Origin of the sequence: Niabella pedocola (genome assembly GCF_021044425.1) — a bacterium.
Classification (GTDB): domain Bacteria; phylum Bacteroidota; class Bacteroidia; order Chitinophagales; family Chitinophagaceae; genus Niabella; species Niabella pedocola.
The window spans coordinates 1-57671 of record NZ_JAJNEC010000003.1; the positions used below are offsets into that span (position 1 = coordinate 1).

The window sequence follows — 57671 nt, forward strand, 5'->3', positions numbered from 1 at the left end:
TACAGCTCATTTCCTGGGTCCCTTGCAGGAGACCCTGGAAAGAAATAAGGAATGCGTTTATTACGATTGTCAGAAGGTCCCTGTTTAGTTTCCCATCTTCCCGTGACGTCTCCCGCAGGGGGACGTCCGGGGGGAGTGCGGTGTATGATGATAATGTACAGCTCATTTCCTGGGTCCCTTGCAGGAGACCCTGGAAAGAAATAAGGAATGCGTTTATTACGATTGTCAGAAGGTCCCTGTTTAGTTTCCCATCTTCCCGTGACGTCTCCCGCAGGGGACGTCTGGGGTTTGCGGTGTACGATGATGAGGCGCCGATCATTTCCAGGGTCCCTTGCTGGAGACCCTGGAAAGAAATATTAGTCTATAAATTTGGTGGACTAAAAAAATACTGCTAATCTTGCAACTTATTATGAACTCCCCGTTTTTCAATAACAGGATGAATCAAAAACCATTGATGTGGAACAAAGGGTGCATGTTTAATCCCTTTGTCTGTTGTTGCAGTTGTTAATCCCACGCCTTCTTTCAGGCTTTTTCCTTTTTCATCTTTTCTTTTACTTAACCGATTTTTTCGCAATGGACGACTCGTAGAAATTATATAAAAATGCCGGGCCTGTTGGCGCAGATACCCGGCTGCATCATAAAGTGTTTCCCTGTTAAAAGATCCGGTATGCAATTGCATACAGGCCACCTTATTATTTAATGCAAATCAAATGTAATGAAAAAAAAGTTTACCGTTTTTTTATTGCTAACCTCATTGTTTACACTGCTGCAGAAAAACGTTTATTCACAAGAGCCGCATACCATTATCAATACGCAGTTTACGGGTCATGTATATGACTCGTTGTCGAAACTGCCGCTCGACGGCGCCACGGTATTGATCAAGGGCACCACCAACCAATCACGGGCCGATGAAAAAGGCCATTTTAATTTGAGAACAGGGCAGAAGCTGCCGTTTACCATCATTGTATCTTTTGTAGGATATGAAACCCGGGAAATTTATGTAACAGAGCCGGTTGTTACCGTGCCGTTGGAGCGACGGAAAAATGATCTGGGTGAAGTGGTAGTTGTAGGATACGGTACCCAAAAGCGAAGCAGTATAACGGGGTCTGTAGCCTCGGTGTCAAAAACCGGACTCTCGCAGCCGGCAGTGGCCTTTGATAACCTGCTTCAGGGCTCGGTTTCCGGCGTTGCGGTTACCCAATCATCCGGACAGCCGGGCAGTACCGCTACCATCCGGATCCGCGGCGGCAATTCCATTAATTTCGGAAATGATCCGCTCTATGTGATCGATGGGTTTATTGTTTACAATAATAACAACCTCACCAATACCGGTGCATCCAGCGGAAGCGGCATCAATGCACTGTCAACCATCAATCCCTCGGATATTGAGTCGATCGATATCCTAAAAGATGCAGCGGCTACCGCCATTTATGGATCGAGGGGCGCGAACGGCGTGGTGATCATTACCACCAAGAAGGGCCGCAAAGGAAGAACAGAACTGAATTACAGCGGTTATTTCGGTAAACAGGAAGCAGCAAAAACACATCAACTGCTGAATGGGGCACAATGGGCATCGCTGATCAATGATATCAATAAGAGCGATAACCAGGCGGCAACGTTTACACCCGCGCAGATCGAGGCATTTGGTGAAGGTTACAACTGGCAGCATGCGGCATTGCGAGGCGCTGCAACGCAAAATCATGAACTGTCTATATCCGGCGGTGATGAGAAGTCGCGGTTCCTGATCTCCGGCAATTATTTTGACCAGGATGGTGTGATCCTGAATACCGGTTTCCGGCGTTATTCCGGGCGCATCAACTATGAGCGGGAACTAAACAGTAAGTTTACGGTAGCGGCCAATGTATACCTGAGCAGGGCTGGCCAGGATAAACTTTCCGGTGCTAATTTTGGAAGCATCGGTTTTAATGGTGCCTTTCCCACATTGGTGCTTACGCCTTCCATTGTAAAGATCTGGAATGAGGATGGCAGCTACAACAACCAGAACCCCTATATTGCTACTCCAACAAATGCCCTCCGCGATATCGTGGATACAAAAAACGAAACACAGATCGCCCGCAGCCTGGCGAATGCGTTTGTTGAATACCGGATCATAGAGGGGCTGGTGCTCAAATCTTCTTTTGGTATGGATCAGTTGACCACCAAACAAAATTATTATGCGCCTTCCTATACTGCAGCAGGTTATGCTGCCGGTGGTATCGCCGCTGTTGGCAATGTGCAGGGAAGTTCCTGGCTGAATGAAAACACGCTGACCTATTCAAAAAACATCCGGGACCGCCATGCCGTGAATGTATTGCTGGGGTATACCACCCAATATTCGGAAGATGAAAGTACGGTAGCGGGTGCACAGAAGTTTGCATCGGACCTTACGGAGTATAACAATCTTTCCCTGGGCGGAACGGCGGTATTGCCCGCTTCGGATGCACATGCTGCGGCGCTGAACTCGTTCCTGGGCAGGATCAATTATACATTGGATGATAAATATTCGGTATCCCTTACCCAACGGGCGGATGGCTCTTCGCGGCTGGGCAAAAACAATAAATGGGGATTTTTCCCTTCCGTAGGTGTATCCTGGAATGCGGTAAAGGAGCGCTTCCTGGAGCAAAGCGATGCGGTCTCCAATCTGAAGTTGCGGGCATCGTACGGACAAACGGGCAATTCTGAAGTACCGCCTTACAGTTCGCTTTCCGTATTGGCCGCCAGTAACTATTTTTTCAACGGTGCCCTGGTTACAGGTGTTGCACCAACGCAGCTGGCGAATGAAAACCTGAAGTGGGAAACCACTACGCAATGGAACCTGGGAATTGATGCCGGCTTTTTTAAGAACCGGATCAGCATTACAGCAGATGTGTACGGGAAGAAGACCAGCGATCTGCTATTGTTTGTGCCCTTCCCCTTATATACCGGGTATAATACGGTATTGAAAAATGCCGGGAGTGTTTCCAACAGGGGAATCGAATTTTCTCTCAATACCGATAATATCAGGGGGCGCCGCTTTAGCTGGAAATCTTCCATCGTTTTTGCGGCCAACAGGAATAAGGTGTTGAACCTGGGTGACGGGGTGAATTATTATTACCCCGTGGCACCTACAGGATTTGTGTCGCCGGTTATTGTAAAAGTGGGTCTTCCCGTTTCTACCTTTTGGGGATACCGTACGGATGGATTGCTGACGGCTGCAGATCTTGCGGCAAATGTACCCAAACTTGCAGGCGTATCACAAGTGGAAGGCGACCGGAAATATGTGGATGCCAACCAGGATGGTGTGATCACCACCGCGGATAAAGTAAACCTTGGAAACGCACAACCCCGGTTTACGTTTGGATTTACGAATAACCTGGCCGCGTACGGTTTTGATCTTTCCGTTTTTCTCCAGGGAACCTATGGCAACAAGGTGTTTAACTTTATCCGCCAGAAGCTGGAGATCCCAACCTTGTCGCTGAATGCTTCGGCATCGCTGCTGGACCGGTGGAGTCCTGAACATCCGGAGGGTAAGGAACCCCGGGCTACCAATTCCCCCGTACCCCAGGTGATTGACCGGTATATTGAGGATGCTTCTTTTTTGCGGGTAAAGAATATTACGTTGGGGTATACACTGCCTGCCCATCTGCTTACGAAATATAAAATTACCAAACTGCGGTTTTATATCACCGGGCAAAACCTTATTACGGCAACGCCTTACAGTGGACTGGATCCGGAGGCAAACCTGTATGATGTGGATAATACCAAGCAAGGCATCGACTACGGGATCTATCCCTCTACCAAAACCGTTCTTGTTGGGCTAAACATCACCATTTAATCACTTAAATAATATTATCTGTTATGAATTTCATATTGAAAGGAATCTTCCGGTCTGTGTATTTCATTGCTGCAATCGCCATGACCAGTTGCAATAAACTACAAGAACTCCCGGAATCGGTCATTACCGAAGACCAGTATTATAAAACAGCTGCGGATGCCATCAGCGCCGTGAATGCGGCATATGGAAGCCTCAATGGTGATCCTGCCGGGGATTTTCCCATCTATGGCCGTAACCTGAATATCCTGATCAGCAACGGATCCGACGAGCAGGTATTCAGTCCTTCCAATACCAACCCCGATGTGCGGGCCATTGGAACCATCACCTATGTTGCAGAGAACGACCGGGTGCGGAAAATATGGCAACAGCATTACTATGGCATCAACCGGGCGAATGTGGCCATTGATAAAATACCGGGTATTGAAATGGATGAAACTACGAAGAACCGGCTTATAAATGAAGCCCGGTTTATCAGAGGCCTGCTGTATTTTAACCTGGTGCGCTTGTTTGGCGGTGTGCCGCTGGTACTCCACAATCCTACGTCTACCAATCTTGAAGATGTAAAGGTAGCAAGGGCAGAACCGGAAGCGGTATATACGCAGGTAATCGGTGACCTGACGGCTGCAACAGCATTGCCCGGCTCTTATTCGAGCGCAGATAAAGGGCGTGCTACGGCCGGTGCTGCCTGGGGGCTGCTTGCGAAGGTATACGTAACCACAAAGAACTGGGGGCTGGCGCGGACCACGCTGGAAAAGATCCTTACGGCAGGCACTTTTACCGCGGCAAAGGGCAGTTATGGTTATGACCTCTTTCCTGTGTTTAAAGATGCATTTCAGAAACCCACCAAGAATGGCAGGGAGCACTTGTTTTCGGTACAATATGAATCGAACCTGGGTGCGCGCAACGTTCAGAATTTTTTGAGCGGTTCTAACTTCAATTCCTTTAATCCCAAATCGTTTCCCGGCGATGTACCGGATGAAAATCTTCCCAACATCTTTGACGATGCGGATACCCGTAAGGCAGCCACCTTTTTTACAAAGATGCTGAATCCGGCTACGGGGCAGGAGGTGGATTTTTCCCCGGTAACCCGCTACGCAAAGTTTATTGATTTCAGTTTGAACCCCATTACCAACCAGGCCCAGAGCGGGGTCAACTATCCGGTACTCCGCTACGCGGATATCCTGTTGCTGTATGCAGAAGTGCTGAATGAGCTGCAGGGACCGGTAGCTGAGGCCTATAAAGCATTAAATATCGTCAGGGCCCGCGCGTATGGTTTGTATACCGGCAATGGCAGCTATACCGATCATAGCCGGGATCTTTCCGGCTTGGATCAGACCGGATTCAGGGAAGCTGTGTTCCTTGAGCGCCGGAAGGAGCTGGTACAGGAAGGCAACCGGTGGTTCGACCTGGTACGTAAGGGCGCGCTGGTGGATGCATTGAAAAAAATCGCCGCTAAGGCCGGCAATGTGTCGGAAAAGAATTACCGGTTCCCCATCCCGCAAATAGAGATCGATTTAAACAGTCAGCTTACTCAAAACCCCGGCTATAGCAAATAGTCCGCGGATTTTTTAACATCAACCGTTTTAAAAAAAATGAAATTATGAAAATCAGAATTATTGCAGGTTTTGCACTGCTGCTCATGACGACCCTTCACGTAACGGGTCAGCAAAAAATACCCTTTCAGGGCAAGGTTGGTAAAACACTGGCGGGTTCCGAAGAGTGGTGGCCCAAACCGGTAACGCCACCCGCCCATGCACCCAATGTGGTATGGATTTTACTGGATGATGTAGGATATGGGGCCTCCAGCAGTTTTGGCGGACTGATTCAGACACCTACCTTCGATTCACTGGCGAATAACGGGCTGCGGTATACCAATTTTCATACGGCTGCCATTTGCGCGCCTACCCGTGCTGCCTTGCTCACCGGCCGGAACTCGCATTACGTGGGCGTTGGCGGATTTTCTCATGTGGCGATGTCGGCCGGTTTCCCGGGATGGAGCGGCCGTATCCCCGATGATAAGGGAACCATTGCCCAGATCCTGCAATCCAATGGCTACAATACGTTTGCTGTGGGAAAATACGGGCTCACACCAGATGAGGAGGCTACGGATGCCGGTCCTTTCGACCGCTGGCCCGGTGGAAAAGGATTTGAGCAATTCTTTGGTTTCCTGGGATCCCAGACCGATCAGTATGAACCGGACCTGGTAGAGAACAATGCGCATATAAAAACGGATGGCCGCCACCTGAACGATCAGATCACCGATAAGGCGATCGGGTATATCCAAAAGCAGCAACAGGCGGCTCCGGGTAAACCGTTCTTCCTGTATTATGCACCTGGTGCCGTACATGCACCGCACCAGGTGGCACCGGAGTTCAGCAACCGGTATAAAGGTGCCTTTGATGAAGGGTGGGACCGGTATCGTGAAAAGGTACTCGCCAACCAGATCCGGCTGGGCGTAGTGCCAAAAAATGCCCAATTGCCCGGTCGCAATGCAGATGTACCCGCCTGGGATCAATTGCCGGCAGACAAGAAAAAGTTATACGCCCGGTTTATGGAAGCGTATGCCGGTTATCTTACCTATACCGATTATTGTGTAGGCCGGCTGATCCATTATCTGAAAGAGACAAACCTCCTGGAAAATACCGTGGTGGTGGTCATGATCGGGGATAACGGAGCCAGTAAAGAAGGTACGTTCCAGGGAACGCTGCAAACCCGTAACCTGATTGGCAAACAAACAGAAGAAGAACAGTTCCGGTACAATCTTTCCCGTATTGATGATATCGGATTGCCCCAGGGAAAGAACACCAATTATCCGCTGGGATGGGCGCAGGCTACCAATACGCCATTCCGGCAGTGGAAACAGGATGCCAATGCCGAAGGCGGCACACACAACCCGCTGATCATTTTTTACCCGGAAGGCATCCGGGAAAAAGGCGGTATCCGTACGCAGTACAGCCATGTGATCGATATCCTGCCTACAACGCTCGATCTTGTTGGAATAAAGGCACCGGCTGCTATACGGAATCTTCCGCAGGATACCATCCAGGGATATTCGTTATTTAAAACACTGAATGATGCCGGTGCAACTGCCGATCATAAAATACAACATTACTATATTTTCGGCGCCCGGTCCATCTATGCCGATGGATGGAAAGCTGCTGCCGCTCATCATCCGGATGCCATCGATTATGTAAAAACACGGGGTACCGGCTGGAAAGGTGATCCGGACCGCTGGGAAAAAGATACCTGGGAATTGTATAACCTGAACGAGGATTTTAACGAACGGGTGAACCTGGCAAAAAAATACCCGGAAAAACTCGAAGCCCTGAAAAAGTTGTTTGATCAGCAGGCTGAAAAGAATCAGTTGTACCCGTTGATCGACTGGGAAGATGTGTATGAAAAACGGATCCATAAAAATTATCAGCCCGCGGTGTATAAAACAACCACCCCTGCTACCGGGAAATAAAATACAAGGTTTATGAACGATCTGAATATACTCGCAAAAAAAATAATTATCAGTATCAGCATTGTAATGGTACCACTGGCTTTTATAGCCGGTGGTCTTTACCTGCTGCAATTATTGCTGACACCCTAAATGATTTGATATGCATTATAAAATTGAAAAGCCCCGGAAGCTGACCCGGGACATACTGGTCAGCGTTGGATTGTACCTGTTGCCGGTTGCGTTAATGTTATTCTATTTTTATGTAGCAGATGAAAAACCCTGGCAGCAAAGTACCGCCGAAAACCTGCGGATCATGCGGGAAAATATTCCGTCCTGGCTGCAGTCAACATTTACCCATCTCCGTAAATGGGGGCTTATTGTACTGGCCATCGTGGTTGGAATCATTGAGGTGATCGCGGGTCTTTATGAAAACCGCCGCTGGACGCGTAATGAAAAGATCCTGGACCTGGTTTGTTTTGTGGCGCCCAAGATCCTGTTCATCCCGGTGCTTACTTTTTTCAGCCTGAAACTGCTGCCGTTGTTGTTGCCGGATGTTAAAAATCTATTTGTATGGGTGCCGTTCTGGTGGGGCGCGCTGATCATAGCGGTGGCAGATGATCTTACCCAATACTGGTATCACCGGCTGCATCACCAGGTGCCCTTTCTCTGGCGGTTTCACCGTACGCATCATTCCGCTCCCTATATGGGCATGTCGATGGCCAGCCGGCAAAATATTATTTATACCATCTTTTTTTCGCAGATCTACCTGATTGCAATCCTTACTTACCTCGGCCTGGGATTACCTGCCTTATTTGTTGGCGGTGTAAAATCGCTGATCACGCTTTCGGCGCATAGCAGTATTAAATGGGACCGGCCTTTTTATACCAACCGCTGGCTGCATCCTGTTGGCTGGGTACTGGAACGACTGATCTCCACACCGGCCACGCATCATGCTCATCATGCCGATACCACAGACGACGGTATCGGTCATTACAAGGGGAATTTTGGAAACATGTTCTTTATCTGGGACCTGATCTTTGGCACGGGCATCATTACCCGCAAATACCCCGAAACCTATGGAATCAAATCATATCAGGAGGAAGAATGGTATGCGCAGTTTCTTTGGCCGGTGTTTAAATCCAAGAAGCAGGGAAGTGAGCTGGCTAAAGGAGGACCGGTGGTTGCAGAAGAGCCGCGGCCCTGAGTATGGGTCGCCTTCCGGTGGCGTCTCCCTTAGGGGACGTCCGGGTTTGTGAGAATATCATGTATCGAGCATTTCCAGGGTCCCTTTCAGGAGACCCTGGAATGAAGCAGGTTCTCTGTCTGGTTGCTGATCTTCCCGTGACGTCTCCCGCAGGGGACGTCCGGGTTTGCGAGAATATCATGTATCGGGCATTTCCAAGGTCCCTTTCAGGAGACCCTGGAAAGAAGCAGGTTCTCTGTCTGGTTACTGATCTTCGTGGCGTCTTCCTTGGGGGACGCCCGGGTTTGCGAGAATATCATGTATGAAGCATTTCCGGGGTCCCTTTACAGGAGACCCTGGAAAGAAATAAAGAATGCGTTTATTACGATTGCCAGAAGGCGCCTGTTTAATTTCCAATCTTCCCGTGACGTCTCCCGCAGGGGACGTCCGGGTTTGCGAGAATATCATGTATCGAGCATTTCCAGGGTCTCTTTCAGGAGACCCTGGAAAGAAACTGGTTGTCTGTCTGGTTGCTGATCTTCCCGTGGCGTCTCCCGCAGGGGACGTCCGGGTTTGTGAGAATATCATGTATCGAGCATTTCCAGGGTCTCTTTCAGGAGACCCTGGAAAGAAACTGGTTGTCTGTCTGGTTGCTGATCTTCCCGTGGCGTCTCCCGCAGGGGACGTCCGGGTTTGTGAGAATATCATGTATCGAGCATTTCCAGGGTCCCTTTCAGGAGACCCTGGAATGAAACTGGTTGTCTGTCTGGTTGCTGATCTTCGTGGCGTCTCCAGCAGGGGACGCGCGGGCTTGTGAGAATGTCATGTATCGGGCATTTCCGGGTTCCCTTCAATCTTCCCGTGGCGTCTTCCGCAGGGGACGACCGGGCTTGCGAGAATATCATGTATCGGGCATTTCCAGGGTCCCTTTCAGGAGACCCTGGAAAGAAATAAGAAATGAGTTTACTACGATTGCCAGAAAACCCTCTGTTTAATTTCCAATCTTCCCGTGACGTCTCCCGCAGGGGACGTCCGGGGTTTGTAGCATATGATGATAATGTGTAGATCATTTCCAGGGGCCCTTTCCAGGAGACCCTGGAAAGAAACAGGTTGTCTGTCTGGTTGCTGATCTTCCCGAGGCGTCTCCCGTAGGGGACGCCCGGGCTTAAAAACCTATTGTATTGAGCCGTTTGTCTACCAGGATGCCATCCACCGGTTTCAGCTCAAAATCCAGCTTACGTTTTGCTTTCAGTTTGATGATGAACAGGTCCTGTGTGCCTTCCAGCGCGGGTTGATCGCCAATGTTTACAAATGTGGGATACAAGACTTTTTTTCCGTTGCTGTGCAGCCGGTCATTGGTCATGTTTTCCAGCTCCTTTATGTTTAACGGAGTAATACCGGCAAACTCATAGTCCTGTGTGTTGTAAGGCAGCGCAAAACTCAATCCGTTTACGGCTTTCAGGTTGATCCCTTTTACAAGGATTTCAATGGTCTCATCCTTGTTGTATGTCTTTTTTGATGTGGTGATTTCGATCTGCCCCTGAAGCGTATCAACGGTGGTCATGTCGGCACCACCATCAAGACGTGTGGCCACATTGGAAATATCATAGGCATCGATCAGCCCGTTCTTATTAATATCCCCGTTGCTGATATAACCTTCAAAGTCGCCGTCACCGCTTCTTAACCCGGTATAGTTGATATAGGAGGTCAGATCATTGTTGTCGATGATATGGTCGTTATTGATGTCGCCGGGGATGTAGCTTTCGGATCCGGGTACTTTAAATACATACAGCTCACGGCCGGAACCAAAATCACCCACGGCTTCTGTTACCGAAATCTTTATATACCGCGCGGTAGGATGGTTGCTGAACGGGAAGGTTTTGGTATCGCCATTCTTTGCCCATTCAAAAGCACCAGCATTGGTCCAGTTAGTCTTGCTGGTGCCATATGAAATACTTCCTTTAAGCCATATTCCATTGCCCCTTGTGCGTGGCAGGTACTGGATCTTATCCAGCTGGTTTACGGATCTCAGATCGAGTACCAGTTCAAATGGCACGGCCTTGGTGCCCCATTTGGTATGCCAGGTATTGCCTTCATCAAAATCAAACAACTGGGCAATCTCGCTGCCTTCCTGGTCGGGCGCCGATCCGCTGGCCATAATATCCTTGATGGCAAATTCAAGGGGGTTTACTTTTGTTTTTGCAGAGAGGGCCGCCCAGGGCGATTGTCCATCTTTATTTACCGCCCGGATCCGGAACTGGTAAGGTGTTTCAGGTGTAAGTCCTTCGAACAACAAACTGGTATCCCGGATGGTGGTATATTGCTGACCGTTAAAATCGATCTCATAAAAATCGGCATTGGCTTGTTTCTTCCAGCTAGGCGTTAAGGTATAAGCCTGGCGGTTGCTGTCGATCACCTGGGCCTGCAACGGAGCGGTCAGTTTGCCGTGCTGTTTACGCAACTGATCTTCCGGTGTAAAGAAAAATCCGTTTACCGTAAGTGTAATCGCATGGGTGGTAATATCGGTGGCCGCCAGTTTTACCAGCAGCTGGGGATTTTTAGCAATCGCCATTTGCGCAAACGAACTGCCTGCTGTGGCAAAACGGTTCAGGTTGGGTGCGGCGTCATAATAGTAAACGTTCACCTGCTTCCGGAAGTCTTCCAGTGACGAAGCCGCTTTTAGTTTCATCGTCACGGTTCCTGTTTTTGCAACAATTGCAGCAGGCTTCCGGGTTACATTGATCCGGAACTCGGTGGTTTTGTTTTTTATAAAACCGTCGTAATCGCCCCGGGTGGGCAACACGGTAATGGTTGCGGTATTTTTTTTAACAGCCGATCGGATCTGCGTAGTGGCCCCGGCACCTGATTTGTATGCTTCTGTAAGACCATCGTCGTCATACTCGGTAAAGGTGCTGCTGCCTGCAGGATAGATTTCATAAATACGGGCGGTCCGGTCTATTTGGGTAACGTTATTATTGGGGTTCGTCATGGGAATAATGGCACCGGCTTTTACGAATACCGGTAGTTTCCACAGGGGCGCCTCAAAATTGTTAAGCACACGGTTGCCTTCATAAACAGCTCCCGAAAAGTAATCGATCCAGGTACCGGCCGGCAGGTAAATATTGTTGCGGATATCGTTTCCTTTTTCATCGGCCTTTGTTTCCTGGTAAATCGGCGCAACCAAAAACCAGGGGCCGTATAAATACTGGTATTGTGTAGCCTTTCCATAGGTGAACGTATTGGGGTATTCAAGGAACAATGCCCGGATAATGGGCAGTCCGTTTACCGCCTGCCTGGCAATGCTGTAGGTATACGGCAGCAGCTCCGATTTTAGTTTAAGATAGGTACGGTTGATTGAAGTAACGGGCTCTCCAAGGGCATAGGGATATTTTTCATTGGAGCCCCATCCATCCATATTCAGCTGCATGGGAGTAAAGGTTTTCCACTGGAAGTCGCGGGTATTTACGTTGGTGTTTTTGCCACCGAAAATACCATCCATATCCGACGTGATATTGGGTTGCCCGGAAAGCCCGGATCCCAGGTAGGTAGGAATGTGAAAGCGGATGTACTCCCAAACACCACCGGTCTGATCTCCGCTCCAGATGCCGGCATAACGCTGGGTACCGGCCCATCCGTCTAAAGAAATAATAAACGGCCGGGCGTTGTTTCCATATTTCGGCATGATATGGCCTACGTCTGACACACCGTTCAAACCGAATGAATAACCCGGGCCCACCCAGGCTACATCGGTTTTTAAAACCCGCACACCGGCAATGCCTACTTCTTTTATGATATCGCGTTGCAGCAACGCCGGGATGCTGTCTTTTGGATGAAGATCCGATTGTGTCCAGAGCCCGATCTGTACGCCGTTCTTACGGGCGTAGTCGCCAAATGCTTTCAGGTTCTGGATATTGCTGTCGAGCGTGCTTGTTTGCCCGTAACCCGCTCCATATCCGTCGTTGGGAAGGATCCAGCCCAGTGGAAGGTCGTGTGCCTTATAACGGTCGATCACGCCTCTTGCTGAAAATTGATAATTGTTCTTTTCACCGTTGAGCGATTCTTTAATACCTCCGTTGTCTTTCTGGCTTTCTTTATAGCGCTTGCCGTCTTCAAAAAGCACTCCAACGGAATCGACCTTCCAGTAGTCGCGGTTGTAAGCATTCAGGTGCCCTTCATAAAAGCCAAATTTGGGTAACAGTACCGGGTTACCGGTCAGCTGGTAAAAATCGTTCAGCAAGGCTACCGGCTCCTGGTCAATCATAAAGAATACATCCAGGTAGTTGGTTTCATGCGAAAGGGTGATGGTGTTTTTTTCTTTTGCACCAAAATCGTATTTCCCTTTTTTAAAGGTATACCACATAAAACCATACCCGTTGGTCGACCAGTAAAAGGGGGTAGGGGAGGCTACACCACCGTCTGTCCAGCTGTTCTGGTTTTCGATGGAGATGATCTTGCCCTTGTGCGAAAAACGGCCATTTTGTACACCGCCTCCATAGAAATATTCAGCCGGTTGTTCCTTCAGTTTCAGACTGGTATTTTTTTTATCAAATAGTACCGGGGTAAGCGTTTGTAATACGGTTCGGCCGTTTTTCTTATTGGTAATTTTAAGCAGGGTGGAGGCTTTGCTGAACGTAAGGGTAACGGCATTGGTAGAAACCAGAAGCTGTCCTGGCTGGTTCGTTACATCCAGCTTTGAAACGGCTTTACGCGGTTGGTCGGTAAGAATGGATGCCGGCGGAGTGGCTTCCGGTGCCCGGAGCGGTCCTCCGGCCGGGTCTGTAAACATGCGGAAGATATGTTCCCCATAAAAATCGAGCAGCAGTTCCTGCCGGTTGCTGAACCGGATCTTTACGGTAGTGGCATTTACTTTTTCTGCTCCGGTTATGGTAAGGGTATCGGCCGCCGGTTTTGCTGTGACCGGCAACGGAGCGGTTGTTTGTGCAGTAGCCGTAAAAATAGTTGCTGTGGCAAGGAGTATCGTAACGGATCCTTTTTTAAAAAAGGCGGTTCCAGATTTCAGATTCATTATAGCTGAATTGTATTAAAAATGATCTGGTAAAAGTAATAAAGCCCTGCCGTAAAAAACGGGTTTATGGAAACGATTGCACAAGTTGTATTGTTGGGGTACGGATCAAGAACAAACGATTGCATTCAAAAAATTATCAATTCTGAGAATGTTTTGGAAAACCACCTGCTTCGTTTGCCGGAAGGATTGTATACGGGTATTGCCGGCGTTATCGTAAACGTTGTATTGATGAAAACACATCCCGTTTCCGGAGTAGCCGAATTAACAGGAGGGCCTGTATCCTTCTTCGTTGCGTTCCTGCAACAGGCTTGTACAGGCGGTTTCAATCCCGTGATCAGCAGCATAGCAATGTAACGGCACGCGGATGAAGGCTAAAGCCTGTGATCGTACCGGTGCAGGCTGCGTTACGCACCGGTTAAGCCGGATACGAGCAGCTTATTTACGATCACACCGATTACGATGGCAATGCCAAAACTCAACAGGGTGCCGATCAGGATGTATTCGGTCAGCTTCCGGTCCTGGCCAACCTTAAGATCGCTGAAACGGAAAACAGACTTGGCGGTTACCAGGAACCCGATGGCTACCCATTGCAGGTTCAGGATAAAGATCAGCACCAGTATGCGTTCGATATAACCGATCATCATGCCGGCATGTTGCAGGGATTTGGTTTCAATAATATCGGTTCTGATTTCCGTTGCCGGCGCCCATTTAGACAGGATCAGTTTAATGATTACGGAAACCGGGGTGGTCAGCAATACCAGGCCGGTGGTGGTAATCAGCAGTGCATTTGCCTGTGCCGTGGTCAGGTGCCATGCAAAGGGCTCCATCCACCAGGCCGCAAATACGATCACCGCCAGGTGTAAAGCCTGGTCCAGGATAAAAAACAGTTTCCGGTTCCTGGCAGTTTGCAGCCGGAGTTTGGCAAGATCGATCAGGAGGTGGCTTCCTGCAACAAGGGCCGCCAGCGGCAGGTACCGGGTATCCATTGTAATGAGCAGGATCAATGCAAAATGAATGAGTACGTGCAGGTACAGTTTAGGGCTTTTGTAGGTTTTTCGTTCTTTTTCTTCCACCCAGCGGGACGGCTGCAATACAAAATCGCCCAGTAAATGCGCCAGCAACAGTTTTATGAGTAGTATCATGTGTTAAGACCGGTTATCGTTGTTTGATAAAATGTATTAAAATCCATCAGCAGGTCAAATTGTGCCCGTTTACGGCTCTGACTTACGGCCGATTGATTGATCTTTAATTTTTCTGCGATCTGTTGCTGGTTCCAGTCGGGCTTTTCCAGGAACAGGCACACAATTTCCGCTGCTGCCGGGCTCCAGTTATCCATGATCAGCGATGCAAACCGGGCCATAAGATTCAGCGTGGCATCGGTTTGATCATGGCCGGTGGCAAACGCCAGCGTGGTCTTTTCTTCCTTCATGCCGTCAAATTTCCGGCCTGATCTTACAAACGCTGTTCCGTTCGACTCCGTGATCTTTTCCGTTTGATAAGATACCGCTCCCAACCCAATGCTGAGCCGTACATCCAGTGCTGCTTTTTGTTTGATGATGCTTTTCAGCAGCATGCATTTAAAGAGCGCTTCCGCCGGCTGTGCGCGTAGTTGAAACGCATCACCCCGGTAAATTTCCCAGTCTGCCGGCGTTTGTCCCTGCTTTTTTAAAAAGCTCTTTAATAGAGGCATCCATTCTTTGGGATCCGTACTTTCTGAACGGATGATATCTCCGGTAATGATCGCTATCATGCCTCAAATATAAGCAAATAGACTTATAAATTAGATTATAATCTTAAATGCTTATAAATTTTATTATTAGTTAAAGAGCTTATAATTAGAGGGCTTTGTATTGTAAAAATACTAAAATTATTAGTATTTTAGAAATTTTTCTGCAAGGCCTGAAAGCAGTAGAGGCCTGCCGGAGCGCTTATAAAAGCAGACCCGAGGCTGCTATTATTCAATCGTATACGCTATTTACTCCTTTTTTTTATCATTTATATGGTAAATTAGCCGCGCCATTTTAATTTTAAGCGTATATATACAATTATGTTTCAACTAATCAATAAAACCGCTGTCGTAACAGGAGGCGGAAGTGGTATCGGAAAGGCCGTGGCCGTTTTATTTGCAAAGGCGGGTGCCCGGGTGGTAGTGGCCGATTTTAATAAAGAGGCCGGACTGCAAACCATTGAAGCCATCAATGCCGCCGGCGGCAATGCCGAAGGTGTTTTTCTGGACGTTTCTAACCAGGAGGAAGTAACGGCAGCCTTTGAACAACTGCCGGCAATCGATATACTGGTAAACAGTGCCGGGATCTCCCATATCGGTAAGGCCGATACAACAGCAGAAGCCGATTTTGACCGGGTTTACAATGTAAATGTAAAAGGTGTTTATAATACCCTGCATGCGGCCATACCCCGGATGAAGGCCCAGGGCGCGGGTGTGATCATCAATATGGCTTCCATTGCTTCCAGTGTGGGATTGCCGGACCGCTTTGCTTACTCCATGAGTAAGGGTGCCGTGCTGGCGATGACCTTGTCGGTGGCAAAAGATTATATCAGCGATGGCATCCGCTGCAATTGTGTTTCTCCTGCACGGGTGCATACGCCGTTTGTAGACGGATTCCTGGCAAAGACCTACCCGGGCAGGGAAAAAGAGATGTTCGATAAGTTATCCAAAACCCAACCCATTGGCCGCATGGCAAAACCGGAAGAGATTGCGGGGCTGATCCTGTACCTGTGCAGTGATGAAGCTTCGTTTATTACGGGCTGCGATTATCCGATCGACGGCGGGTTTATTAAATTGAATAATTAATCCCTGTGCATGCAGGCTGGTGGTTAGCGGTGGGTATATCGACTGCTATGAACTACCTTTAAACAGCATTCAAACGGCAGCGCCGCTTAACGGGTGACAGAACCCTCCGGATGGTATCACCGCGGCGTTGTTGAAAATGCAGACATAGATCATCAAACAAGAAATAAAAATCAGGATATGAAATTAATACGATTTGGGCAGCCGGGAAAGGAAAAAACAGGTGTGCTTATAGACGGTGTACGTTATGATACATCCGCATTTGGAGAAGATTATAATGAGGCTTTTTTTGAAAATAACGGGCTGGAGCGATTGAAGCAGTTTGTAAATGAGCAGGCCGCCGGTTTGCCAGCGGTAGATGAAAATGAACGTTGGGCGAGTTGTGTAGCCCGTCCTTCCAAAATTATTTGTATCGGGCTGAACTATGCCCTGCATGCGAAGGAAACCAATGCACCTGTTCCTAAGGAACCAGTGGTCTTTTTTAAATCGACTACCGCATTGTGCGGCCCTTTTGACGATGTGATCATTCCGAAGAATTCCGTTAAAACGGATTGGGAAGTGGAACTGGCCGTAGTGATCGGGAAAAAGGCCTCCTATGTGGATGAAGCCGCAGCATTGGACTATGTGGCAGGGTATGCGCTGCACAATGATTACAGCGAACGTGAATTCCAGATCGAACGCGGTGGCCAATGGGTAAAAGGAAAGAGCTGCGATACATTTGCACCACTGGGACCCTTTATGGCTACAAGTGATGAAATCGCAAACCCGAATGATCTTAAGCTTTGGCTGAAAGTAAATGGAACGATGATGCAGGACTCTACTACTTCCGATTTTATTTTCAACATCCAGCAGGTGATCAGTCATCTGAGCCAGTTTATGACCCTGTTGCCGGGAGATGTAATTTCTACCGGAACACCGGCTGGTGTGGGGCTGGGACAAAAACCCGAACCCTGGTACCTGAAGCCCGGCGACGTGGTGGAGCTTGGTATTGAAGGACTGGGTACCTCAAAACAAACCGCCGTGGCGTATCCGCAGCAGTAGTATAGCGTATTATACGCGGGCTGTATCAAAAGTTTTCGCTTTGTATTGGCTTTCATAAAGCAACTTTTGATACAGCTTTTTTATGCGCCTGCCGGAAGCAGATGATTTCCCCGGTATGTGCTTCCGGTGTATGTGCATCGCGGATCCGCTACACCTTCGCCAACGCTGTGCCGGCCTTTTTCTTTTCCCGCTTGATCTGCTTGTCGCCCCATAGTTTTAAATGCCCGATAAAAGGGATCAGCTCCTTACCGGTTTCCGTAAGTGCATACTCTACCCGCGGTGGTACCTCATGGTAAACGGTTCTGCTCACCAGGTGGTCTTCTTCCAGTTCCCGCAGCGTTTGAGTAAGCATCTTGGGCGTAATGTTTTGCACAAGGCGTTTGAGTTCGCCATAACGCAGCACATTTTTATGTGCATGAATGTACCATAAAATACGGCCCTTATATTTTCCGCCGATCCTCCGGAAGGCGTAATCTAAGGAGCAGACGTAGTCTGTAGAAAATATTTTTGCCATTTAACAGGTTTTTATTCGCTGATAATCAACAATAGTATACTTTTAGTATATAGGTTACTAAAAAGTGCATACTTGTTTTAAAGGTACTATAAAAATAGATTTGCATGCTAAAAATGAATCGAACAATGAAAGCAATTTTATTACAGGAGGCCGGAGGGGTGGAGCAACTGCAGCTGGCAAACATACCCCAACCGGTAATTAAGGAAAATGAAGTACTGATAAAAACAAAAGCGGTTAGTATTAACCCGGTTGATGTAAAGGCAAGGGCAAACGATAAAACACTTGACTGGCTTTTTGGTGCGCAACGTCCCGTTATACTGGGGTGGGATGTTTCGGGTGAAGTGGTGGCAACGGGCACCCACAGCACAATGTTCAAAAAAGGCGATGCTGTATTTGGTATGATCAATTTCCCGGGAAGCGGCAATGGTTATGCCGAATATGTTGCCGCCCCGGAAGATCAGCTGGCACTAAAACCTGAAGGCAGCTCCCATGAGGTAGCCGCCGCAGCTACACTGGCAGCCTTAACGGCCTGGCAGGCGTTGGTTACCGGCAATCCTGTTGGTAAGGGTGATAAAGTGCTCATTCATGCAGGTGCCGGAGGAGTAGGACATTTTGCGGTGCAGATCGCAAAGCTGCTGGGTGCTTACGTGGTGGCTACTTCATCTGCAAAGAACAGGGATTTTATTCTTTCCCTGGGCGCGGATGCGCATATTGATTATACAACGGACCGTTTTGAGGAGGTACGTACCGACGTTGATTTTGTACTGGACACAATAGGTGGCGAGGTGCTGTTGCGGTCCGTCATTGCAACCAGGACCGGCGGAAAAATCATTACGCTGCCTACACCGGATTTTTCTGCGGCAGCAAAGGAAGCGGCTGCAGAAAAAAAGATTGATCTCAAACAGATCATGGTACATTCAAACGGACAGGATATGCAGTCGATTGCAACATTGCTTGCGCAGGGAAAACTAAAGGCACAGGTGGCGGCCGTTTATCCGATGGAGGAACTGGCAAAGGCGCATCTTGAAGTAGAAACCGGAAGAACAGTGGGTAAAGTAGTGGTTAGCTGGTAAGATGGTACAGGCTCCGGGCCATGTCCGGAGCTGTTTTAAAAAAGGATCGCTTCCGATTATCGCAACGGCGCCAGCTTTTCACCAGTCCAGCGGTATTTAATGGCCTTGTTGGTGCTGTATTTTACATTATTGCTGTCCCAGCTGGCAACTTTTTGTCCCTCTTCAAAAAGGATCTCGCCGGCTTCCTGCTTTTCAATGATCATATCTTTGATACCTTCCATATCACTGGGATAAATAAAATAGGTACGGTCGAAGTATTCCCCGTCCGGCGTGTCCAGCTGTCTTCTTACAAAATGCAGCTGTTGGTCTGTCCAGAAAAAAGTGAGTGTACCGCCGGCCTCTCCGCAGGCTTCGGAACCGCCGTTGACCTCAATAATATCATCTACGTTTCTTAATCCTTTATTGGACCGGTTTTCGCAGCTATATAAACGGGGCGACCTGCTGCCCAGGCCTTCAAAAGAAAGCCGCTGCAGCTCCCGGCCGTTTTTTACCACCCGTAGCTGCAGTACAATACCGGTGTCTGTAACCCGCTCAACACCATAATGAAAACTAATATCCGGATTTTTGTGACTTCTGAAGGAAGCCAGTGCGAGTTTGCCGCCCCAGATAAAGCCGCTTTTGCCGTTGTGGTAAGTAACCTCGTACCAGGGAAAAACAACCCCGTTTAATGCCAGCGCCACGGAGCTGATGCCGGTGATCTTCAGCGGAGTGCCAACCGGAATAAGCGCGACAGTTTCAGCAGTTATAGAAGGTGCGGTACGGATGTTTACACTATCCGCCAATGCATAAACCGTCTGCTGTTTCTCAAATAATCCCAGCGTATCGGATTGTGCATGTATCGTCAGGGCCGCAAGCCAACAGCAGCAGGTAAAAAATGTTCTTTTCATAGTACGTATAAAAAGAGAAAGGGGAGTGCCCTTTCTCTTTATGTAATTATAAATTGATAATGCTAACGGCGAATGATCCGGTAACGGATATCCGGGTTCCTTATCCTTCCTGCATCGATTCCAGCACAGCTTCTGTAACCCCAGTAAAGCTGAAACCTCCGTCGTGGAAGAGATTCTGCATGGTTACGTAACGGGTAAGGTCGCTGAACATAACAGAAATATAATTGGCACAGTCTTCGGCAGGAGCGTTGCCCAGGGGACTCATTTTCTCCGCGTAACTGATGAAATTGTCAAAGCCTTTTACACCACTGCCTGCCGTTGTTTTTGTAGGCGACTGGGAAATGGTATTGATCCGTACTTTTTTCTTAACACCATAGTAGTAACCGAATGTGCGGGTAATGCTTTCGAGCAGTGCCTTGGCATCCGCCATTTCGCTGTAGTCCGGAAAAACACGCTGTGCGGCAATATAGGTCAGTGCAATTACGCTGGCTTGTTCGTTCAACGCATCCAGGTCCCAAGCCGTTTTTAAGATCCGGTGCAGGCTCATCGAAGAGATGTCGAATGTTTTATGATTCCAGTCGTAGTTTAAATCGGTATATCCCTTTCCCTTGCGCACATTTAAACCCATACCTACGGAGTGCAGGATAAAATCGATCTTTCCTCCAAAATGTGCGATTGATTGTTCAAACAGGGCTTTCAGGTCATCCATGCTGGTAACATCGGCGCCGATCACGGGAGCATTGCCGCATTCTTCGGCCAGCTTGTTGATTTCGCCCATGCGCAACGCTACCGGAGCATTGGTCAGCACCAGTTCTGCGCCTTCACGATAACATTGCTGTGCTGTTTTCCATGCAATGGATTTTTCATCCAGTGCACCAAAAATGATTCCCTTTTTCCCTTTTAAAAGATTATATGCCATACAGTTGAATTATGAGCGGTAAAAATAAGAATATAATTCATCATTTCAGATTTTTATCCGCCTGGCGACCCGGATCCCCTTTCTCGCTTTTTATGTCCGGTTTTTCGTTCTTTGCCGATTGCTGATCCAGGTAATGAAGAATGCCTTCCATAACACCCGTGGCCTGTTTCTCTTTTGCGAAATATACCTGCCGGCTGCGTTTCAGCGATTCCAACTCGGGACTATGATTGGATACTACAATACCTCGGGTTTGACCGCGCAGCATATCGATATCATTTCCTCCATTCCCCGCTGTAATAAAATGATCCAGCGGCAGCTGCCATTTATAACTCAGGTAGCGTACGGCGTTCCCTTTGCCGGCTCTAACGGGTAAAATATCCAGGTACCGGTTGTCGGTCAGCAATATTTTTGCCCGCAGTTTGCGGTCGTCAAGGAATTTGTAAAGGTTCGCAAGATCGCCTTCCTTAAAGCGTTCGTCAACGTAGTAGCTGAGCTTGTATTCCCATTGGGCTTCGGGCTCCTGCAAGTGTAAACCGGGATAGTTCTCCAGGGCTGCTACCAGCTCTTTGCGCTTCCATTGATGATTGATATGACGTTCCCACCCGGGGTCCGGAACAAAATTTCGGGTATAATAGATTTCTGTGCCGGCAGAGCAGATGAGGATATCGGGTTCCGGGAACCGGAACTGCTGAAGCGCAGCATGTGTAAGCGCCTTATTCCGGCCGGATGCAATTCCGAAGATCACTTTGTTCTTATTTTCATCCACCCATTGTTTGATGGAGTCCAGGCCCGAATCATCATCTCCTTCTACAAGGGTTCCGTCGAGATCTGATATAAGAAACAGATCCGCCTTCATGAGTTTTTTACCAAAGGGCAATTCCTGGGTGTCGCTCGGCTGTGCAGAGGGTTTATAAATTTCATCAATCGATTTGATATAATTCTTTACGTGCGCTTCCCATGAATAGTCTTCCTGGCCGGCTCTTATACCGTTGGCAGAATATTGTTCCCAGAGCGCCGTATCAGCAATGATTTTCTTTAATGCATCGGCCACCTCTTTGGTGTCCTGTACATTTACCAGCATGCCGTTGTGGGCATTCCCGATGATCTCTTTCGGGCCTCCGGTGGGTGAAGCTACAATCGGCAGACCGCAGGCGGCGGCTTCCACAATGGTTAACCCGAAATTTTCACCAGGGGTGGCATTTACAAATACACCTTTCCGTTGTGCTGCCAGGCGGTATATTTCGGGCACTTCCAGCGATGGATCATTTTTTTTGGGTAATGCCATCTTCCCGTAAAGATCGTATTTGTCCATCAGCAACAGCAGCCGTGTAAGGATCTCCTGCTCGTCTTCCGGCATTTGGGTAATGTCCTTACGCACACCGGCAAAAATAGCGAGGTTGGCCATGCTTTGGAGTTCCTTGTCCTGGCCGAAGCAGTCGATGATCGTTTCAAAATTTTTACGCTTATCAGCCCGGCCGATCGATAGGACCAGGGGCTTGCCGGGGGCAAAAAGAAAACGCTCAATCTCGGAGCTTACCCGGTACATGGCCTGTTCCTGCTCCAACGGTACCGTAAAGGATGGCAGCCCGATGCGGTAGAACGGATAAAATACCTCGTTATTAATACCGGGCGGAATGATCCGGAACCGGGCCTGGTCTTTGTTTTGATAGGCACTGTATTGGGTGTCGATTTCGTGCTGTGTGCTTGCAATGATCAGGCTGGCCAGTTTCAGGGTTTTTTCTTCTTCATTTACCCTGCGGATCATATTGAATTTCTGGTTGATCGTTTCTTCCGAAAGTCCGTCCTTTAGCAGGATGTTCTTTTTATTCAGCCCCAATGAATGACCGGTGGCGATAAACGGAATTTCGAAGATCTTGCTGATCTCACCGGCGATATAATTGCCGTCGGCGTAATGCCCGTGTACGATATCGGGATAATCGTCCTGCTTTTCGATAAAACGGATCACCTTGTCTACAAATTCATCAAGGTTATCCCATAAACTTTCTTTAGGTTTGTATAGTTGACCGCCGCAATTGATGCGTACAATACGGGCTTTGGAAGATATGGTTTCGATTTCATGATTGTATGTTTCTGATACCCGCTTGTCTGCGATCCGTCTTGTGAAAAGATCCACCTTCCTGACCTGCGGATGATGAGACAGGGCCTCCAGTAGTTCCAATACGTATTTTACCTGTCCGCCCGTATCTTTATCCCTTCCGATTTCAGGATGCTGATAACGGATCAAACCATGCGGACTAAAGAGTTGTATGTAGTATTTCTGCATTGTTTACTTATTTTAGCAAAGGAGTGGGCAAGCACTGTTCCCGGGCGGTGGAACCACCGGTGTTCATCCAGGAAGAGGGCATACTTACGAAAACACTCCGGCCGCTGTGATGCGGCAATCAGACTTAAAAACGGTCGAAATATAATTAATTTTTAAGAAATGGAGCGGATAACTGATAATTTATATTCCGGGTCAGGCTTTAGCGAGTGGGAAATAGGGGATGTAACCATGATCCTGCATAACGGTGTATACCATCTTTTTCACCTGATCATTCCCAATCATGATTATATTGCCCATGCGGTTTCAAAAGACGGTATTACATGGCGTAGGGTAAAGAATGCCCTGTTTGTAGGCGATCCCGGCGATTGGGATGATGATATGCTGTGGACTATGCAGGTATATGAAATCAATAACCGCTTTGAAATGTATTATACGGGCCTGCAACGTAAAGACCGCGGAGTGGTATCAAAGATCGGGCTGGCTGTTTCGGATAATTTGTTCGACTGGGAAAAGGTGAATGATGAAGTGTTTCCTTTTGGACCAAGAGCGCCCTATTACGAAACCTACGAGAACAACCCCCGGCTCTGGATGAGCTTCAGGGATCCGTTCCGGTATGACTATGAGGATAAGACCTTCTTTCTTGTTTGTACGCGGGCAGCTGCAGGCCCGGTTTCACGGAGAGGCTGTGTAGGCCTGGTACAGCTAATGGAGAAAGAACTGATCTTTCATCCGCCGCTGCATTTTCCGCGGATGTACGATGATGTGGAATGCCCTTGTGTATTTGAACTGAATGGCCGGCATTATCTGCTGGGTTCCATCCGTGAAGATATAAAAGTACGGTACTGGTTTGCGCCCGATTTTATGGGAGAGTATCATTGCTTTCATAATAATGTATTGCTGCCGCAGGGAAACTATGCGGCCCGCATCCAGAAGGACGGTGACTATTTGCTGATCTATAACTTTTTTTATGCAAACGGCAATGTAAACGCTCTGCGTATTTTTCCGCCACCCAAGCAACTGGAAACAGATGAGCGGGGAAGACTGGTACTGAAGAGCTATTACCGCTGGGATCAGATGGTGATCCATACACTTGTTCAAAATGAAATGGGTTCGATCATTACGCTGTTCGAAAATCCTACGGCAGCATTTGAACAGGCTCTCGATAAATGGACCTGCGGGTCCCGCAGCGGGTATGAGGTTTTTGTGATCCAGAAGTCGGCGCCCAGCTTTATCTGGGAAGGGATTCTGGCAGTGGAGGGAATGGGCAAATTAGGACTGGTAACGGATATCGACGAGGAGGGATCGGGGTATTATTATAGTTTTGATGTGATCAACAGTGTGGTGCATCTTCAAAGCTGGGGCTTTAATGCGGCCAATACCCGGTCGAATTTTATTTACAATGTACTCCAGGATAATATCTTTCATTTAAAGGAAGAAAAAGAATTTCATTTCCGGCTCATCCGTTATGGTAATTATATTGAACTGGCGATCGATGGAATTGTAAAACTATCCCTGATCGATTATAGCTATTCCGGAAATGGTATTGGCTTGTATTCGGCATCTTCAACCATTTCCCTCAGAAGTTCAACCTTAAAGAATCTGCCGGTGCCGGAAAGCGAATACAGTAACAATCATTGATCGTTTCCGGAACGCTTGATTATTGGCTTGCTCCGGGGTTTGTGGTGGTGTAAAAGCAGTGTAATGATGTGCGGGCTAAGATCGCGTCTTACCATTGTTTAGCTGTCCGTGCGGGGCGGCTTGTTCTCCAGTTCTGCCAGCCGGGCCATATATTCTTCCTGGTTAGAGAGGAGTTGGTCCAGCTTTTCATGAAGGATGCGTACTTCCAGCTCTGATTTCAGGTTTACCATATAATCCATTTTTGAACGGACACGGTCTTTTTCTTCCTGCCGGTTCTGGCTCATCATGATGATGGGCGCCTGGAGCGCAGCCAGGCAGGAGAGGATCAGGTTGAGCAGGATAAAGGGATAAGGGTCAAAGCCTTTATTGTGCATCCAGTAAATATTAACGATGATCCATACCAGGAGAAAAACGATAAAAGAGGTGATAAAGGTCCAGCTGCCTCCAAAACCAGATACGCGGTCGGCCAGCCGTTGTCCCAGTGTTAATTTATTATCGTCGTCCTCATCAATCATATCCGATATGATCGTTTGATTGGTCATGGAGGAGATCACGCTGTCTTCCAGTTCTGAAAGCTGATGAATATCCCTAAGCAGATATTTGGATATATATCGCAATTTGTATTCATTAAGTTCATTGTATGGAAGGCTGTCCGAGCGTTTAAGATCCGGACGTTCCAGTTTGATGTATTCAAACAATGCAGGGCGTAGCTGCCTGCAGGGAATTTTTTCATTTTCCTTGCGGTTGTTTGGGGAACCGGTGAATACAGAGTCGTTCATACCTCTAGTTTTTATAAAGCTAAGCTTTTGACCGCGTATTGTAAAGTCTTTTAAAGCGGCTTTATCAATTGCAGGGCATAATGATTACCCGAAACGGCGGGTGCAAAAATACAGGCCTTTGCCTTGCCGGGTCTTTCCCTTTTTTTTAACCTGTTGTAGAGCCAGTACACTGTTGTGGTGGAAGCGATCCCTATGCCCGCACCCGCGCTCACATCGGTCAGCCAATGTTTGTCTTTGGCCACCCGCAGGGCGGCGGTGGCCGTTGCCGCGGCATAACCGGCTATTGTATACCATGCAGAACGGTAGCCGTATTCTCTGCGAAGGAACTCGGCAGCGGCAAAGGCAAGGGCCGTATGACCGGAAGGAAAAGCGTGCGTGTCACTTTTGTCCGGACGTACAACTCCGGTATTATTTTTCAGCGGGTAAACAAAGGCAGCGGAGAACCCGGCCGACAGTGTAAAGAGCAGGGCCTGATCCGTGGGTTTATGCACGCCCTTTATGCCGATGGCCTGCAGGCCAACCACGGCTGCGGCCGGCGCAAGGGCGGTATAATTTTCGGGTTCAAGCAAGGGGCTGATCGTTTTAGAAGCAGTGCCGGGTACAACAACAGCAGGTGCCGGTTTGTTTTCCCGTATAATGGTAGCAACGGTTCCATAGGTTACCAGGGCCGCCGGAAGAATGTAGGAGCGCCCGGTGATCTTTGGGGAAGGAAGCGCTTGTTTTTTCGATATACGATGAGTGGTAAGGATACTGTCTGTCGATTGCGCGTGATTGATACATGGCATCCCTAACAGGAGCAAACAATAAAAATGGGTTTTAAAATGAAAGCAATTCAATAGCGTGATTTTAACAGGGTTTACGGGGGCTTAATATCGCATGCAAAATACGGTTTGTTAAATAACCGGGAATACTTTTTTTCATTAATCTAGGTTAAGCGCAGCTCCGGTAAAGACGGCTAATTTTGTATCAAAATAAAAAAGTATGGAACTCGGTATCAGTATGTTTGGAGACCTTCATTTTGATCCTGCAACCAATACGGTTCAGGCGCCGGGTGAACGGTTGAAGGAAATCATAGAAGAAATAAAATTAATGGATGAGGTGGGATTGGACTATTTTGGTATAGGAGAGCACCATCGCCCGGATTATGCCGTTCCCAGCCCGGAAATTGTGCTGGCGGCGGCCTCAACCGTTACAAAAAATATCAAATTGGGCAGCGCCGTGTCGGTGGTCAGTTCATCGGACCCGGTGAAGCTGTATCAGAATTTTGCAATGGTAGACCTGCTTTCCGGTGGCCGGGCAGAGCTGATGGCCGGCAGGGGAAGCTTTATTGAATCCTTTCCGCTGTTTGGATATGATCTGCGCGATTATGATGCGTTATTTGAAGAGAAACTGGACCTGTTATTAAAGATCAATAAAGAAGCCGTGGTTACCTGGAAGGGAAAACACCGGGCGCCATTGCAGGAGCAGATGGTATTGCCAAGGGCTACCAATAATCACCTGCCGGTTTGGATCGCCGTAGGTGGCACACCTTCTTCTGTAGAACGGGCAGGACGGTTGGGATTGCCGTTGATGATTGCCATTATTGGCGGGTCGCCCGCTCAGTTTCAACCTTTTTTTGAATTGTATAAAGAAACCTGGCAGCAATACGGGCATCCGGTGGATCAGTACCAGGTAGGTATTCATGTGCATGGGTTTTATGGGGAGGACAGTGCAGCCCTCAGTGAAATGTATTATCCGCTGTACGCCGCCCAGATGGACCGGGTAGGGCGTACAAGAGGATGGCCTCCCTACCGGAGGAATCAGTTCGATTTCGGTAAAACCAAAAACGGGGCACTGGTGATTGGTGATGCCAGTGAGGCGATTGATAAAATTTTATACCTGCAGGAATTATTCGGGCTTACCCGTTTTGCCACGCATATGGATACCGGCGGGCCTCAGCATAAGGATATTATGAAATCCATTGAGATCTATGGTACCAAAATTGCGCCCAAGGTGCGTGAGGCGCTGAAGAAGCAGGGATAAGGAAATGCTGAAATAAGGTTAGGCGACAGATATATTTTTTTGTCATGCTGTCCCGATCAATCGGGATCGTTTCAGCATCCATCCCATTAGGCCCTGAAACAGGAATAGATCCCGGAACAGGTCCGGGATGACATCTTCAGCACCACAGTGATATATCGCCATCTGTTGCTACCGGGAAGCAGCTACGCCGTAAATGCATAACTGGCGGCGGGCATCTCCAGGTTGGCTTTGTAGTATTTGTTGCGGTACTCAATGGGGGTAAGTCCCGTTACCTTTTTAAACACATCCCTAAACGCCTTGGTATCTGTGTAGCCTACATCATACATGACCTCGTTTATATTCAGGCGCTTGGTTTCAAATTTCCGTTTGGCGGCTTCAATGCGTACCCGTTGTATATATTCGAGCACCGTATTGTTGGTGGCTTGCTTAAACCGGCGTTCAAAGCTTCTCCGGCTAACAGCAATCAGTCCGGCCAGCTGGTCGATGCTGATGCGTTCGCCAATGTTTTTTTCAATAAAATCCTGCGCTTGTATAATGCCTTCGTCATTATGGTCTTTTTGTCCCTTAAAGATCGAAAAGGCATTCTGACTGTTCCGATCGATATCGATCGCAAAATATTTGGCAAGGAGGATGGCGGTTTCGCGATTGGTATATTTTTCAACCAGGTACAGCAACAGGTTCCATATGGAATTGGCCCCGCCACTGGAATAGATTCCGGCTTCATCGGTAATCACTGTTCCATCGGCAATTTCAACATTGGGATACAGCTGCATAAACTCATGGTAATAGGCCCAGTGGGTAGAGCATTTTTTATGATCGAGTATGCCGGTAGCCGCCAGCAGGAATGCCCCCAAACAAAGCGATGCTACTTCTGTGCCCCGGGCATGTATGGCAGCGATCAACGGCAGGGCCGGCTCATTTAATGCTACGGCCTTGCTCATTTCACCATCAATCAATGCAGGAATGATCAGGAGGTCTGCTTCGGTTACCTCTTTCAGCAAGCGGTCTGTAGTTACGGAATATAACCCGTTGGAAAGCGGGATGATTTTTTTTAAGCCAACCAGCTCTATTTTGAATTTTGCCGGATATCCGTTGGCTAACAGAAATTCATTGGCGGTCTGGAAAATTCTTGCCGCGGGTGTAATGGCTTCAATAACCCCGTTGATGGGAACGTAAATACAGATCCGTTTCATGTTGAAAATTTTCGTAAAGATAATCAATGTATTTGTCGCGAACAACCCCTGTCAATGGCGTATATGCCACCAGTATAAACGCCTGGATTTGATCAATTTTGTAGTTGAAAGAATCGCCTGTGATCCGGATAAAATCATATTTAACATTTAATGGAAATTGCCGTGAAGCCATGCTTTTTTATAAAAAATGCCTGGGTGGAGAATTGCATTTTCAAACATTGGGTGAGTCCGTAGGAACGGAACAATTGCCCGAAGCGCTGGAAGCCTATATTTTGCAGGCTTCCCTGCGATGTGCACATGCAGAAATTATCGCAACGGACCTGGTACCTGATGAAGGGTTATACCGGGGCAATAATATTGCGCTGTTGCTGGAATGCCGGAGCCTGAATGAATTGATGCTGGTATATCAGCGGCTGGCTAAAGGAGGAACGGCTACGCAACGGGTAGTTCCAACAAAATCGGGAAGTTACTATGCTTCGCTCACAGACCGCTTTGGCATCCGGTGGATGCTGAATTTTACACCCGAAGGAGCTACCGGACAGTAACGTGAAAACAGCTGACGTAATACTCCTTTATAAAAAGGATCTTTCCTCTTGCCTGGTAATTGGCCAACACTGCATGCAGCGCGCGTTCCAGCCGTTTGTTCGGACCTTTACGGCCATTGAAACGGATATAGGAAATATCGAATGAGCTGCCGTAATTATGCGAACTGAGGCCAGAAGTGGCATTGCCGTTCACCTGCCGCAGCCGGCTTTGCGAATGCACCGTTCGGGTAAGTGAGGTAACAGTAAAGGTACTTTTGGTTTGCGCATTAAAAGACCGGGCGATCTGGTTCAACACCGTTTTTGCTCTGGGTGTAAGGTAGGGGGTACTGTAATTCAATTTTTGAACCCGGTATCCTTTTCCGGCATTGACCTTTGTAAGCTTTTTTTTGCCCACATAGCTTTTGACCTGTGCGCTGCTTTTTAGCAACGGCACTCCGTGTTGCCGCGCTACATCCAGGTGCGCTTTATAACGCGCACTCTGGGCATAAACCGGGTTGTTTGCCACAAGTGCCCAGCACAACAGGAAGATATAAAACAGGCCTGGCTTCATGAATTACGGATGCATAAAACTGCCGCAAAGATAGGGGTTGGGGGCGATTGTAGAAAGTGCTTGCGACCACAGCGGCATAACCTTTCTAATTCATGAAAACAGGAATTAGAGCAACCCTGGATGGTGTACGCTCTCACATGCCGCTCCGAGCATAAAAATATCGTGCCCTTATTGCACTTTATTTTATTTTTTGAAGATATTCACCGTAGCCGCTTTTGATCAGGTCAGCCGCTAACTGATCTAATTGTTCTTTTGTTATAAACCCATTTCGGTACGCGATTTCCTCAATGCATCCGATTTTTAAACCCTGCCTTTTTTCAATGACGCGTACAAATTCTGATGCATCTGTAAGGGAGTCGAATGTTCCGGTATCCAGCCAGGCTGTGCCCCGGTCAAGTACCGCCACATGCAGCCTGTTCTGGCTGAGGTATACCTTGTTTACATCCGTGATTTCATATTCACCGCGGGCCGAGGGTTTTAAGTTTTTGGCAATTTCTAGGACCGTGTTGTCGTAAAAGTACAGACCGGGTACAGCATAGCTGGATTTTGGTTGTTGGGGTTTTTCTTCGATAGATTTTGCGATGTTTTGTTCGTTAAATTCAACAACCCCATAACGCTCGGGATCCGATACCGGATACGCAAACACATAACCACCTTCTATATCCGTTAGCTTTTTTAACTGTGCACCCAGTCCCATCCCATAAAAAATATTATCTCCCAATACCAGTGCCACCTTGTCGGTTCCAACAAAATCAGCCCCAATTACAAATGCCTGGGCCAGGCCATTGGGGGTTTGCTGAACGGCATATTCAAAACGGCAGCCGATACGTTTCCCGTCGCCGAGAAGCCGTTGAAATCCCGGCTGGTCCTCCGGTGTGGTAATGATGAGGATTTCCCGGATCCCGGCCATCATCAAAACGGATAAAGGATAATAGATCATCGGTTTATCATATATCGGCATTAATTGTTTGCTGATGGCTTTTGTAATAGGGTACAAACGGGTGCCGGAGCCTCCGGCCAGTATTATTCCTTTCATAAATGTAGGTCCTTTTTATGAGTGAAAAATATCATTAAAGAGGGGCAGCTGGACGTCTTTTTCCGAAACGGCGGTCTTTGAGGCGGCGATCTGCCAGTCGATATTTAAAAAGGGATCATTATAAGCAACGCCTTTTTCAGATGCTTTATGGTAATAGTTGTCACATTTGTAAAAAAAAGTGGCGGTTTCAGATAATACAGAAAAACCGTGTAAGAATCCCCTTGGTATAAATAATTGGAGTTGATTTTCCTGGCTTAATATTACGGCTATATGCTGTCCGAAAGTGGGAGAGTCCGGCCGTACATCCACTGCTATATCCAAAACCGTTCCCTGTAGTGCCCGCACCAGTTTTGCCTGGGCAAAATCGCCCGTTTGGGTATGCAATCCTCTGATGACACCATGGCTCGAAAAAGATTGATTGTCCTGCACAAAATGTATTTGGGTATCCGTTAGCTCACCAAACCGTGCCTCATTAAAGCTTTCGAAAAAATAGCCACGGGGATCTCTGAATAACCGGGGTTCGATGATAAAGCACCCCTTGAGCTTTGTCTCCGTCACGTTCATATAGAGGAGTTATATTGGTTATTATAATACTGCTGATAGTCTCCGGTAGTTACATGATCCAGCCATTCCTTGTTGGCTAAATACCAGTCAATGGTCAGGGAAAGACCTTGCTCAAAAGTTACTGACGGGGTCCAGCCCAGTTCGTTTTTGATTTTTGATGCGTCGATCGCGTAGCGTAAATCATGACCAGGACGGTCTTTTACAAAAGTGATCAGTTTATCGCTTGTTCCGGCGGGGTGCCCTAGTTTTTCATCCATCTGTTTACACAAAAGTTTTACCAGGTCAATATTCTGCCATTCGTTAAGGCCGCCTACATTGTATTTTTCGCCCGTTTTGCCTTCGTGAAACACGCAGTCAATGGCTCGTGCATGATCCACTACATAGAGCCAGTCCCGCGTATATTTCCCATCTCCATACACCGGAAGCGGTTTATTATGGATGATGTTATGGATCATCAGGGGGATCAGTTTTTCCGGAAAATGATTCGGGCCGTAATTGTTTGAACAGTTAGTGATAATAACAGGTAATTCATAGGTATCGGCATAGGCATGAATGAAATGATCCGAGGAGGCTTTTGAAGCGGAATAGGGAGAGTGCGGATCATATTTGGTTTCCTCTGTAAAAAAGCCGGTGGTACCAAGAGCACCATAAACCTCGTCTGTAGATACATGATGAAAACGTTTCCCCGGGTATTGGTCTTTCCATAGCTCTTTGGCGGCATTTAAAAGGTTCACAGTCCCGATGACATTGGTGTATACAAAATCCAGGGGCGAAGTGATGGAACGGTCCACATGACTTTCTGCTGCCAGGTGAATAATACCATCCGGCTGATATTTATTAAAGGCTGCCGTTACTTCCTCCGGGTTTACGATATTCACTTTTTCAAATACATAGTTGGGCGCAGCCTGGATATCTTTTAAATTTTCGAGGTTTCCGGCGTAGGTTAGTGCATCAATATTTACAATGCGGTAATGTGGATATTTAGTAACAAATAAACGCACCACATGAGAGCCAATGAATCCGGCACCGCCGGTGATGAAAATTGTTTTAGACATAATGAATCAACGACAGAGGTTAGAAAAGATCGATTGCTCAGAGTAATATAATTTTATCAAACCGGATGTGTTATTGGGTGACTCATTTTGACCGTTGATACTGTTGTCCGGGATACAAGATGCAGCAACTGTTCCAGTATGTTTTCTTTGGAATAGAAGGTGCCTACAGCCGCTCTTCCTTTTTCTCCGAGTGCTCGCAGGTAAGGAATAGATCCCACCTGCAGCTGATTTAGGAAGGCGACCAGTTTTTCGGGATCTGAGTAGGAAAAAGCCCAGCCTACTTTGTTTTCCGTAATAAATCTTGGAATTTCGGTTTCAGTGTTCCCAACAAATAATATGGGTTTTCCTGCGGCAAGGATGTTATAGGATTTTGAAGGAACGCCCACTCCATAGAGTTGATCACTAAGACTTACAAGCCCGATGTCGCATGCGTTGAGGGTTTTGTTGATGTCTTTCCTGGGAAAAGGCGGCAAAAACGTAATGTTCTGAATGCCATTTTCAGATACGTATCGCTCCAGATCTTTTTTCGTTGCACCACCGCCTGCAAAAATATAGTGTAACTGCGGGTTGTTAACACGTGCGGTCAGCTTGATGAAGTCCAGCAGATTTTGCAGGATGCCATGGTTCCCGGCAAACAAAATCGTTATTTTCTGCCCTGGCTCAACTGCCGGGTTAGAATTGCCCGTTTTGATCGGGTATACCGTTTCTGTATCGGCCCAATTGGGTATAATAACGATGTCGTCTTTGCGTGATTGTGGAAAATGCTCCAGGAGCAGGTTTCGCATGTCTCTGCCGATAACGATGATTTTATCAGCAACGTTACGCGACCGGATGAAGAACCTTCGCATGATTCTATAGACAATATTCTTAGATGAAATATAGCCGCCTGCGATCAGGTTTTCTGGAAAGACGTCATGCATCAGTAAATAATAATTAAAGCGTTTTATTTTCTTTAGCAACGCATACAAAGGTGTTATAAATGCGGGGTTGGATATTACAAAGACTTTGTCTTCTTTTTTTATAGCAAAGCTTTTAAAGAATAAGCCAAACGAAAGCCCTATCACCCTGATTAAGCGCTTAATTGAATGATTCTTATCCAGGTTAAAATAATTCCACCGGTGTATGACGATGCCTTCAAGGTTATCCCGCGTATTGGAGGAAACCCGTTCATAGTCTTTAGGACCACAAATGACATGTACTTCAAACCGCTCTCTAAATTTGAGCGCAATTTCTGTTGCGATATTCGCCGTTGCAATATCTGTGTCCGGGTAAAATACCTCGGAGACGATCCAGATTTTATTTTTTTTCATCATAGTAGGTTAACTAACCCTCTGAGAGGTGTAGTTTAGAAAGGGGCTTTGTTCGACGTTTACATTTTGCCGTATAGACATTTATGCTATACAGCAGGATTTTAGTATTTTAAATAGGGTAGTGTATGGGCTGGGAAAGAAGTACCGCCAGCGGCTGTTCTTCTGTATTTATCGTATTATTTCTGCCATACTACCCGGTTTACATAATCGGTATAACTTAAAATAATTCTCACCATTTTTTCAGAAACATTCGGCATGGAGTAATCCGCTACCTGTCTCAGCGATCTTTCCCCAGCCGTGGGCTGCGCCTTAATCTGTAGTAAGCCTTGCATGATCCGGTCCGTATTCAAGCCTACCATCATTACGGCCGCTTCTTCCATGGCTTCGGGCCGTTCATGCGCCTGTCGGATGTTCAACGCCCTGAAGTTTAAGATCGACGATTCTTCGGAAATTGTTCCGGAATCAGATAGCGTAGCGTATGAATTCATTTGTAACGCATTGTAGTCAAAAAACCCCAGGGGCTTTAAAAACTGTACGTTGGGGTGCACTTTCGCCTGTTTTTTTTCAATCATATTTCTTGTTCTTGGATGTGTAGAAACAATAATGGGACAGGAATAGGTTTCGGCAATAGTATTCAGCGAATGGATCAGTCCGTTGAAATTTTGTTCAGCATTGATATTTTCCTCCCGGTGGGCCGATACTACAAAGAACGCATCTTTTTTTAATCCCAGGCGATTGAGGACATCCGATCGTTCAATCCCCGGGCGGTAATAGGTTAACACTTCAAACATCGGGGACCCGGTTTTTATGATCCTGTCAGGAGCAATGCCTTCTCTCAACAGGTATTCTCTGGCAATATCGCTATAGGTAAGGTTGATGTCGGCCATATGATCCACGATCTTCCGGTTGGTTTCCTCCGGTACGCGCTGATCGAAGCATCGATTGCCAGCCTCCATATGAAAAACAGGAATCTGTCTTTTTTTTGCCGGTATGGCACACAGGCAACTATTGGTATCTCCCAAAATAAGGAACGCATCTGGCTGTAGCTGTTCCAGGAGCGGGTCTATTTTAATTAATATGTTTCCTATTGTTTCTGTTGCATTTGTGCCTGCTGCATTGAGAAAATAATCGGGTTTTCGAATCCCAAGTTCATTGAAAAAGATCTCGTTTAATTCGTAATCATAATTTTGCCCGGTGTGTATTAAAATGTGCTCGATAGCTTCGGACTGGTCGAGGGCTGCCAGGGTCCTTGAAAGCCGGATGATTTCGGGCCGGGTGCCTACTACGGTTGCTACTTTTAATCGGTTCATTAAGTTGCTTTATTTAGAGTAATTCGAGGTGGTACAAATTTACACGTTTTCAAAGAAGGTATCGGGGTCTTCCGGGTCATAAAATTCATTGATCCAGAAAACCGTGTATAGGTCCTCCCTGCCGGTATTTTTTATATTGTGTGTATACCAGACGGGCATATCTACATAGCCGGGAGCATCGCCGGATAGCCGGAACTCGATAATTTCTGAGGTTCCGATTTTTCGGAGCTGAATCAGTGCCTCGCCCTTAATAACTGCAAAGCGTTCAATTTTTCGCGTATGAAAATGGTTGCCCCTTGTGACCTCCGGAACGGTAGTGGAAAATGAAACCTGCCCGCCGGTATTGAGGCGGATAACTTCTACAAAGCTGCCGCGCGGATCTGTATGCGGGGTAAAGCGGACCGGGAAATGATTTGCAATATCCATATAACAACGGAATGAATTAAACAGGTTTAATTCAAAACGGTTATTTAACGAAGGAATAACGCCTTTGTCCTGGTATATTGCCTTAAATTGATTCAACAGTTGTAAAATCCGGGATACTTTTACTTCGGCTGTGTGCGGCACTACAAAGTCGGGCTCAGTGCCGCCCTGTCTTATTTTCTTTATGATCTCTTCGACCAATTCTCCTACGTAAATTAATTTTAAATCCCCGTCCGTATAAATGGCAGGTGTTATTCCGCGGGATACCTGGTAACAGAATGTTGCCACTACCGAATTGTAAAAAGGCTTTCCAAAAGGGCCAAATACATTTGGTATGATCATCCCGGTGAGATTTGCACCGGTTTTTTCTGCCCAGCGCATCAATAGCTGACGACCTTCTTTTTTTGACCGGCCATAGGGATTGTCTTTTTCTTCCTGCGAGGATGAGGAAAACAGTACATGGCATTCTGGGTTGCTTCTTTCCAGGGATGCAATTAATGAACGTACCAGGTTGAGATTGGTTTCATAAATGTAATCCGGGCTTTCATGTCTGTTCATTGCGGCCAGGTGAATAATAACATCGCATTGTGCTGCAAAGCGGTCCAATTGCGGAGGATCGTTAAAATAATTCCTTGAAAAAGGAATGATCTCAAATTCGTCTTTATAAAGATTGAGCGTGTTGTAAAGATGTTTGCCAACAAATCCGTCCTGGCCGGTTATTCCTATTTTTTTCATGAATGCTGTATTTAAAAATCAACAGGGATGGAATTATACGGGGTAATGTATCACATGCTCTTCTTTTAAGATGTCTTCCCTGATAATGGGAAGTTTTTTAAGTAGTTGTTTCATGCCTTCAACATCCAGCCGGTGCGTATTGTGAGAGTGGTACTCTTCTATTTCAGCTTCCTTCGTATTGCCTTGGGAAAAATATTGTTCATAGTTCAGGTCCCGGTTATCGGCGGGAATACGGTAATAATCGCCCATGTCTTCAGCCTTTAACATATCCTCGCGGTTTACCAGGGTTTCATACACCTTTTCACCGTGCCGGGTGCCAATGATTTTGATCTCATTCCTGGACTGGTACAACTCCAATAGCGCCTTTGCCAGGGTTTCGATGGTAGCCCCTGGTGCTTTTTGTACAAACAGGTCGCCCTGCTTTCCATGTTCAAAGGCATAAAGTACCAGGTCTACGGCGTCTTCGAGGGTCATCATAAAGCGCGTCATATCAGGATTGGTAATGGTAATGGGTTTGCCTGATTTGATCTGATCGATGAACAGGGGAATTACGGAACCGCGGGATGCCATTACATTTCCATACCGCGTAGCGCAGAAAATGGTCTTACTGTCTTCCAGGTTGCGGGAGCGTGCCACGGCCACTTTTTCCATTAGAGCTTTGCTCATGCCCATGGCGTTGATGGGGTACGCGGCTTTGTCTGTGCTGAGTACCACTACTTTTTTTACTTCGTATTTTTCTGCCGCATTCAATACATTATCGGTGCCTAATACGTTTGTTTTTACTGCTTCCAGGGGAAAAAACTCGCAGGACGGAACCTGCTTCAATGCTGCAGCATGGAAAATATAGTCTACACCATTTACAACCGTTTCAACGCTGGAATAGTCGCGAACGTCGCCCAGGTAAAATTTTATTTTAGGATGATTGTAACGCTTACGCATATCATCCTGTTTTTTTTCATCGCGACTGAAAATACGAATCTCTTGAAAATGGTCGGTGTTTAAAAAGCGGTTCATGACCGCATTTCCGAAGGAGCCGGTGCCGCCGGTGATTAGAAGGGTTTTGTTACTTATTTTCATTTCAGGTTCACTTTATGTTGATTTCGAGGTAAAACACATCTTTGTTTTTGGGCGTTATTTTCTGATAGGGTTGGGGCTGGTTAGAAGTTTAAGGGCTGTTACACTAAAGAACTTATATATTGAAACGTTTCTTTGGCGCATTTCCGCCAGGAGTAATGTTGGGAGTATTGGGCGGCCATATGGCTGATTTTTGCACGTTGTTCGGGGCTTTGAAGTAGTGCCTCAACCGTATTTCTTATCGAAGCAGGGTTTTCTGCATCAAAGTAGGCCCCCGCATCTTTTAAAAATTCCGGCATCGGAGCTTTTTTGCTGCAGGCAATTGGCAACCCTGCCGTCATGGCCTCCAACAAAATGTTGGGCATGTTTTCACAAGTTGAAGCGTAGACGAACAGGTTACAATTTTTATAATACTCGTGAATTTGGGAAAAGGAGACATTGCCTAAATATTTAATGTTCGTTGGATTTTTCTGTAAAAGTTTTTCAAATTTATCATAACCGTGTGCCTTACTGCCAATAGCAATCAGTTGCACCGGGTATTGCTCAGAAAGTTCATCGATTGCAATGGCAACATTATCAAAATGCTTATACGGGTCTATAGTTGATATGTATAAGATTTTGAAAGGGTTTTCATTTGAATAATGGTTTATAGGTAATTGTTCTGCGGGAGCGTTTCTAAAGCGATCGGATATGCCGTGATGAATGAGCACTGCGTTTTTAAATCTGACTTTTGAAATGTGCTGAATGTACTCCCAGGAATATTTGGAAATGAAAATTACCCCGGCTGCGTTTTGGATAGAACGTTTTTGTAAAATTCTTAAAAAAAAGAATTTCAGCCGGTACAGCGAAAATCCATAGCGGTTTGCTTCCTTTGTTTCAAAAACCAGCATATTTCTTGACATAGTTACATAAGGATACCTTTTACTATAGAAACTGCCACCAGGGTTGAAGATGATATGAATGTGATAACTGCGTACAATTTGCTTAAGTTTGGCGCGCTTCCAATACTGTCGCTTAAGGAGTGAGGACTCAAACCCGGTCATTGGCACTTTGATGAGCCATTCCTGGTCGTTGATCTTTTCCAATGTTTTCCGGATTCCAACGACCACAATGCATTTGATCCGCTGCTCAGTAAGCATACCTTGTGTTGTAGCATTCAACATTTCGGTTAAATGAGACACGCCTCCCCCGGATATTATATTCGTTCCGTCTATTAAAATATTCATTTGAGATTCAAGGATTAATATATGATAAGAAGAAAGCGATGTATAAAACATCATATTTAAACAGGCCGCTTTCCTGCTTTGAACTTGTTACATTATTTCGCAGCGTTATTTAATGTTATGATCTTTCATGAATTTCAATGTTTCGGTCCACCATTCCCGGCTACTATCCCATTGAATGGGTTCCCGGGTACTTAAATTAAAAGGAGGAGCCCATATTATGAGCCCGTCACAATTGGGGTACAAAGTCTCCAGCTGAAATCGCCAGTCTTCAGCCGTTGTGAATTTATTGTTATTCCAGTATTGAGGCCATACAAAGCCATAAACCGGAATTGTGGGATCCATTTTCTTTAATTTGGTAATCTGTTGATCTGTAGCCCACTTCCATAGCGGCATACTATTATTTCTGGTATAAAACGCAGGAAAAGCGAAATCATTATTCGCAGTGATGGATCTTATATTATTGTTCATTGTTAACCATTGTGCTAAATAGTTGATTCGCTTAAGGCTATTGGCACCCGATCGCTGTTTGTAAAGATATATGTCTCTGTGAGGTAACATTCCGAAATACCCAATCTGACGTTTCGGCAATTTTCCTTTGAAATAGTTAAAAACTGTTATGTATTTTTCTGCGTTTGCTTGATAATCAGTTCCGGTAAGGTCCCAGCTTTCAATATCGAGGCAGATGGGATCATCATTTTTCGATGCCTTTTGAATTTCATGATCCAACTTACTATAATTTATCTTTCCGCTGTTCAGCAGACTATCCTCATAGATAATATTAATGCGTTTTATACCGTACTGGCTTAAGTCAGGTTTGTTTTTTTGGAGAATGCCGTCATATATGACAAAGCGCTTCTGTAGCCCTGAGTCAGGCTCCTTTAAATTTAAAGATGATCCGTAGTTATTATTACTGTTTAATGAAAAAAAACTATAGCATACAATTGCCAGGCATAATAACAGTATAGATGAGATTAACTTATAAATGTGTGTTGTCTTTTTCATATATAATGTTTATTTATTCTTTTTCTCTGATGTGTTTTCTGCTGTAATCGAATGATCTGTAAAATAATAATTTTCTTGTTTCATTTTCCTGCTTGTCAAACACGGTGGTATACGGATACCACCTTTCGTAGTTGTATGTGTTGGGCACCAGGTGTGATGTATTTCTAAAATAATATAAATATTTGGGCAGGAATACCAATATGAAAATACCCGTAATTAATATTGCCCTGGCTCTATGGTATTTCGTATCTCCTGCGATCATAAACAGGTAGTTGGCAAAATAAATGGTAAGAAAGGGCATAAAGTAATTTATAAACCGGCTGAAACCTGTAAAGTAGGATACCATCGGTGCAATTGCAAAATAAATTACTACCAGTTCGGGGAAAAGAACCGGCCGCTTCCGGGTATATTTTAAAAAGATATAAATAGGTACTATAAAGAAGATGCATAGAAAGTATAGGAAACCGAAAACAGAAGGGATGTATTTCTGGTACTCGCTAAACCTCCTTCTGATTTCTTCATTGGGTATCAGTGTTGGTGCGAAATTGAATAGAACCATTATAAGAAGAATGGATACACCTATTTTTACGAATGTGGATTTTGTTAATTTTTTCTTTCTAAACAGGGGGATGAAAAACAAAAATATACTAGATGCATGGCACAGGGTAGCGCAGATGATCAATATATAGTATTGGGCCCATTTATTTTTAACCATTGCAGGATAGGCCAGTAAAAAGAAGCTGATGGCCAGCGACTCGCGCATTACCTCCATATTATAATACAGGTAGTAAAACAAAAAATAGATCAGTACCGCTGTGAATTTGTATGGGGTATATTTTTTGAAAAAAGAAAAAAGAACAATGTTGACAAATATAGAATGAACAAATTGAAAAAAAGCAAAATCATCCACGATCGTTTTGCACACCGAATTTAAAAGTATCCATAATGGCTCATATCGTAAAAGTACAAAGTGCTTCAGTTGAAGTTTGTTTAGCGGCGGTATTTGGTTCTCAAATGAGTTGAAATATTCCAGGCTATCACCTCCAACCTTATATCGCAGCCCTGCTACGCAAACTAAAGTGATAAAAACAAAGCCGTACCAGAATTTGCCACCAGCTTTTTTAGCATTCGTGTCATAACTAAATACCAGTACCAAAATCAGCGCTAAAATGAAAAGATATATCATATATATGCCTTATTGGTATTTATTTTTTTTAATACAAAGGCAAAGTTCGTTGCATAAAAAACAATTACACCGCCCAGTATCAGTAACCGCGCGCTCAGGGACGGAACATAAAATAAGAAAAAACAGGAAATGAAATAGGCCGGGAGTGCATATAAGATAAACTTTATGATGTTAAACGGAACATGGTACAACCGATTCGAAATAATCCAGCTCATGATCAGCAGGCATGTGTTTGTAATGATCATGGACAACACAACTCCCGGGATACCCAATTGACCTGTTAAAGCAATTAAAGCGATGATATTAATAGCTGCTGAAACAAAAAAAGTATACGTTATATATCGGGTCTTTTCTTTCACTTTTGGCCCGATGTCGACTATTTCTTTAAAAATAAGCAGACAAAAGAACAATGAAAGCCCTCCGATATATTTCCCCGATTCAGCATAGGTGGGCGTTGAAAAATAGGTAACTACTTCATTTGAAAATATGGTAATGCTGCAGACAATAAAAAAGACAAGACAAGCGGTTACAGGCAATATATTTTTAAATACGTCTTTTGCGCCCTCTTTTTTTACGGTTGCAAAAAGAAAAGGCGGCCATGCCATCATAAAGGCGGTATAAATTATTTGAACAGCGGAGGCGAAACGTAAAGAAAGCGAGTAGATACCAATTGAAGAAAGGGAAAGCAATGATATTAAGAAGAACCGATTCGCATATGTAACTGTGAAGCTTCCAAGACGGGCAGGAAGCATTGGAAGTGAAAAGCTTAATGAACGTCTGATCAATTTTTTGGCAAATGAAACGTTTAAATAATTTTTAAGAAAGAAAAAGAGAAGTACACAGGTGATGAGCATACTAATGACCTGGGCCCAAATAATGGCAAATACAGGGTCTTTAAAAGTAAACAGCGCCAGGATCGTAAGGAGTAACAATGAAAGCACCCTGAGCAAGACAAATGCCAGAAAAAGCTTGTTTTTCTTTTCGAATCTTAGCATGATAAAAACAAAGATAGAAAAATTGTAAAGCGGCATTTTTAGGAATGACCAAACCAGTGCCTTGTTATACGCTTGAGTATGAAACAATAAATTGCCAATCTGTTTCGTAAAAAGGATCCCAATAGCCGCAATAACAAGCGAAAACGCAAATATAAATATAAAATTGCTTGTGATAAATGTTCTCTTCAGGGCATTCCTGTAATCAAGATAATAGCGTTGAAATGCCGTCTCTAATTGTAAAAGAGCCAGAATGGAGGCCGCCTCCGTTGCTACCTGAAGCATGTCGATTACTCCCATTTCATCTTTCTGCAAATAATGAGAATAGATGGGAATAAAAAGAAAAAGCAAAATCTTTTCTAAAGTCGTTGCCAACCCAAACGATAAAAAACTTTTAAGTAGTTCTTTCATGATCTGTTTTGAACCGGGTTATCCACTGTGATACGTCGTATCTGTTATCAATATTCTGATCCGTTACAAGGTAGCCGCTGTTTAAAAAGGACTTCAACTGGCCGATGTCATCTCTGCCAAGGATAAATATGTTCTGGGGATGATAAAATGTCTGTTTTGTTATTGATAAATCATTGGTGATCAGTTTTTTTCTAAAAAAGATAGATTCCATTACCCGAAGCGTCAATCCGGTTTGTGTGTCCTGGGTGATATCAAGAATAGCGTTTGATTCGAAAATTAAATCAAGATATTGTTGATAGGGTATTGGTTGATTTCCTTTATGGCTTCCCCAGCGTGTACGCGCGCCAACCATATAGATATAATTGGTAATGCCGAGCTTATGAAACGTTTCCTTTAATGAATCCAGTTCTTTTTTTCGACCTTTATCCAGGCCAACAAACAGGATATCCCGCTTTATCGGAACTTTTTTTACGGGGATGTTGTCGAAATAAAAAGTGGTATTAAATGATAAATGAAAATCGCGGCAATCCCTTGGGTCAAAAGAGTAGGGAATGAATTGTGCCGGCAATTTTGAAGGCTGACCTTTAGGATAAATAGATACAGGATTCCAATACCAGAAAATTACGATTACTTTTTTTTTTGACAACAATTTCCAAACATCTACTTCATCATTGGCAAACAAAATGACTGTTGAACCTTCTTTGATTTCGTTCTTCCAGTCTCCCAGCCAATAGTTACGATTTAGACCTAAGATGCCGAATATCTTTCTGAAGGTTCTGGAGAAGCCATTTGCGTTCTTATATATATGAAAGGTCTTTATCCCTTTTTCGTTGAAAAACGGTATAAAGTATAACACCGAATTATAAATAACAACAGGATCGCTGATCATCCCTTAATTTTTAAATATTTACCGGCTATTTTATTTCAAAGCCGGCCAATTTCTTTTTCGTAGAAAATACCTTTAACATAACCAATAGCAGCATCACGAGTCGTTATATTGTCCTATTGAAAAACTTTTAAACTCGTTGCAGGCCACATACCTGAGTCCGATTATTGCGACCTTATAATTTTTTTGCTGGCGCATTTGAGAACATTCTTTTAACTAATAGGCTAAATGCTGCCAGTACCATTTTGTAGCTTCTTTTAAACCTTCCTGTATTGTATGCGTTGGCTGATAGCCTAGTAGTGTCTTTGCCTTTTCTACAGAGGCATGGGAATGAGGAATATCTCCTTCACGACCAGGGCCATAAACAACCGGTACATTTTTAATTTCCGGATTGTATTCGCTCAGGTATAACTTCAGCCATTTTACCAGGTCATTGAGCGTTGTTCGGTCTCCAACTGCTGTATTATAAACAGTATTTGTTGCAGCTGGGTTATTTGTTAACATAGCTATCTCGTTCATCTGTATTACATTGTCTACATATGTAAAATCTCTTGAGTAGTCTCCGGTACCGTTGATTGTCGGGCTTTCAAGTTTGATAAACTTTCTTACAAAAAGCGGAATTACCGCAGCGTAAGCCCCGTTCGGATCCTGACGACGGCCAAAGACGTTGAAATAACGCAGGCCAATTGTTTGCAGGCCGTACGTGCGGCTGAAAATATCCGCATAGAGCTCATTTACGTACTTGGTAATTGCATAGGGCGACAAAGGGCGTCCGATCTTTTCCTCTATTTTTGGCAGACTTTCTGAATCTCCATAAGTTGATGAACTGGCCGCGTATACAAAACGTGCCACTCCTGCATCTCGTGCTGCTATTAGCATATTTAAAAATCCAGATACATTTACATCGTTTGTAGTTATGGGGTCTTTTATCGAACGGGGTACAGAACCTAAGGCTGCCTGGTGTAAAATATAAGAAACACCAGTAGCGGCAATTTTACAGGTCTCCGGTTCACGAATGTCACCCTCTATCAATTGAAAATTCTTATTCGAAAGAAAAGGGTCAATATTGTGCCTGTGGCCGGTGGAGAAATTGTCCAGAATCCGTACAACATATCCCCTGGCTAAAAAGTGCTCAGCAAGATTGGAGCCTATAAATCCTGCTCCACCCGTAATTAGTATTATTTTCTTTCCCTCCATTTATGAACGTTTGAATAGTTGTTTGATCGATGTAATAGCCGTTTTTTTTGTGTGTTTCTGATCATTGCCATATCCATATCCATACCCGTACCCGTATCCATATCCATAAGAGTTCTTGGGCTTTGCATCATTTAAAACAATCATCAAATTGTTTAATTTTTTATTGCTGTATATATCCTGAACAACATTGAGCTGTTCTTTAAACGTATAATTGTATCTTACTACATATACACTAAGGTTCGCGAAATTGCCCAATGTGAATGCATCCGACACCTGGCCAACCGGAGGACAGTCGATAATGATGTGATCAAACTCCTGTTTCAGGATGCTAAACAGCTCGGTAATGCGCCCGTTTAGCAGTAACTCCGAGGGATTGGGAGGAATCGGACCGGATCCGATTACATACATTCCTTTTAGTTCCTGAACAGGCTGCAACAGGTCTGATGGTTTCAGATTCCGGTCTACTACAAAGTTTGAAATGCCTTTGGCTGAAGCTATGCCCAGCCCTTTTAATAGCTTGGGTTTGCGCAGGTCAAATTCCAAAAGCACTACTTTCTTACCGCTAAGTACCAAACTGGCACCCAGATTTGTACAGAAAAAGGTTTTTCCCTCTCCGCTCATACTGGACGTTGTTAAAATTATTTTGTCATCTTCTCCCGAGGTGGCAAACTTAAGATTGCTTCGGATCAGCCGGAACATCTCAGATATAGGCGTACGGGTATTTTCTTTTACCACCAGCTCCTCGCTAGACTGGGCATGCATGATTTCTCCTAAAATCGGAATATTGGTTCGGGAAAGGATGTCTCTTTGCAACCGTACTTTATCATTCAGCAGATCTGCAAAATACATGATGCACAACGGAATAATGAAGCCTAATAGCAGGGAGCCCAGGTAAATCAGACCTTTTTTGGGAGACACAGGAATTTTACCGGAGGCGGTTTCATCAATAATCCTTGAATTAGAAACCGTAGCCGCAAGGGAGATCAGGGATTCTTCTTTTTTTTGCAGCAGGTATTGATAAATGGTTTGTTTAATACCCTGTTCCCGCTGGATCTCCAGTAATTGGCGTTCAACTGCAGGAACGGTTTTAATCTTTGATTGGAACTGCCCATAATCCTGGTTAATCAACCCTTTTGTAACTGAAACTCCTTTTTGCAGGTTGCGTATATTTTCAGCAATGCTTTTACGAACGGTGCTAAGATCGTTGTCGATGTTCTGCACCAGGATATTCCCGGGTTCAATCGTGGTGAGTGCCTGTTGGCGTTTAAGCTGAAGGCTGTTAAAGCTTTCGATAAGGCCGTTAAGGGTTGGGTCCTGGATGCCTAAAGAGGAGGGCACCAGTGAATGCTCATTTCCTGGCTTGCTAATATAGGACTGCAGGGAAGTAAGAATGGATGCCTGGAGTTTAGCATCTTCCAGCTTCTGATATAATCCCTGGGTTTGGGTCATATACTGGGTGATGTCTGAGGTTACATCGGTGATCTGGTTCTTCTCTTTAAAGTCCGATACCTTTTTTTCAACACCTGAAAGCTCGCCCACCAATGTTCGCAAACGATCGTCGATAAATGCAACGGTATTCCTGGAAACGATATTCTTATCGTCAACAGCATCCTGGTTATAAACTTCAATGAGTTTATTAATGATGTCGATGGCTTTTTGTGAAACGGGGTCCTTCACTGTAATGATAATGGTACTGGTTTGCTGGTCGCTTACATCAATAGACATGTTTTTGGCATAGATTTCTGCATACTCTTTAATGTTGTTAAAGCGAAGCAGGATCTTGTCATTGGTAAACCGATATTTGGGATTGGGAGTAATGCTGAACGTTCCAAAAGGCATTTGTATTTTTTGCCCGAAGCGAAACGTTTGCGATTTCCCTTCGTCTTGTGTGAGTACAAAGCTGGATTGGGTTTCATTTACAGAAACCGAATATTCTTCAATATCTTTTTTTAAAAGAGTGTCTTCATTGAGTGTGTCAATTTGTATAATGAATGGACTGTTGATCCCATAGGCTTCAGAAGTACGTATATTGCCCTGTACGAATTGCGTGGGCTGTAAACCGGGTAATTGTCGCATGGCCCTCTGCAGGAGGCTTTTACTCTTTAAGACGCGCACTTCGTTATCTACATTTTTGGTAATATTAAGGATGTCCAGATCCTGGAACATCTGCATCGCATCTGCCGCGCCGGCGCCGCCTTTTTTATCGTCTTTTACAAGCAACTCAGCCGTTGTTTGATACACGGGAGTTGTATAGCGTAAATAAAAAAAAGCGAGGATCAGGCAAATAAGTACACCCAATACAAACCAATACCAGTTACGGGTATAGCGTGTGATCTCAGCGCGTAAATTAAGCTCTCTGGGTTGGTCAACGGATGTTAAAGGTTCTTCGTTCATTTAGAAGGAATAAATGGTTAACGTAAAAAAAAGCAACAGGCCGTATCAATTAACGGAGCAGCGAGGCCAGGATTACGGCAATGGCCGAAATGCCTGCTGTGGCAATGGGTACCCAGCGATAGTTGCTCGCATCGGCCTGCCGGGCCTTCAGGGTATTCTCCGGCTGTACATATACTACATCATTCTGTTGCAGGTAGAAATAGGGCGAATTAAACACATTCTTATCTGCCAGGTTAATTCGCTGCATGGTACGGGCGCCATCTTTTTCACGGATTACCAGTATATTTTCGCGGATGGCATAAGGTGTAAGGTCGCCGGCCATACCCAGGGCCTCCAGTACGTTCACCCGCTCATCCGGAACATTGAAGGACCCCGGGCGGGTCACTTCGCCAATTACGGTTACCTTATAATTAAGAAAACGGATATTTACAATGGGTGTTTTAGCGGTTTTAGCTACCTCCGCAGTGATCTTATCCTGTGCTTCCTTGCGGGTAAGCCCAGATACGTCTACTTTACCAAGAACCGGAAGATTTACCTGACCGTTTTCATCAACCAGGTAGCCGTTCCGTGCCGGATCCGAACTGGCAGTGCCGGTACCGGCTGCGGTTGCGGTGGCGGGTACGATAGCTGTGGTTACGGGCGTTTGGGGGGCAGCCCCGGTGCTGAAAAGCTGGTTGTACTCGGGGCTGAGGGTCGTGATTGTGATGCCAAGAATATCGCCCTTTTCGATTTTTGCACTCATTTTGTTGACTATCTGAGCCGTATCTCCTCCGGGAGGCAGATTATTAAAGTACACAAGATTCCTGTTCGTACTGCAGGAGGGGGCTACAAATACGATAAGGAAGATGAGTAATATGCATACTCCTTCCCTGGGCTTAAAGGGGGCGTTTTCGAGTATTTTCATAAATATCGAGGGTTTCGAGCATTGAATCTTCGCAAAGATACTATTGCAATTTTTAAGAAACGCTTTTTTAGAAATGTTTTATTTATACCTTGTTATACATACGTTTTAACGAAATGTCATAGAGGACCCAAAAAATAGGCCTGAATGTTTTTAGCTAAAATTTCAGGTTATCCTTCAGAAATTCTTAATTTCGACGCGTATCAAGAAGAAAAAATTATGCCACAAGATCAGGTTAGACAATTTTTAGATTTTGAAAAGCCAATTAAGGACCTTTTGGATGAAATTGAATTAACAAAAGAACGTACAGAGAAAACCAAGATCGATCTTTCCGACCAGGTGACCCAGCTGGAGCAAAAAGTGGCCGAAACGCGTAAAAGCATTACGCGGAATCTTACTGACTGGCAACGTGTTCAGTTAAGCCGGCATCCGGACCGTCCATACACACATAAATATATTGAGTTGATGACCGATAATTATGTGGAATTGTATGGCGACCGTAATATCAAAGACGATAAAGCGATGGTGGGCGGATTTGCTACACTTGATGATCAAACGGTTATGATCATCGGGCAGCAAAAAGGATCCAATACTAAAAAAAGGCAGCTGCGTAATTTCGGAATGGCCAACCCGGAAGGATACCGCAAGGCGTTACGGCTGATGAAACTGGCAGAGAAATTTAACAAACCGGTTATTACCCTCATCGACACACCGGGAGCTTTTCCCGGCCTGGAAGCGGAAGAGCGGGGGCAGGGAGAGGCAATTGCCCGCAATATTTATGAAATGATGCGCCTGAAAGTACCGGTGATCTGCGTAATCATCGGCGAGGGAGCCAGCGGTGGTGCATTGGGAATTGGTGTGGGCGACCGTGTTTTTATGATGGAAAATACCTGGTACACCGTTATTTCACCGGAGAACTGCTCTACTATTTTGTGGCGCAGCTGGGATTTTAAAATGAAAGCTGCGGAACAACTGAAGTTGACGTCTGCCAAAATGAATGAATTCGGCCTTATAGACGGTATCATACCGGAACCGGATGGTGGCGCTCATTGGGATTATTCCATTGCAGCGCGCAATCTTAAAAAGCAGCTGATCGCTTCGCTGAAGGAACTAAGACCCATGGATCCTCAAAAGCGGATCAACGAACGGATCGAGAAATTTTCAAAGATGGGATTCTGGGAGGAATATAAATAGGTTTCCTGTTCCGGGTTTCAGGTTTTTGGGTTGCTGCCCTGCCGGATACTGAAACCCAAGGTTCAAATCCTAAATTCCAAATCTCAAGCCTCAATTCTCGAATCTCAAATCTGGTATCTCAAATTCAACTCTCAACTCATATCTCTTACATAAATGTCATTACAACAAAAATTTACAGGAACAGGTATTGCTATTGTTACGCCGTTTCACGAAGACCGCTCCATTGACTGGGCAAGTTTTGAAAAACTGATCCATTTCTGGATTGAAAATAAAATTGAGTACCTGGTAGCTGTAGGTACAACCGGCGAAAGTGCCACACAAACCCGGGAGGAAGAGCAGCAGGTATTTGATTTTGTAAAGCAGGTAAGTTCCGGCCGTGTGCCGTTGGTAGCCGGTGTAGGCGGCAATGATACCCGGGAAGTGCTGGAGGCATTTGGAAATATGAAGCTGGATGGTTATGATGCGATCCTTTCTGTATCACCTTATTATAATAAGCCCCGCCAGGAAGGGATTTACCAGCATTATAAAGCATTGAATGACGCGGCTCCGTTGCCGATCATTATGTACAATGTGCCGGGCCGCACCGGTATGAGTGTTTCGGTAGAAACGACGTTACGTATTGCACATGATTGTAAAAATATCTTTGCAACAAAGGAAGCCTCCGGAAGTTTTGAGCAGGTGAACCAGATCATGAAGAACAAACCTGCTGACTTTATGCTGATCAGCGGCGACGATGCTATTACCCTTCCGATGATCGCCTGTGGCGCAAAGGGATTGATTTCTGTAGTAGCGAATGCCTATCCTAAAGACTATGCGGATATGGTACGCCTTTGCCTGGCCGGTAAATTTGAAGAAGCGCTGCCCCTGCATCTGAAATACCTGGATATGGTAGATGCAATGTTTAAAGAGGGCAGCCCCTCCGGTGTAAAATATGTACTGCATAAAATGGGCTATTGCAATAACACGATGCGGTTACCGGTAGTTCCCATCAGCAGCACGCACGAAGCGCACCTGGATCAGCTGATGGCTTCTATTGCCGTTTCCTAATCCTGTTGATATTATTTGCTGAAAGCCTCCATACAGGAGGCTTTTTCTTTTAGATACGATGCTACGAGATGTTGAGCGAAGCTCCTGCTTTTAATGGCAGCAGGGCCGCTTTGTGCGGGCACTGCTGCATTTAGTGTAACAGAAACTTTTGTTCCGGGGATCGGCTCTTAGCCGGGCCATCAGGGTCTGCGTAAAGAAATCCCTATGATTTCGCAAAATTGTAGCAAGGTAAAATGTAGCAATTTTTTTTGTTACAAAAAACAGTGCTACAAAATTGTGAATCGTCCTGGAAAAAGTTGACAGTTTGACGGTCCTGGAAAAATAGCTGGATGGTCGACGCTATTGCTTAAAAACACTTTAGGATTACACCGGTATTCTGTTGTCTTCTTCGGTAAACCGGATCGCATATTGCTGCAGTTCCAGGAGGATGGGTTCATAAATTTCTTTGATGGTGGGGATCTGCAAACCGGTTGCGCGGATCTGTCCGCTTAAGATCAGCTTTGCCGCAATACCCAGCGGAAGTCCTACTGTTTTGGCCATGGCCGTATGCCCCGCATCGGTTCCTTTTACCACCAGCGAACTGGTGATTTGCCGCTGCAGTCCCTGCACCTGGTAGGCAATTTCATGAATCATAACGATCATATCCCGGTCGTCGGCAGCCAGCGGAAGCCTTGTCTCCAGCAGGTATTGCAGAATGTCTGCAGAAACTGTTGCCTGTGGCGGAATGCGTTCCGTATCCAGTAATCCCAGATAGCGGAACAAGGTGTCAACCCGTTGCTGCTCTGCTGCCGGTACATAACGTTGCAGAAAATCCTCGAAGGTGGGAGAGCGGGTATGGAAGTTTAAACAGGCCGTAAACCATGCGGCGATGGATTGATTGCGATAACTGTTGATCAGCCCGGTATCGGTCAAGGCAGACAGTCCGGCCTTTACAATGAAGTTCCAGGCAATGCAGAAACCGGGATGCCGGATTGTGGTGCGGATAACGGTATCCGCCGTTTCCAATTGGTATACCGGGATGTACGTGAGCGAATTCCGGTTGGGGTAGCAGGCCCATTTTCCCAGTGCGGGTACTTCGAGCGTGGTACAGTTTTCAAAAACTGCATCGTAGGAAATTTCAATCAGGGTTCCGTTTTCTTTATAAACCGCTCCTGCAGAACCGGCCAGCGCAATATTGCGCGGATTCCAGCTGATCTTGTAATGCCAGGGATTGTTATCGTTTTCCGGGGCGATCAATCCTCCGCAATGAGATTTGAAACCTGTGATCATACCTCCGTTCTGCCGGATACGGTCAAGGAGCTGCATGGCGCTCATATGATCGATGCCGGGATCTAATCCGGTTTCACAAAGAAACAAAAGTCCGCGGGCTTCAATGGATGCTTTCAGTTGGAGCAGTGCTTCATCAATATAAGAGGCCGTCAGCAGGTTTCTTCCGATATCCAGGCAATCCCGGGCTACAAAAATATGGAGGGCCGGCGGCAGCATAGAGATCACGATATCGGCTTCGGTGATCAGTGCTCGTCTGAGCGCTGCGTCCTCCGTATGTAATGCAATGGCTTTACCACTTGGGTGATTGTTAAGCTTGCTTTGTGCCAGCTCCGGGTTAGCCTCTGCAATAGTGAGCTGCCAGTGCTCCTGTGCCGCATGATCCAGCAAATAGCGGATCAGCACCGTGGCCGATTTCCCAGCTCCGAAAAGAAGGATCTTTTTCATGTCCTACAAGTTAATCAATTCCGGTGAATCCGATTTCTTTTACCATCCAAAACCGTGGCTGTATCGATGATTTTGCCGGGAGCGGCAACAAGGTGATAAGTTGCGTTTTTTATCATGCTGTTCCGATCAATCGGGATGTTTCAGCATCTATCGTTGTTAGGTCCTGAAACAGGAATAGATCCCTGAAGGGCCGGGGATGACATCTTAAGGGCGGCAAATCACTTTTTATGTCATGCTGTCCCGATGTATCGGGATGTTTCAGCATCTATCGTTGTTAGGTCCTGAAACAGGAATAGATCCCGGAACAGGTCCGGGATGACATCTTCAGAACGACAAAAAGAATAGAATCGGGGAATGGTTTGGGATGACATCTTAAGGACGGCAAAAGAAGATTGTTTTCAAAGGATACTACATCTTCATGGTTAACAAAATTAAGTTTGTTATCTTACAGAAGCATTGCACCTGTAACCTGTGAAGCCATGCGTATCATTACTTACTCTGTTTATATCGTTTCCAATTATTTAAGAACCGTATTGTACATCGGTGTTACGAACGATCTTGTTCGCAGGATGCAGGAACACAAAAGCGGGGATGGAGCGGGATTTACCGCCCGGTATCATTGTTATTACCTGGTGTATTATGAGGATTTCTCCGACATCCGGAATGCTATCGCACGGGAAAAGCAGCTGAAACGATGGCACCGGGAATGGAAACTGAACTTGATCAGGGAACAAAATCCAGATATGAAAGATCTTTCCGATGAATGGTTGCAGTAATCGTTGAGTCAGATCACGCTTTCGTTCATGCTGTTCCGATCAATCGGCATGTTTCAGCATCTATCGTCGTTAGGTCCTGAAACAGGAATAGATCCCCGAACAAGTCCGGGATGACATCTTCAGGGCGGCAGATTACTTTTACCGCTCAAATACTTTTTGATATTTCTTCAGGGCAGATTCGAGGTTGATGCCTTTGCCCAGAACGGGCTTAAACAGATCGCCGGTTTCTTTAATGCGCTGTACAGCGTTTTTGATCGTAAAGTCCGTCATTTTAAGACCGGGCTTTAATTCATCCCAGTGAAGCGGCATCGAAACGGTGGCTCCGGGTTTGGGACGAAGCGAATACGGACAAGCCAGTGTGGCACCCGGCCGGTTCTGTAAAAAATCGAGGTACATTTTGCCCTTCCTGTTTTTAACGATCCGCTCCAGGCTCGTAAAGGAAGGGAATTGCTGTTGTACGATATCCACGATCAAACGTCCGAACATCTGCGATTGATCGTATGTGTAAGCCGCCGCCAAGGGAATATAGATATGCAAACCGGTAGATCCCGAAGTTTTACAAAAGCACGGTACGCTGATGGCATCCAGCACCTCTTTTATAGCTACAGCAACCTGTATCACCTGGTTGAACGTGTTTTTATCCGGATCCAGGTCCAGTACGCAATAATCCGGATGGTCCGGCGATTGAATGCGGCTAAACCAGGGATTCATTTCAATGCAGCCGAGAGAAGCCATCCATAGCAGGGTAGCTTCATTATCGCCCACCAGAAATTCTTTGTTTTCTCCTTCGCTGGTGGTATAAGGAAAAGTTTTTACCCAGCCGGGGGATTTTCCTTTTACATCCTTTTGATAAAAGCCGGGTTTGCTGATGCCGTTCGGGAAGCGGTTGAGCGATTGCGGCCGGTCTTTTAAATAGGGCAGGATATATTCGGCAACCTGGTAATAATAATTAAACAGATCCCTTTTGGTGTAGCCTTCCTTTGGCCAGAATACTTTACTCAGATTGGTAAATTTCAATTCATGACCATTGATGGTACGTACCTGGGTTTCGTTTGTTGGATTCAGTAGGGTTTTCCGGCTTTGATCTTTAGGCGGTTTCATCAATGCCACAGCGGGCTGCTGCTGGTCGTTGACTTCGTGTACTACTTTTTGGGTATTGGCTTCCGTTTCGCGAACAACGTCTTTTGCCTTTTTATCATCGCGCATGCCTTCAAAGGAAGGATGCCGGAAAACGCCGTCCTCGGTAATTTCTGCAAAACTGATTTCGCAAACAAGCTGTGGTTTGAGCCAGGTTGGCTTGGCACCCATCCGCTGCCTGAAGCGGGAAGGCTTGTCTACATCAATTTCTTCCCGGAAGGGAGACTGGTCGGTGATCAGGGGTTTGAATTGATCCATCATGCTTTGCTGCTGCTTATCGGAAAAGCCGGTTCCTACTTTACCTGCATAGGTGAGTTTCCCCTTGTCATAAACAGCCAGGAGCAGCGCACTAAAGGTTTTGGAAGTACCTGCGTTTTTGGTAAAGCCGGCAATGACCACTTCCTGGCGTTTATTTACCTTGATCTTTAGCCACTCTTTACTGCGCAGATCAGCCGTGTACACACTGTCTGCCCGCTTTGCCATAATTCCTTCCAATCCCATTTTTTGAGCTGCTGCAAACATTTCGGTGCCTGGTACATTGAAAACAGTGCTCAAACGGATATGGTCATCACCGGTTGGCAGCACGGCTTTTAATATAGCCTGCCGCTCGGTCAGCGGCAGGCCCATAAGGTTTTTACCATCGTACCAAAGTATATCGAATACATAAAAAGCCAATTCGGCATCGGCCTCACTGCGCCAGTTTTGCAGCGCATTGAAATTGGCGCCTCCCTTTTTATCCAGTGCCACAATTTCGCCGTCGAATACTGCGTTGAGCTTCCATTGATGGATGATATCATAGATGGGATAAAATTTTTTATCGAAGGATTTGTTATTCCTGGAGAGCAGCCGGGTTTGCCCGTTCCGTAAAAATGCCAGGGTGCGGTAGCCGTCCCATTTGATCTCGTACACCCAATCAGGATCGTTGAAAGGCCGGTCTACAAGTGTGGCAAGCATCGGCTTTATATCCACCGGTATTTTGCCACGTTTTGCTTTTGCCAGCAGGGCGGTTACATCCGTATTTAGTGTTTCTTTCAACTGCTCGCTGGCGGCAATGTGCTTATCGGCCTGCTTTTTTGGAGGTGAGGTTTTTGCTGGCGGTTTTTTTTTTGCTGCTGCTTTGGAAGTTGCCTCGCCATAGATGTGTTTGCTGGTAGCCGCTACTTTTTCAATGGGTTTGCCCGACTGTACGGATTTGTCCTTTAATAATATATCTGCAGAGGAAGCGTATTTGTCGTCCAGTTTCATGAGCAGCCATCCATTTTCCCCACGGCCCGTTGCCCGTACAAGAGCAAATGCACCTTTCAGTTTTTTACCATGAAGTATGAATTTTAGCTTTCCACTCAGTAAACCATGGAGTAGGTGTTTTTCCTGAGCGGCCTTGGATTCGTCTTCCAGTTCCGCATCTTCAAATGAACCCTCATCCCAAACGATTACCGTTCCGCCACCATACTGGCCGGCAGGAATGATGCCTTCGAAATCGCGGTAGTCGTAGGGATGATCCTCTACCATCATTGCCAGCCGTTTTACCTTAGGATCGGTAGACGGCCCCTTTGGTACCGCCCAGCTCTTCAAGACGCCCCGCATTTCAAGCCGGAAGTCGTAATGCAGGTGTGAAGCTGCATGTTTTTGTACCACGAAACGCAGGGATTGTTTATCTGTTTTTTTGCGGCCAAAAGGCTCCGGCGTTTTGGATGGATCGCGCTTCTGGCGGTATTTTGTAAGCGACATGTGAGTGTGTTATAAATTATTTGGCATGTCTTTTCTTTAAGTATTGTTCCAATGTCTTCCGGTCATTGGAGCCGGTGGCCTTTATGGCACCGGTAACTGCCTGGCTGGATACGCCCAGCTTTTCTTTGAAGTATTGCAGTTCGTATTTTTCAGATCCGCTTACTTTACTCCGGTCGCGGCCATCGCGTATTGTTTTATTATCTGCCATAATGAATGATTTTAATGATTTTAATGAATGGTGCCGGTTTTAAGGACCAACGTCCTGCCCGGCGATTTTCCCGGTGATCTTAAACAGCGCCTATACCAGATTGCTCGGCACCGGAAAACGGATGTTATTCAAAGTACAAAATTGTTGCCAAACGCGCTGCAGGCATCACTAAAACCACGATACCGATACCTAAAGCAATGCTCCGGCTCCGGTTGCATAACTGTGTAAGAAGGCCGCGTTTAAAAAAGACATCGGGCCCTGTGTTTTACAAAGGTTGCCAACGGAACAAACCATTTGTGTGGAATTTTATGCCCAGATACTATTATAGAGCTGCAGCCGGCGGCAGTATATCCGGAATGGCACATCCGGAACGGTAATTGCTTTTTAAACGAAGTGTTGTACTGCTGTTTGATAACAGTGATATGCAAGTTCCTAAAAATGATCATTATGAAAACAGAAGCATGGTTGCAACGGGTCTATGCATGGCTGATGCAGCACGGCCCGGCTGTGTTGCTGGCTGTTGTTGTATTGTTCCTTGGTCTGTGGCTGATACGGCTTTTCTCCGTCTATCTGAACCGCATTATGCGGCGGAAGCAGATCGACGGTTCGCTGAAACCGTTTCTTCAAAGCGTAGTGATAGTGGCACTCCGGGTATTGCTGCTGCTGGCGGTAATGCAGATAGCGGGCATTACCATGACGCTGTTTGCGGCGCTTGTTACATCCTTTGGTGTGGCCGCAGGGCTGGCGCTTTCCGGCACTTTGCAGAATTTCGCCAGTGGCGTGCTGATCCTTTTTTTGAAACCGTTCCGGGCCGGGGATAATATTATCGCGCAGGGGCAGGAAGGTACTGTTACTGAGATCCGGATCTTCTATACGATCGTTACTACTTTCGATAACCGGATCGTAGTGATCCCTAACAGCAAATTGTCGAATGAAGTAATTATTAATGTGAGCGGATTGGGGAACCGGCGGTTAGATATCGAAATGAAATTTATGAACGGTACCGACTACGATCTGGTAAAGCGGGTGATAGAGCAGGCCATTGATGATGCCGGCAATATCCTTCATGAGCCACCCAAACGGATCGGGATCTCTTCTTTGGAGCCGGATGGCTACAAAGTGATGCTAAACCTCTGGATCGATGCGCATGGTTTTGTAGATACCCAGTTCCGGTTCCAGGAGAAGTTACTGCAACGCCTGAAGCAATCCGGGTTGAAACTGCCGGGTATGTAAGGCACGGAAACTACAGATCAGCGGTCTACCGGCTATTTTTATAACAACGTGCAAGCAGATATGTCGGATCGGTGGGTTATGCCTCCCGGAGCTGGTCGAGTGCCTGGGCATGTTGTTCAAGTGCACGGGCTTTTTTCGAGATGTCGCCCCTGGCGGATTTGAGCAGCTGCCATTGATTCTTTTCTTTCTGTAAAACCAGTACCTCATTGCGGTCATTTGTAACAAGGCAGCAATCAGGCCCGGTATCCGAATGATAAAAAACAAAACGATAAGCGATACGACCAATGGTTTTGTCGGCCGTCAACGGCTCCTCCGGTGGCTGACCGGTGGCCCGGGCCGCAACGCTCTTTTTGGATGCTGCCCCTTCCTTTCGTTTTTCAGGAGCGGGCAGCTTTATTGAACGGGGATCATAACCGGGTATCATCAGGCGGATGGTTCTGCTTAAGTCGGCTCCTAAAACATCTTCTTCTGCGGCAAACTTATCCTTGAATTTCTGAAGCACGGTACCCGCCGAGGTTTGCTTAATAATAAACCGGCCCTTGAGTTTTTTACCATTCAGAATAAAAGAGAAGGATCGTTGCCGGAGTCCCTGCCGGATCTTTTTTTCAACGGCCAGCTTATCATCGCCTTTGTTGATGGAATAGGTACCCCTGTCATAAACCTGTTTGCCGGGGATCTCTTTGGGCATAATGCCTTTGAGCCGGGTGATTTTGCGTGCAAACCGGTTGTCGCGGGTGGGGGGGTAGTTGCTTCGCCAGATATAATAGATATTCCCCGCCTCCAGGCAGATATGAAATTCCTTTTTATTCGGCTGGTATACGACAAAAGAGGGTAAGTCTTTATTGGGTTTGGCCATATTCAGGGGTTCTCCGTTACAGAGGCGCAAGAACTATTCCATACTTTAAACCGAGTGAACGTTGCTGTATCTTTAAGCGACCGGCAGTGTAAAATAAAAGGCACTGCCTTTTCCCGGCCAGCTTTCTACAGCTATTTGACCATTGTGCGCTTTGACGATTTCACTGCAAATGAACAGGCCTATGCCGAAGCCGGGGACATATTTTGTTTGGGTATTGCGTACCCTGTAGAACCGGGTAAAGATCAATGGCTGGTCTTCCAAACGGATTCCCGGGCCATAGTCTTCAACAGTGAGCCGTAACTGGCCGTTTATAATATCACAATCAATGGTAATTGCCGACCCGGCCGGGGAATAC

At 46.0% G+C, this 57671-nt stretch carries 47 protein-coding genes (1 of these 47 running past the window's edge); 15 read left to right on the forward strand and 32 right to left on the reverse strand.

Annotation, left to right across the window (positions count from 1 at the left end; translation table 11 throughout):
* Positions 1-391: 391 nt before the first annotated feature.
* Positions 392-679 carry a hypothetical protein gene (locus LQ567_RS01180; protein ID WP_231002261.1) on the reverse strand — a complete coding sequence of 96 codons (288 nt, stop codon included), beginning with the start codon at positions 677-679 and terminating at the stop codon, positions 392-394.
* Positions 680-715: 36 nt separating this feature from the next.
* Between LQ567_RS01180 and LQ567_RS01185 the strand changes: the two genes are divergently transcribed.
* From LQ567_RS01185 to LQ567_RS01200, 4 genes are all read left to right on the forward strand, one after another.
* Positions 716-3814 carry a SusC/RagA family TonB-linked outer membrane protein gene (locus tag LQ567_RS01185; protein WP_231002262.1) on the forward strand — a complete coding sequence of 1033 codons (3099 nt, stop codon included), beginning with the start codon at positions 716-718 and terminating at the stop codon, positions 3812-3814.
* Between the two features lie 23 nt (positions 3815-3837).
* Positions 3838-5370, forward strand: a complete 1533-nt coding sequence (locus LQ567_RS01190; RefSeq protein ID WP_231002263.1) for a RagB/SusD family nutrient uptake outer membrane protein — start codon at positions 3838-3840, stop codon at positions 5368-5370.
* A 44-nt stretch (positions 5371-5414) separates the two neighbouring features.
* The gene (locus LQ567_RS01195) at positions 5415-7280 is read left to right on the forward strand and encodes an arylsulfatase (RefSeq protein ID WP_231002264.1); all 1866 of its coding nucleotides are present in this window, start codon (positions 5415-5417) and stop codon (positions 7278-7280) included.
* Positions 7281-7419: 139 nt separating this feature from the next.
* A complete protein-coding gene (locus LQ567_RS01200; protein WP_231002265.1) occupies positions 7420-8463 on the forward strand; it encodes a sterol desaturase family protein in 1044 nt (347 codons plus the stop codon).
* A gap of 1144 nt (positions 8464-9607) precedes the next feature.
* Here the strand turns inward: LQ567_RS01200 and LQ567_RS01205 are convergent.
* Positions 9608-13468 carry a TIM-barrel domain-containing protein gene (locus LQ567_RS01205; RefSeq protein ID WP_231002266.1) on the reverse strand — a complete coding sequence of 1287 codons (3861 nt, stop codon included), beginning with the start codon at positions 13466-13468 and terminating at the stop codon, positions 9608-9610.
* 66 nt (positions 13469-13534) lie between these two features.
* On the opposite strand from LQ567_RS01205, the gene LQ567_RS01210 reads away from it, so the two are divergent.
* Entirely contained in the window at positions 13535-13822 is a 288-nt protein-coding gene (locus tag LQ567_RS01210) for a hypothetical protein (protein WP_231002267.1), read from the forward strand.
* Positions 13823-13872: 50 nt separating this feature from the next.
* On the opposite strand, the gene LQ567_RS01215 is transcribed toward LQ567_RS01210, so the two are convergent.
* Entirely contained in the window at positions 13873-14610 is a 738-nt protein-coding gene (locus tag LQ567_RS01215) for a DUF3307 domain-containing protein (protein WP_231002268.1), read from the reverse strand.
* Entirely contained in the window at positions 14607-15218 is a 612-nt protein-coding gene (locus LQ567_RS01220) for a SatD family protein (protein WP_231002269.1), read from the reverse strand. The genes LQ567_RS01215 and LQ567_RS01220 overlap by 4 nt, the downstream gene beginning before the upstream one ends.
* A 297-nt stretch (positions 15219-15515) precedes the next feature.
* Between LQ567_RS01220 and LQ567_RS01225 the strand changes: the two genes are divergently transcribed.
* Both LQ567_RS01225 and LQ567_RS01230 read left to right on the forward strand, forming a co-directional pair.
* Positions 15516-16280 (forward strand): SDR family NAD(P)-dependent oxidoreductase, encoded by a 765-nt coding sequence (locus LQ567_RS01225; protein ID WP_231002270.1) that lies wholly within the window; start codon positions 15516-15518, stop codon positions 16278-16280.
* Between the two features lie 177 nt (positions 16281-16457).
* Entirely contained in the window at positions 16458-17318 is an 861-nt protein-coding gene (locus LQ567_RS01230; RefSeq protein ID WP_231002271.1) for a fumarylacetoacetate hydrolase family protein, read from the forward strand.
* A 148-nt stretch (positions 17319-17466) separates the two neighbouring features.
* Here the strand turns inward: LQ567_RS01230 and LQ567_RS01235 are convergent, their stop codons facing one another.
* On the reverse strand, positions 17467-17832 hold the full coding sequence (locus tag LQ567_RS01235; RefSeq protein ID WP_231002272.1) for a winged helix-turn-helix transcriptional regulator: 366 nt from the start codon (positions 17830-17832) through the stop codon (positions 17467-17469).
* A 125-nt stretch (positions 17833-17957) separates the two neighbouring features.
* Between LQ567_RS01235 and LQ567_RS01240 the strand changes: the two genes are divergently transcribed.
* Positions 17958-18905, forward strand: a complete 948-nt coding sequence (locus LQ567_RS01240) for an NADP-dependent oxidoreductase (protein WP_231002273.1) — start codon at positions 17958-17960, stop codon at positions 18903-18905.
* 56 nt (positions 18906-18961) lie between these two features.
* Here LQ567_RS01240 and LQ567_RS01245 read toward each other — a convergent pair whose 3' ends face one another.
* From LQ567_RS01245 to LQ567_RS01255, 3 genes are all read right to left on the reverse strand, one after another.
* The gene (locus tag LQ567_RS01245) at positions 18962-19792 is read right to left on the reverse strand and encodes an SH3 domain-containing protein (protein WP_231002274.1); all 831 of its coding nucleotides are present in this window, start codon (positions 19790-19792) and stop codon (positions 18962-18964) included.
* Positions 19793-19892: 100 nt separating this feature from the next.
* Complete coding sequence (locus LQ567_RS01250; RefSeq protein ID WP_231002275.1) at positions 19893-20711, reverse strand: enoyl-ACP reductase FabI; 819 nt, start codon at positions 20709-20711, stop codon at positions 19893-19895.
* A gap of 40 nt (positions 20712-20751) precedes the next feature.
* Positions 20752-22995 carry an HAD-IIB family hydrolase gene (locus LQ567_RS01255; RefSeq protein WP_231002276.1) on the reverse strand — a complete coding sequence of 748 codons (2244 nt, stop codon included), beginning with the start codon at positions 22993-22995 and terminating at the stop codon, positions 20752-20754.
* A 159-nt stretch (positions 22996-23154) separates the two neighbouring features.
* On the opposite strand from LQ567_RS01255, the gene LQ567_RS01260 reads away from it, so the two are divergent.
* Positions 23155-24633 carry a glycoside hydrolase family protein gene (locus tag LQ567_RS01260; protein ID WP_231002277.1) on the forward strand — a complete coding sequence of 493 codons (1479 nt, stop codon included), beginning with the start codon at positions 23155-23157 and terminating at the stop codon, positions 24631-24633.
* Between the two features lie 98 nt (positions 24634-24731).
* Here LQ567_RS01260 and LQ567_RS01265 read toward each other — a convergent pair whose 3' ends face one another.
* Both LQ567_RS01265 and LQ567_RS01270 read right to left on the reverse strand, forming a co-directional pair.
* Positions 24732-25412 (reverse strand): DUF1003 domain-containing protein, encoded by a 681-nt coding sequence (locus LQ567_RS01265; protein ID WP_231002278.1) that lies wholly within the window; start codon positions 25410-25412, stop codon positions 24732-24734.
* Positions 25413-25462: 50 nt separating this feature from the next.
* A complete protein-coding gene (locus tag LQ567_RS01270) occupies positions 25463-26248 on the reverse strand; it encodes a phosphatase PAP2 family protein (RefSeq protein WP_231002279.1) in 786 nt (261 codons plus the stop codon).
* 145 nt (positions 26249-26393) lie between these two features.
* Between LQ567_RS01270 and LQ567_RS01275 the strand changes: the two genes are divergently transcribed.
* Positions 26394-27434 carry an LLM class flavin-dependent oxidoreductase gene (locus tag LQ567_RS01275; protein ID WP_231002280.1) on the forward strand — a complete coding sequence of 347 codons (1041 nt, stop codon included), beginning with the start codon at positions 26394-26396 and terminating at the stop codon, positions 27432-27434.
* Positions 27435-27616: 182 nt separating this feature from the next.
* Here the strand turns inward: LQ567_RS01275 and LQ567_RS01280 are convergent, their stop codons facing one another.
* Positions 27617-28627: a GlxA family transcriptional regulator gene (locus LQ567_RS01280; protein ID WP_231002281.1), complete on the reverse strand. Its 1011-nt coding sequence runs from the start codon at positions 28625-28627 to the stop codon at positions 27617-27619.
* A gap of 119 nt (positions 28628-28746) precedes the next feature.
* Here LQ567_RS01280 and LQ567_RS01285 point away from each other — a divergent pair, with 119 nt between their 5' ends.
* On the forward strand, positions 28747-29172 hold the full coding sequence (locus LQ567_RS01285) for a VOC family protein (protein ID WP_317206824.1): 426 nt from the start codon (positions 28747-28749) through the stop codon (positions 29170-29172).
* Here LQ567_RS01285 and LQ567_RS01290 read toward each other — a convergent pair.
* From LQ567_RS01290 to LQ567_RS01365, 16 genes are all read right to left on the reverse strand, one after another.
* Positions 29159-29722 carry a DUF5715 family protein gene (locus LQ567_RS01290; protein WP_231002283.1) on the reverse strand — a complete coding sequence of 188 codons (564 nt, stop codon included), beginning with the start codon at positions 29720-29722 and terminating at the stop codon, positions 29159-29161. The genes LQ567_RS01285 and LQ567_RS01290 overlap by 14 nt on opposite strands.
* Before the next feature lie 178 nt (positions 29723-29900).
* A complete protein-coding gene (gene rfbA, locus LQ567_RS01295) occupies positions 29901-30758 on the reverse strand; it encodes a glucose-1-phosphate thymidylyltransferase RfbA (RefSeq protein ID WP_231002284.1) in 858 nt (285 codons plus the stop codon).
* 15 nt (positions 30759-30773) lie between these two features.
* Positions 30774-31322: a dTDP-4-dehydrorhamnose 3,5-epimerase gene (rfbC, locus tag LQ567_RS01300; RefSeq protein WP_231002285.1), complete on the reverse strand. Its 549-nt coding sequence runs from the start codon at positions 31320-31322 to the stop codon at positions 30774-30776.
* Positions 31319-32377 carry a dTDP-glucose 4,6-dehydratase gene (gene rfbB / locus LQ567_RS01305; protein WP_231002286.1) on the reverse strand — a complete coding sequence of 353 codons (1059 nt, stop codon included), beginning with the start codon at positions 32375-32377 and terminating at the stop codon, positions 31319-31321. The genes rfbC and rfbB overlap by 4 nt, the downstream gene beginning before the upstream one ends.
* A gap of 56 nt (positions 32378-32433) precedes the next feature.
* Positions 32434-33690 (reverse strand): glycosyltransferase family 4 protein, encoded by a 1257-nt coding sequence (locus tag LQ567_RS01310; protein ID WP_317206825.1) that lies wholly within the window; start codon positions 33688-33690, stop codon positions 32434-32436.
* A 173-nt stretch (positions 33691-33863) separates the two neighbouring features.
* The gene (gene wecB, locus LQ567_RS01315) at positions 33864-34997 is read right to left on the reverse strand and encodes a non-hydrolyzing UDP-N-acetylglucosamine 2-epimerase (RefSeq protein WP_231002288.1); all 1134 of its coding nucleotides are present in this window, start codon (positions 34995-34997) and stop codon (positions 33864-33866) included.
* A 39-nt stretch (positions 34998-35036) separates the two neighbouring features.
* Positions 35037-36155 (reverse strand): polysaccharide biosynthesis C-terminal domain-containing protein, encoded by a 1119-nt coding sequence (locus LQ567_RS01320; RefSeq protein WP_231002289.1) that lies wholly within the window; start codon positions 36153-36155, stop codon positions 35037-35039.
* Positions 36156-36188: 33 nt separating this feature from the next.
* On the reverse strand, positions 36189-37232 hold the full coding sequence (locus LQ567_RS01325; RefSeq protein ID WP_231002290.1) for a polysaccharide biosynthesis protein: 1044 nt from the start codon (positions 37230-37232) through the stop codon (positions 36189-36191).
* Between the two features lie 98 nt (positions 37233-37330).
* Positions 37331-38509 (reverse strand): glycosyltransferase family 4 protein, encoded by a 1179-nt coding sequence (locus LQ567_RS01330; RefSeq protein ID WP_231002291.1) that lies wholly within the window; start codon positions 38507-38509, stop codon positions 37331-37333.
* 51 nt (positions 38510-38560) lie between these two features.
* Positions 38561-39457 (reverse strand): hypothetical protein, encoded by an 897-nt coding sequence (locus LQ567_RS01335; protein ID WP_231002292.1) that lies wholly within the window; start codon positions 39455-39457, stop codon positions 38561-38563.
* Positions 39458-39470: 13 nt separating this feature from the next.
* The gene (locus LQ567_RS01340) at positions 39471-40643 is read right to left on the reverse strand and encodes an EpsG family protein (protein ID WP_231002293.1); all 1173 of its coding nucleotides are present in this window, start codon (positions 40641-40643) and stop codon (positions 39471-39473) included.
* A complete protein-coding gene (locus LQ567_RS01345) occupies positions 40640-42046 on the reverse strand; it encodes a lipopolysaccharide biosynthesis protein (RefSeq protein WP_231002294.1) in 1407 nt (468 codons plus the stop codon). Before LQ567_RS01345 ends, LQ567_RS01340 begins: the two co-directional genes overlap by 4 nt.
* Positions 42030-42935: a hypothetical protein gene (locus LQ567_RS01350; protein WP_231002295.1), complete on the reverse strand. Its 906-nt coding sequence runs from the start codon at positions 42933-42935 to the stop codon at positions 42030-42032. Before LQ567_RS01350 ends, LQ567_RS01345 begins: the two co-directional genes overlap by 17 nt.
* A 213-nt stretch (positions 42936-43148) precedes the next feature.
* A complete protein-coding gene (locus tag LQ567_RS01355; protein WP_231002296.1) occupies positions 43149-44129 on the reverse strand; it encodes an SDR family oxidoreductase in 981 nt (326 codons plus the stop codon).
* Positions 44130-46523, reverse strand: coding sequence for a GumC family protein (locus tag LQ567_RS01360; RefSeq protein ID WP_231002297.1), 2394 nt, complete (start codon positions 46521-46523; stop codon positions 44130-44132).
* A gap of 49 nt (positions 46524-46572) precedes the next feature.
* Positions 46573-47427 (reverse strand): polysaccharide biosynthesis/export family protein, encoded by an 855-nt coding sequence (locus LQ567_RS01365; RefSeq protein WP_231002298.1) that lies wholly within the window; start codon positions 47425-47427, stop codon positions 46573-46575.
* 216 nt (positions 47428-47643) lie between these two features.
* On the opposite strand from LQ567_RS01365, the gene LQ567_RS01370 reads away from it, so the two are divergent.
* Entirely contained in the window at positions 47644-48618 is a 975-nt protein-coding gene (locus tag LQ567_RS01370) for an acetyl-CoA carboxylase carboxyltransferase subunit alpha (RefSeq protein WP_231002299.1), read from the forward strand.
* A gap of 153 nt (positions 48619-48771) precedes the next feature.
* The gene (dapA, locus tag LQ567_RS01375) at positions 48772-49665 is read left to right on the forward strand and encodes a 4-hydroxy-tetrahydrodipicolinate synthase (protein ID WP_231002300.1); all 894 of its coding nucleotides are present in this window, start codon (positions 48772-48774) and stop codon (positions 49663-49665) included.
* Positions 49666-50028: 363 nt separating this feature from the next.
* On the opposite strand, the gene LQ567_RS01380 is transcribed toward dapA, so the two are convergent.
* Entirely contained in the window at positions 50029-51378 is a 1350-nt protein-coding gene (locus LQ567_RS01380; protein ID WP_231002301.1) for a saccharopine dehydrogenase C-terminal domain-containing protein, read from the reverse strand.
* A 479-nt stretch (positions 51379-51857) separates the two neighbouring features.
* Between LQ567_RS01380 and LQ567_RS01385 the strand changes: the two genes are divergently transcribed.
* Positions 51858-52154: a GIY-YIG nuclease family protein gene (locus LQ567_RS01385; protein WP_231002302.1), complete on the forward strand. Its 297-nt coding sequence runs from the start codon at positions 51858-51860 to the stop codon at positions 52152-52154.
* A gap of 138 nt (positions 52155-52292) precedes the next feature.
* Here LQ567_RS01385 and ligD read toward each other — a convergent pair whose 3' ends face one another.
* The gene (ligD, locus tag LQ567_RS01390; RefSeq protein ID WP_231002303.1) at positions 52293-55019 is read right to left on the reverse strand and encodes a DNA ligase D; all 2727 of its coding nucleotides are present in this window, start codon (positions 55017-55019) and stop codon (positions 52293-52295) included.
* 16 nt (positions 55020-55035) lie between these two features.
* Positions 55036-55227, reverse strand: coding sequence for a DUF3606 domain-containing protein (locus LQ567_RS01395; protein WP_231002304.1), 192 nt, complete (start codon positions 55225-55227; stop codon positions 55036-55038).
* A 447-nt stretch (positions 55228-55674) separates the two neighbouring features.
* Here LQ567_RS01395 and LQ567_RS01400 point away from each other — a divergent pair, with 447 nt between their 5' ends.
* Positions 55675-56460 (forward strand): mechanosensitive ion channel family protein, encoded by a 786-nt coding sequence (locus LQ567_RS01400; protein WP_231002305.1) that lies wholly within the window; start codon positions 55675-55677, stop codon positions 56458-56460.
* 76 nt (positions 56461-56536) lie between these two features.
* On the opposite strand, the gene LQ567_RS01405 is transcribed toward LQ567_RS01400, so the two are convergent.
* Both LQ567_RS01405 and LQ567_RS01410 read right to left on the reverse strand, forming a co-directional pair.
* Positions 56537-57316 (reverse strand): hypothetical protein, encoded by a 780-nt coding sequence (locus tag LQ567_RS01405; protein WP_231002306.1) that lies wholly within the window; start codon positions 57314-57316, stop codon positions 56537-56539.
* 72 nt (positions 57317-57388) lie between these two features.
* Positions 57389-57671, reverse strand: the final stretch of a protein-coding gene (locus LQ567_RS01410) for a PAS domain S-box protein (protein WP_231002307.1). Its footprint extends 1532 nt past the window's final position; only the last 283 of its 1815 coding nucleotides appear in the window; its start codon lies off the right edge, out of view; the stop codon is at positions 57389-57391.

What these genes read in the sequence shown, in the direction of transcription:
- rfbC (WP_231002285.1), bottom strand. Translation starts at nt 31,322, where the DNA reads ATGAACGTGACGGAGACAAAGCTCAAGGGGTGCTTTATCATCGAACCC.
- LQ567_RS01350 (WP_231002295.1), bottom strand. Translation starts at nt 42,935, where the DNA reads ATGATCAGCGATCCTGTTGTTATTTATAATTCGGTGTTATACTTTATA.
- LQ567_RS01260 (WP_231002277.1), top strand. Translation starts at nt 23,155, where the DNA reads ATGGAGCGGATAACTGATAATTTATATTCCGGGTCAGGCTTTAGCGAG.
- LQ567_RS01370 (WP_231002299.1), top strand. Translation starts at nt 47,644, where the DNA reads ATGCCACAAGATCAGGTTAGACAATTTTTAGATTTTGAAAAGCCAATT.
- LQ567_RS01235 (WP_231002272.1), bottom strand. Translation starts at nt 17,832, where the DNA reads ATGGCAAAAATATTTTCTACAGACTACGTCTGCTCCTTAGATTACGCC.
- LQ567_RS01280 (WP_231002281.1), bottom strand. Translation starts at nt 28,627, where the DNA reads ATGAAACGGATCTGTATTTACGTTCCCATCAACGGGGTTATTGAAGCC.
- LQ567_RS01195 (WP_231002264.1), top strand. Translation starts at nt 5,415, where the DNA reads ATGAAAATCAGAATTATTGCAGGTTTTGCACTGCTGCTCATGACGACC.
- rfbB (WP_231002286.1), bottom strand. Translation starts at nt 32,377, where the DNA reads ATGTCTAAAACAATTTTCATCACCGGCGGTGCCGGATTCATTGGCTCT.
- LQ567_RS01310 (WP_317206825.1), bottom strand. Translation starts at nt 33,690, where the DNA reads ATGATGAAAAAAAATAAAATCTGGATCGTCTCCGAGGTATTTTACCCG.
- LQ567_RS01385 (WP_231002302.1), top strand. Translation starts at nt 51,858, where the DNA reads ATGCGTATCATTACTTACTCTGTTTATATCGTTTCCAATTATTTAAGA.
- LQ567_RS01245 (WP_231002274.1), bottom strand. Translation starts at nt 19,792, where the DNA reads ATGAAAAGAACATTTTTTACCTGCTGCTGTTGGCTTGCGGCCCTGACG.
- LQ567_RS01335 (WP_231002292.1), bottom strand. Translation starts at nt 39,457, where the DNA reads ATGAAAAAGACAACACACATTTATAAGTTAATCTCATCTATACTGTTA.
- LQ567_RS01340 (WP_231002293.1), bottom strand. Translation starts at nt 40,643, where the DNA reads ATGATATATCTTTTCATTTTAGCGCTGATTTTGGTACTGGTATTTAGT.
- LQ567_RS01205 (WP_231002266.1), bottom strand. Translation starts at nt 13,468, where the DNA reads ATGAATCTGAAATCTGGAACCGCCTTTTTTAAAAAAGGATCCGTTACG.
- LQ567_RS01210 (WP_231002267.1), top strand. Translation starts at nt 13,535, where the DNA reads ATGGAAACGATTGCACAAGTTGTATTGTTGGGGTACGGATCAAGAACA.
- LQ567_RS01200 (WP_231002265.1), top strand. Translation starts at nt 7,420, where the DNA reads ATGCATTATAAAATTGAAAAGCCCCGGAAGCTGACCCGGGACATACTG.
- LQ567_RS01250 (WP_231002275.1), bottom strand. Translation starts at nt 20,711, where the DNA reads ATGGCATATAATCTTTTAAAAGGGAAAAAGGGAATCATTTTTGGTGCA.
- rfbA (WP_231002284.1), bottom strand. Translation starts at nt 30,758, where the DNA reads ATGAAAGGAATAATACTGGCCGGAGGCTCCGGCACCCGTTTGTACCCT.
- ligD (WP_231002303.1), bottom strand. Translation starts at nt 55,019, where the DNA reads ATGTCGCTTACAAAATACCGCCAGAAGCGCGATCCATCCAAAACGCCG.
- LQ567_RS01395 (WP_231002304.1), bottom strand. Translation starts at nt 55,227, where the DNA reads ATGGCAGATAATAAAACAATACGCGATGGCCGCGACCGGAGTAAAGTA.
- LQ567_RS01325 (WP_231002290.1), bottom strand. Translation starts at nt 37,232, where the DNA reads ATGAAAATAAGTAACAAAACCCTTCTAATCACCGGCGGCACCGGCTCC.
- LQ567_RS01345 (WP_231002294.1), bottom strand. Translation starts at nt 42,046, where the DNA reads ATGAAAGAACTACTTAAAAGTTTTTTATCGTTTGGGTTGGCAACGACT.
- LQ567_RS01220 (WP_231002269.1), bottom strand. Translation starts at nt 15,218, where the DNA reads ATGATAGCGATCATTACCGGAGATATCATCCGTTCAGAAAGTACGGAT.
- LQ567_RS01290 (WP_231002283.1), bottom strand. Translation starts at nt 29,722, where the DNA reads ATGAAGCCAGGCCTGTTTTATATCTTCCTGTTGTGCTGGGCACTTGTG.
- LQ567_RS01240 (WP_231002273.1), top strand. Translation starts at nt 17,958, where the DNA reads ATGAAAGCAATTTTATTACAGGAGGCCGGAGGGGTGGAGCAACTGCAG.
- LQ567_RS01405 (WP_231002306.1), bottom strand. Translation starts at nt 57,316, where the DNA reads ATGGCCAAACCCAATAAAGACTTACCCTCTTTTGTCGTATACCAGCCG.
- LQ567_RS01320 (WP_231002289.1), bottom strand. Translation starts at nt 36,155, where the DNA reads ATGAAAAAAATAGGAATAACCGGCCAGGACGGATTTGTTGGCAAACAT.
- LQ567_RS01190 (WP_231002263.1), top strand. Translation starts at nt 3,838, where the DNA reads ATGAATTTCATATTGAAAGGAATCTTCCGGTCTGTGTATTTCATTGCT.
- LQ567_RS01185 (WP_231002262.1), top strand. Translation starts at nt 716, where the DNA reads ATGAAAAAAAAGTTTACCGTTTTTTTATTGCTAACCTCATTGTTTACA.
- LQ567_RS01255 (WP_231002276.1), bottom strand. Translation starts at nt 22,995, where the DNA reads ATGCAGAAATACTACATACAACTCTTTAGTCCGCATGGTTTGATCCGT.
- LQ567_RS01330 (WP_231002291.1), bottom strand. Translation starts at nt 38,509, where the DNA reads ATGATGTTTTATACATCGCTTTCTTCTTATCATATATTAATCCTTGAA.
- LQ567_RS01265 (WP_231002278.1), bottom strand. Translation starts at nt 25,412, where the DNA reads ATGAACGACTCTGTATTCACCGGTTCCCCAAACAACCGCAAGGAAAAT.
- LQ567_RS01275 (WP_231002280.1), top strand. Translation starts at nt 26,394, where the DNA reads ATGGAACTCGGTATCAGTATGTTTGGAGACCTTCATTTTGATCCTGCA.
- LQ567_RS01380 (WP_231002301.1), bottom strand. Translation starts at nt 51,378, where the DNA reads ATGAAAAAGATCCTTCTTTTCGGAGCTGGGAAATCGGCCACGGTGCTG.
- wecB (WP_231002288.1), bottom strand. Translation starts at nt 34,997, where the DNA reads ATGAACCGATTAAAAGTAGCAACCGTAGTAGGCACCCGGCCCGAAATC.
- LQ567_RS01230 (WP_231002271.1), top strand. Translation starts at nt 16,458, where the DNA reads ATGAAATTAATACGATTTGGGCAGCCGGGAAAGGAAAAAACAGGTGTG.
- LQ567_RS01225 (WP_231002270.1), top strand. Translation starts at nt 15,516, where the DNA reads ATGTTTCAACTAATCAATAAAACCGCTGTCGTAACAGGAGGCGGAAGT.
- LQ567_RS01355 (WP_231002296.1), bottom strand. Translation starts at nt 44,129, where the DNA reads ATGGAGGGAAAGAAAATAATACTAATTACGGGTGGAGCAGGATTTATA.
- LQ567_RS01215 (WP_231002268.1), bottom strand. Translation starts at nt 14,610, where the DNA reads ATGATACTACTCATAAAACTGTTGCTGGCGCATTTACTGGGCGATTTT.
- LQ567_RS01365 (WP_231002298.1), bottom strand. Translation starts at nt 47,427, where the DNA reads ATGAAAATACTCGAAAACGCCCCCTTTAAGCCCAGGGAAGGAGTATGC.
- LQ567_RS01180 (WP_231002261.1), bottom strand. Translation starts at nt 679, where the DNA reads ATGCAATTGCATACCGGATCTTTTAACAGGGAAACACTTTATGATGCA.
- dapA (WP_231002300.1), top strand. Translation starts at nt 48,772, where the DNA reads ATGTCATTACAACAAAAATTTACAGGAACAGGTATTGCTATTGTTACG.
- LQ567_RS01400 (WP_231002305.1), top strand. Translation starts at nt 55,675, where the DNA reads ATGAAAACAGAAGCATGGTTGCAACGGGTCTATGCATGGCTGATGCAG.
- LQ567_RS01360 (WP_231002297.1), bottom strand. Translation starts at nt 46,523, where the DNA reads ATGAACGAAGAACCTTTAACATCCGTTGACCAACCCAGAGAGCTTAAT.